Origin of the sequence: Erysipelatoclostridium sp. An173, assembly GCF_002160495.1 — a bacterium.
Lineage (GTDB): Bacteria > Bacillota_I > Bacilli_A > Erysipelotrichales > Coprobacillaceae > Thomasclavelia > Thomasclavelia merdavium.
Genome location: NZ_NFKR01000006.1, coordinates 57,672 through 107,875, shown reverse-complemented (window position 1 = coordinate 107,875; position 50,204 = coordinate 57,672). Strand labels below are relative to the sequence as shown.

Here is a 50,204-nt window from a genome sequence, read left to right as displayed (position 1 = left end):
TTGGTTTGAAAGCACCACCTCTTAAAATATTAGCCCCTGAAGCTTTGATTGATTTAGCTATTTCAATTACCTGTTCTTCACTTTCAACAGAACATGGTCCAGCAATCAAGGCCAGATTATCACCACCAACTTTGACTCCAGCTACATCGACAATTGTATCTTCAGGATGAAAAGCACGATTAGCTAATTTATATGGTTCAGAAACTCGCATTACATGATCTACTGCTTCATCAACTTCAATTGCTTTAGGATCGATTCTTGTAGTGTCCCCAATAATACCAATAATTGATTGTCCAGTCCCATGTACTACACTGACATTCAAACCTTTATCAGTTACCATTTTAGAAACTTTTTCTACATCATTTTCTGTTGCCGTCATTTTCATTACTATAATCATTTTAAATACCCCTTTTCCTTTTTTCAACTCTGTATATAAATAAAAGCTCTCTTCCTAAAAAGGACGAGAGCTTATGCTTCGTGATACCACCTTCATTTACTGATAGATCACTCCATCAGCCTCATCAAGTACGCCAAAACCTGGTTCATACTCTAACACTTTAACGGGTGTCTCCGGAGAAACCTACTACTAATTCAGTCCTCTACTCCAAGATGAATTCAATATTCACTAATAGACTCTTTTTCACCAGCCAAGAGCTCTCTACGCTACTTTGAATACCTACTATTTCTTTTCACAGTATTTATATCAGATGTTGTTGATAATATTCTATATAATTGCATCTTTAATGTCAATATTTTTTGTAAAAAAATTATCACGGTGAGATATTCAGTCCAAAAAGGTCTTTAATATTTTGGCGGTTTTTAAAGAAATTTTAAGATATAATTTTTTTAAGGAGGGAATTATGGAAACAATTGATATGACATTGATTGGAAAATATTTAAGAAGTATTCGATTAAAGAAAGGCTTATCACAAGCTAAGTTAGAGAAAATTTCAGGAGTATCTGCTTCAACTATTAGTAATATCGAAACTGGTAATCAAGGAGCTGCTTATAATATTTCATTACAAAATATTATAAAAATTGCTCATGCTTTAGATACTAGTTTTATTCAATTGCTTAGTAAATCAGGGTTTTTACTTGCAATTGGCGAAGAATCATTTAAAAGTGATAAATCAGAAATTTATATTACCAATCATGAATTAATTAACATTTTTAATCGTCTTGGTCCAAGTCAACAACAGCATATTGTTGAACTGATTAATGAACAAATAAAATTATCTGACCAGGAAAATCAAAAAAAATTATTACAAAAGTAATAGCATTCTAATAAAAGTATCCTAATACTTTTATTAGAAAAATAAAAAAAACCAATACATATAGTATTGGCATTTTATCACCATGGTGCCCAAGGCCGGACTCGAACCGGCACGGCTGTTACACCGGCAGATTTTGAGTCTGCTACGTCTACCAGTTTCATCACTTGGGCAATGTATTTGTTGTCAATCGACAGAAACTATTATATAGAATATTTTTAATAAAAGCAATAGAATTTTAAAAATTAATATTATTTATAATTTTTTATAAATAGCTATAAAATTTTTATTTCATACTCTTAAGATAATGATTTATAGGATGAAAATATGATTTTTTTAATCATTATTTTTGATTATCCTAAATAACAAATAATTTAATAAACATTTTTCTAATTGCTATTGACGAATGATAAAAAATAACGTATCTTAGTATAAAATTAACATGTGGTAAATAATTGGCAAAAGGAAGAAATAATTATGGACTATGAAAAAATTATTGGCGAACTTAATGAAATCACAAATTCATTAGACGCAACAACAGAGACTTTAGTTGGTCTTCAAGAAAACGCAAAACACGAAGATTTTTATAAAAAAATTAATGTTGATCTATATCTTGAAGCACCTATTCAAGAGCTAAGTCGCCTTGCAAATCGATTAGCAGATATTGCATACAAACTAAATAAATAACTTGCAAATAAGACATTGGTTATTAAAAAAACCAATTGTCTTTTTTGCTATAAACGAGGTAAACTATGATTGAATTATTTGAACAACGAATGAAAGAATTATTAAAAGATGATTATAATGCTTTTAAAGACGCTTTAGAAAAAAAGCCAGTAAAAAGCTTTTATCTAAATCCAAAGAAAAAAAATGTAATTGAACACTTAAATCAAAAATACATAACCAGCCACCCTTATATTAAAGATGCCTATTATTATGATTATGAAAATTATCCTTTAGGTAAACATCCATATTTTAACTGTGGTTTATATTACATCCAAGAACCTAGTGCAATGGCAGTTGCAAACTGTCTTGAATTTAATCATGATGATTATGTCTTAGATATGTGTGGTGCTCCAGGGGGTAAAACTTGTTTTGTCGCTAGTAAATTAAGCCAGCAGGGCTTAATGATTGCTAATGATATCAACCCTCTAAGAGCAAGTATCTTATCAGAAAATATTGAACGCTTCGGACTTAGTAATACTATCGTTACTAATTGTGATCCTGTTAAATTAGAAACAAAATTTACGGGTTTTTTTGATAAAATAATTTTAGATGCCCCTTGTTCTGGTGAAGGAATGTTTCGTAAACTAGATCAGGCCATTACAACCTGGTCACCTAAAAAAGTAGTTGAATGTGCCCATATTCAAAGAAATTTAATCAACAGTGCTTATCAGATGCTAAAGGAAAATGGTATTTTAATATATTCAACTTGTACCTATTCTCTTGAAGAAAATGAACAGCAAGTAGATTATATGGTAAATGAGCTCAATATGAAATTATTAGACATAAAAAAACAACCAGGAATGGCTCCAGGATATCAAAATGATCAGGTTGTAAGAATGTATCCCCATTTAAATCAAGGCGAAGGACAATTTATTGCTTTATTGCAAAAGCAAAGTGCTACAAAACAAGCTAAAATCAAAGCTTTAAAACCAAATATCACTAATCAAATGAAACAATTGATCAATAAATTCTATTTAGAAAATTTAAACTGTTTGATGCCTGAATATTTGTATAATTCTAATAATCATATCTATGCAATTTTACCACAATTTCCTGATTTAAAAGGCATCAAAATACTTAGAAACGGCCTTTATTTAGGAGAATGCAAGAAAAATCGTTTTGAACCAAGTCATTCATTAGCTTTATCTTTAAATAAAGATGATGTTAAACGTTATTACAATTATAGTAGTGATAGTATTGAAGTTAATAAATATCTTCATGGTGAAACTTTGGAAGGTTCTAATCAAAAAGGTTATGGTTTAATTTTAGTTGATGGTTATCCACTTAGTTTTTATAAAGAAAGCAACAATCAAATTAAGAATCTATATCCAAAGGGGCTACGAAGATGAATCGCTATGAAATAATAAAAGATGAAGTTTATCAAATTTTAACTACTGATTGTTCTAAAAATAAAAGAAAAGATGGTTTAGATCATTTATTTAGTGTAACTACAATGTGTCAATATTTAGCTAGAATTAATAATCTAGACATTGAAATAGCTGCAATTATTGGAATTCTTCATGATATTGCTACATATAAATTTAATTCCAGCTTTGATCACGCTAATAGAAGCGCTATGATTGCAAATGATATTTTAAAAAAGGAAGGCTTGTTTACTAACGAAGAAATTTCAACTATCGTAACTGCAATTAGAAATCATTCACATAAAGAAAGAATCGATGATCCATACAGTGAGTTAATCAAAGATGCTGATACATTAGTTTTATATCTTAGTGATAGCCAGGCCATTTTAAGCAATGAAAAACAAGCTCGAATCAATCGACTTTTAGGGGACAAATAATTGTCCCCTATTTTATATATTCAAGTATTATTTTAGCTATCTTAGTACTATTTATTATATAACTACCATGAGTTTCACCAGTTAAAATTTTTAATTCACTATTAGCAATCTCCCTTACTAGATTTAAAGTATGCTTCTTTTTGATCACATCTTTGCTGCCAGCTAACACCAATACAGGAATAGTTATCTTATTTAACTGTTCATTAGTTATTGCTGGTTGATTCAACATCAATTCTATTTTAGGGTCATGTTTTAAAATATAACTTAATTTCATCTCTAAATATGTCTTTATTTTTAACCCATGAGGATTACAATTAGCACCACTTATAATTAATCTGCTTAATAAATTTGTTTGACTAGCAATTAATAACCCAATAATTCCACCATCACTAAAACCATAAAGAGTAACCTTATGTAAATTTAATTGCGTTATAAAAGCAATTAAATCATTAGCCATATCTTGATAATCATATTTTTCTATTGGCATACTTTGACCATGTCCACGACTATCAATACAATAACAAGTAAAATAGTCTTTTAAAATGATAACTGCACTATCAAAAATATGATGATCTTCACCGTTACCATGAAGAAGAATTAATGGATCACCTTTACCAATAATTTCATAATATAATTTAGTATTATTTACATCTATATACATCTTTAACCACCATAATAAAAAGAGCTAGTTATACTAGCCTCTTAATTTTCAATATTAATAGATTCACCATCTTGTAATTTATAAACATTTAATGCTTGTCCTAAAGTTAAATCAATATATGGTTTATAATCAGTTGTTTTAGTATTTTCATCAATAATTTCATAACTATCAAAAACTAAAGTTATTCCTAATGTATCAGGATATAAACGAACCATTTGATCCTTACCATATTTTTCAATATCTTTTTCCATATCTTCGATTAAGTCCTGACATCCAAATACTAATCCATCTTCAATGTCTTCACTTAACTCAAATGATAAATTTAAATTTGTATTAATATACTTATATGCATCTTTTAATGCCATTTTTATACCCTCCTAACACTTTAGTATAAATATATCATATTATCTAATAATTTAAAACAATAAAAATCCTTTATAATCCGCTACGATAAATTAAAAACGAATATATAAACGGAACAACTACTAAAACCAATACGACAACTAACAAGGCATAAAACGCAACGTTAAAGAAACTAGCAATAATTGTTATTAAACCACCTATTACCATGATATAACCAGCTAGTCGATTAGTTCGGTTCCAGTTTTCACGATTATTTAAAGTCCATGGCAAACGATAACCAATCATATAATTTTGGCGACATTTTGGTAAATAATTGCCTAATATAATAAATATTATTCCTATTAATAATGGTATAACAAAATTTATTGAAATATGATACCCAAAAGCCACAGCAAATGTAATTGCTTCTATTATAATGGTCAACCCCGGAATAATCCAGCTAACAACTTTAATCATTTTATTAGAGTGGCTACGACCTTTAGGATCGTTTAGTAACATAAACATCATAAAAGCTTGAATTAAACACATTAATACTGGCAATCCAAATACTACAATAGCTTTATTTCCATAACTGTCGATTTGCCCAGAAAAATTCCAATGAATTGGCAATTTTGCTGGTAATTGATTATAGATTAGTACACCAAATACTGATGGTATTAAGCATGCTCCACTAGTTATTAAAATTTGTTTATTTTTCATTATTGTCGCCTCCAAATTGACTTAACCACAATATCACTTCTTCTAATACTGATGTATTTAGCTCATAATAAATATAATTTTTATATTTATTTTCAAAAATCAAATCAGCTTGTTTTAATTTTGACAAATGATAAGAAACAGTCGCTTGAGTCATTTTAAAATGTTTAGCAATTTCACCAGCTGAAAGTGTTTGATCTTTTAACAATAATAAAATTTCTCGTCGAACCGGATCACTTAATGCTTTAAAAGTTTCTGCAAATCCCATTAATACCCTCCTTGATATTTAGATAGATGTCTAAATAGATTATAACAAAAATTAAAAAGTATAACTAGTTTTTTACCAGTTATACTTAATTTTTATCATATTCCTTTATACATTCTTCAACTCGATCATGAACCAGTTTAGCAATATCATTAGTATGCAAATCTTTATATTCATCATAATATATCGGTTTTAAATAATGAATCTGTGCCGTTGTTTTCTTGATTGTATTACGATCGAATACTTTATAACTATCAATTATTGCTACTGGTACGATTGGTGCTTTAGCTTTAGTGGCAATTTTAAAGGTACCACCTTTAAAATCTAATATCTGATTACCTTTTTTACTTCGAGTTCCTTCAGGGAAAACAAAGAAATTTTGTCCATTAGCAACCTCGTTTGCTACATATTTAATAATCTTAGCACTGCCACGAACGTTACTACGATCCATTGGAACAAATTCCAGCATTTTTAAAACGTCTTTTACCAAAATAACTGATGTTAATTCTTTTTTTACGATTGCCCGAATAGGACGTTCATGAGTACTAAAAATAGCTACTGGATCAAATAATCCCTGATGATTAGGTGCTACAAAATAACCAGATTTTTCCGGTAAATTTTCTAATCCATAGCATTTCAACTCAATACGACCTTTTTTTATAATTTTTGGAACAACGCTATAAACAAAAGCATATCTTTCTTCTAATGAGTATTTTTTAGTATTTTTAAACTTATTTACTTTATAACCCCACCAGTATGGCAAATACCAAATTACTCTGATAACAATCAATGCAATTCTTTTCATTTCTATCCCCTTCTATATATTTCTAAAGTAAAAGTTTCAAATGGCTTAGTTTCCACTAATTGATAACCATATTCTTTAAAATCAGGAAAATAAGTTTCCCCTTCATGTTTCCCTGGGATCCTAGAAATCATTAACTGATCAGCGATTGGCAAACATTGACGATAAATAGAAGCACCACCAGAAATATATAAATCTTCACCGCTTGTTTGATACTCCTTGATAACTTCTTCTAACGAATCTCTAACTTCAACTCGATCATCTTCAAACGGCTCTAAACTTACAACGATAGTTTTACGATTAGGTAATGGTCTACCAATAGCTTGATATGTTGTTAATCCCATTAAAATAGTCTTATTTATTGTAGTTGCCTTAAAATGTTTCAAATCCTCAGGTACATTCCATGGCATCCCATTTTTAGAATCCTTTTTACCAATTAAAAGATCTTCATCTGTTGCAACAATAATATTAATCATTATACACTTACCTTTCCTACTAATCTTCCATAACTTTGATATCCTTCAATTTTGATATCTTCAATTTTATAATCAAAAATTGATTTTACTTCAGGGTTTAAAACAAGTTTACACATAGGTAACGGTTTACGTGAAATCTGTTCTTTGACAACATCAAAATGATTTCTATAAATATGAGCATCACCAATTGTATGAATAAATTCTTTAGCCTCATAACCGCAAGTTCGTGCCAGCATTTCTGTCATCAATGCATATGATGCAATATTAAAAGGTACTCCTAAAAAAATATCAGCACTTCTTTGATATAATTGACAAGATAAATATTTTTTATCAGCACTAACATAAAATTGTAAAAAAGCATGACATGGTGGTAAAGCCATGTTATCTACCTGAGCAGGATTCCAAGCACAAATAATATGACGTCTTGAAAAAGGATTGTTTTTTAAACTATCAACCAGCTTAGCTAATTGATCAACACCCTCATAATTAAAATCACGCCATTGAGCTCCATAAACCGGCCCTAAATCAGCATGTTTTAAAGCAAATTCATCATCTGTTTTAATTTTTTCAACAAACTCTTCGATTGTTTCACCATGGTAATCAGATGATTTTTTAAAAGCTTCATATGGCCACTCATTCCATATTTTTACATTACGATCAACTAAATATTTAATATTTGTATCACCTTTAATAAACCATAATAGTTCTTCAGCAATTGGCCGTAAAAACATTTTCTTAGTTGTCATTAAAGGAAAACCTTCTCTTAAATCATATCTAGTTTGATAACCAAAAACACTCCGTGTTCCAGTTCCAGTACGATCTTGACGATCTTCACCATGTTCTAATACATATTTACACATTTCTAAATATTGTTTCATTTCTTACACCTCATCGACTATTTTACAATAAATTAATTGTTTCAACAATATAAATAATAATGGTAGATTTAAAATCTACCATTATTTATGACAGCGTTGACGGTATTCTTCCATCATCTCTTTAAAAATATCCCCGTTTGAAGGTGGTGTATATGTAACAGCATTAGCACCAGCTTCAATTACCTCTTTAATTGTTTCAACAGTAGGTCCACCAGTAGCAATAATTGGAAAATCCGGTGATATTTTTCGTAATTCTTTAACTATAGCAGCTGTATTCTTCCCGCCTGATACATTAACAATTTTAGCACCGGTATACAACATCCGTTCTTCTAGATTTTCATCCAAAGAAACAATTGATAATACGACCGGAATATCTACATAGTCAGATAATTGCTGAATAAATTCTGTTTTAGTTGGTGCATTTAATACAACTGCAGTTGCCCCATGTAATTCAGCATCTAAAGCAATCTCTCTTACACGTGGTCCTGCTGTAGTTCCACCACCAACACCTGCAAATACTGGTCTTTGAGCAACGTCAATAATTGAATTTGTAATTTGCATAGTTGGTGTAAAAGGATATACTGCTATTACAGCATCAGCATTACAGTTAGAAATCACTGCAACATCGGTTGAAAATAATAATGACTTAATTCTTTTTCCATTAATAACAATTCCTGTTGCTTCCCGAATACATTCAGGTACTAATATAGTATGGCTACGTAGTTGCGTATTTATTTTAGGTGCTACTTTTTTCATCTCAAATCTCCCCTACTTATTTTTTATAATTATACTATATCTTTATGAATTTTTAATGTCTAACTGTTAATAAAATTATAAACTGCACCAATTAAATTGGCTTGATTAGCGAATTTACACTTAACTACTTGAGGGCGAATTTTAGCATGAGGGATTTTAGTATAAATTTTATCTAAATGTTTTTCTAATTGTTCAAGTAAATCATCACGAGCACTAATAGCACCACCAATAACAATTTTTTCTGGATCATAAACATATTGAAGATTATAAATTCCCATAGCTAATACACTAAAGTACTGATTCACATATTTTTGGTAAACTGGATTTTCACTAGCATGATCAAAAATTTCTTTACCATCTAAAGTCTCAGGTTCAACCCCTAATTCTTTAGCTACTGCTTTTACAACAGCTACAGTTGATCCAGCTTCTGACCAAGAAATATACTCATCATTTTCAATATCGTTTAAAGCTACCATGTAACCAAATTCTCCACCATGAAGATGTTTACCACGATGAATTAAACGATTCTTAACGACAGCACCACCGATTCCAGTTCCACTTACGATAAACATACAATCATCAACATCGCTAGCTGCACCTTTCCAAACTTCAGCTAAAGCTGCACAGTTAGCATCGTTTTCAAGCGTTACTTTTAAATTTAAACGTGCTTGTAAATCCTCTTTAATATTTGGACCATGAATATAATCTAAAGCACTAGAACCTTTAATAACACCTACTTCACTATCAACAGCACCTGGCATACTTAAAGCTAATCCTTCTACTTCTTGATTTAAGTCATGATAAATTTTTTCCATTTCCACGTACATTTTATCTAAACTATCAGGAGTAACAATTTTCCCTTGATTACTTACGTTACCTTCATCATCAATTACCCCGTATTTTATTGATGTTCCACCAACATCCATTGCTAAATATAACGACATTTTTTACACTCCTTTTTTTATTTATTATATCATCATATTGAATAATAAAACATCTGTAAGTCAGATGTTTTATTGGCGATTTTCGATTTTTTCTTTCATCATTTTAGTGAATTCATCGAAAGGTACAGTTGTTTGTTTTTGTTGACCATGTTCACGGTATGTAACAGTTTTTTCATCACGTTCATTATTTCCTAAAACTAACAAGTAAGGTACTTTTTCCATTTGTCCTTCACGAATTCGATATCCTAATTTTTCTTCACGAGCATCTAATTCTACTCTAAATCCTTGTTGTTTTAATAATGATTCTACTTCTTTAGCATATTCTAAATGATATTCATTATTAACTGGTAATACTTTGACTTGCACTGGAGATAACCATAATGGGAATACCCCTTTTGTTTCTTCAATTAAAAATGCAGTAAAGCGATCGAATGTTCCAAAAATAGCACGGTGTAAAACAACTGGTGTTTGTTTAATACCGTTATTGTCAACATAAGTTAATTCAAATCTTCTTGGTAATAAGAAATCTAATTGACATGTAGATAATGTAACTTCTGGTCCTACTGCTGGTTTAACTTCAACATCTAATTTAGGACCATAGAAAGCAGCTTCACCTTTAGCTTCAAAATAATCTAAATTAAGTTCTGTTAATACTTCACGTAATTTAGCTTCTGCTTCATCCCACATTTGGTCATCATCAAAATATTTTTCTTTATCATCTTTATCACGTAAAGATAATCTGAATTTATAATCTTTAATACCAAAATCTTTATATACATCTAAGATCAAATTAACTACTCGTTTAAATTCTTCACCAATTTGTTCAGGTGTTACAAATAAATGAGCATCATTTTGACACATACAACGAACACGTTCAAGTCCTTTAACAGAACCACTAGCTTCATATCTAAAATCAGTAGCAAATTCACCAATACGAATTGGTAAATCACGATATGAATGTAATGAATTTTTGTAAATTAACATGTGATGTGGACAGTTCATCGGACGTAAAACAAACTCTTCTTCATCAACTTTCATTACTGGGAACATATCATCTTTATAATGATCCCAATGTCCTGAAGTTTTATATAAATCAACAGTTCCGACACATGGGCTATAAACATGATCATATCCTAATGCCCGTTCTTTTTCATAAATATAATTTTCTAATTGTCTTCTAATAAATGCCCCTTTAGGTAACCACATTGGCATCCCAGAACCAACTAAACGATGGTTCATAAATAAGCTCAAATCTTTTCCGATTTTACGATGATCGCGATTTTTAGCATCTTCTAATAAATCTAAATGTTCTTTTAATGCTTCTGGTGTAGGAAAACATACTCCATAAATTCTTTGTAGTACTTTATTGTTTTTATCACCTTTCCAGTAAGCACCAGAATGTTTGATCAATTTAAAATTTTTACATGCTTTAACAGTTTCAACATGAGGACCACGACATAAATCTACAAAGTCACCTTGACGATAACAGCTAATGTTTGTTCCTTCTTCAAAATTGTTAATTAGATCAATTTTGTATTCATCATCTTTAAACATTTCTAAAGCTTGTTCTTTACTCAATTCTTCACGAACAATTCTTTTTCCATCTTTACAGATTTTTTTCATTTCTTTTTCGATTTTAGGAATGTCTTCATCTTTTATAACATCTTCACCTAAATCGATATCATAATAAAATCCTTCGCTAACTACTGGCCCAACCCAGAATTTAGCTTGAGGATATAAATGCTTAACAGCCTGTGCCATAACATGAGCACAAGAATGATTTAACACGCTTAATTGTTCATCTTCTTTAAAATTAATCATTTTTTCTCTCCTATCCAGAAACGTAAAACAGTTTCTTTTGTTTTTTCATCATAATATTTATTTTCTAATTTACCGCCACATTTTTCAATTGTTTTTTTAGAAGCAATATTTTCCTGGTTGCATGTAAGTAAAATCGGATAAATTTCCCATCGTTTACAAATTTCAATTACTTCTTTTAACATCGCTGTTGCATAGCCTTTTTTACGCATACTAGGCAAAATACTATAACCAATATGACCGCCATGATTAATTAAACAATTATTTAGACAATGACGTAAATTAATGGTTCCGACAATTTGATCATTTTCAAGATAAAAATATGTTGTTGCTGGTACAAAACCAGGTTCAAGATTTATTCCTAAATGATTTTGCTTTTCTCTTTTAATCCATTTATGGTAATCTTGATAAAATTGACATCCACCATCACCATTAACATATTTTTCACCAAAGGCATATGTTTCTTGAAGATAATCTTTCATCATCGATTCATGTTGATAATCAGGATATACTAATTTAGCCATCTGAAATTCTCCTTTAATAAAAAATACCCTCATCCAAAGGACGAGAGTATCGTGGTACCACCTTTTTTCGTTATTAAAAATAACCTCTAAGCTATAACGCACTACCGACATTCTCTTTCGAGTGTTGCATATTAGGGAGTACCTAAATATTCTTATCAAGGCTTTCACCAGCCGCCTTTTCTCTAAATCAAAGAGTTACTTAGACATGTCCTAAATTATCGCATCTAATTTCAAATACAATTCTACATATTTATTATTTTAAAGTCAATAAATTATTTATCTTTATCTTCCGCTTGATGAAGATAATGTGCCATTTTAATATTATCTGTTTCTTTTTTTAACGCCTTATATACATATTTTGAAGGCATTTTAGTAAACATTGTAACCGTATCACATTTGATACAATATAGAGCCTGAATCCCCCGAATATTAATTCTTTTAATCCAGTCACCTTCTGCTTTGCAGATTCCACATTCAATTTTATTTTGCGGTTCAACTATTTGTATTCTCATTTTTCATCACCCAAAAAATAGTATGCACTAATCAATTTAAAATATTTGTCATATTTTAATTCTATTTTTTACCATTAACTAATTTTTTCAAATCTTTTACTTCTTGCGGTTTTAAAATTCGATATGTTCCTGGTGTCAATCCTTTTAAATTTACACATCCTACACTTAATCGATGCAATCTTTTTACAGGATGTCCAACACTTTCAAACATTTTTTTAACTTGTCGATTTTTCCCTTCATAAAGTTTAATTTGCAGTACTGTTGTTTTATGTTCAGTATCTTTGTTGATAACTTTAATTTTACAAGGTAATGTCTTTACACCTTCTAGATAAATTCCTTTTTCAAGTTTGTGTAAAGTAGCACCGTTTATCAATCCATTAATGGAAACTTCGTAAATCTTTTCTAAATGATAACGTGGATGCATGATCATATTTGCAAATTCACCGTCATTAGACATAATTAATAAACCTGTTGTATCATAATCTAAACGACCAACTGGATAAATTCTTTCTTTAACATCTGTAAAATAATCAGTTACTTTAGGACGGTCAAATTCATCATCTAAAGTACAAACGCATCCTTTAGGTTTATAAAATAAATAATAGACTTTATTTTCTGTAACAATTGGTTTTCCATCTACCGTAATAAAATCACCTTTTTTTACTTTAGTCCCTAATTCAGTAACAATTTCTCCATTTACGGCAACCTTACCTTGAATAATTAAATCTTCAGCTTTTCTTCTTGATGTATAGCCGCTTGCTGCAATTGCTTTTTGTAATCTTTCCATATTTATCTCACCTACTTTTTTATCATTATACTGAAAAGTTTGCCAAAAGCAACAAAATTTAATCGTAGTTTTATACTTCCATATATTTTTATTAAAATCAATAAATTCTAATATTACCATAATTATAATTAAACTATCTTTTTTAATTAAATATTAACTATTGCTATAAAACCTTTTAAAATATCTAGATTGATATTACTTTAATTAAGTCTAAAAAAACATTTGATGCATAGACTACTAGGGGTGAGTAATAGTGAATTTTGTGATATTCAATATAATTATTTCATTACTTTTACCAATGAATACAACTAAATTAAATGCTACCGAACCGGTATCATTTCAAGGTAAAAGTTATATCGTGATGGAAGCCGCCAATCAAATCGTCATTGAAGGTAGTAATGAAGACTATATCCAAAGTGTTGCTTCAATTTCTAAAATCATGACCTGTATCATTGCAATTGAAAATATGGATTTAGATACAATCATCACTGTTGATGAAACAATCAATCATGCCTGGGGCAGTGGTATTTATATACATATAGGTGATAAAATCAGTCTTCGTGATTTACTATATGGTCTAATGCTTCGTAGTGGTAATGATGCAGCAGTAATGATTGCTAAAGCAGTCGGAAAAGAAGTTAACAAGTTTGTTGATATGATGAATAACAAGGCAAAACAATTACAATTGCATAGTACAACCTTTTCTAATCCAACTGGACTTGATGAAGAAGATAACGGTAATCAGTCTACTGTTTATGACATGGCCCGTTTAATGGCTTATTGCCATCAAAATCCTATCTTTAATGAAATCGTATCAACTGTTAAATATACTAGAGAAGATGGTAATGGTACCTGGCAAAATAAAAATAAACTGCTTACTAATTATAAATATTGTATCGGTGGTAAAACTGGTTATACCAAAAAAGCTAAACGCACTTTAGTTACAATGGCTCGAAAAAATGATTTAGATTTAATAATTGTAACTTTTAATTGTGGCAATGACTTTGAGTTTCATGAAAAAAAATATGAGGAATGTTTTGATAAATTAGAAGAAACCAAGATTTTTTCTAAAGGTATCGTTGAATATAAACAACAGCAATATTATTTAGATTTTGATATTTTTGTAAATAAACAAGAAAATGATAAAGTTGATGTTTCATTTGAAAATGATGAAATCATTGTATCATTAAATGATCAGCCTGTAGCTAGGGAAAAAGTAGTTCCATACAATTTTTTTATAGGCTTTAAAATGGTCTTAAAGGATCTTTTCTATGGCTAAGGTTTTTAAATACGGTTTAATTATTTTTATTTCAATGTCATTTTTTACCCATAATCAATCACAGCTATTATCTGCTATTTTAAGTTCACCACAACAAGTTTTTGATTTAATTAAAATTTTAGTATTAAGTGCTTGTTTATGGAATGGCTTATTAAATATTATCAGAGCATCGGGATTGATTAATCATCTCTCATTAATTTTAAAACCAGTTTTAAAATTAATTTATGGCAAAGTAATCGAAGATAAAGAAGCTTATTTATATTTATCAACAAATTTTATCGCTAATATGTTAGGTGTTGGTTCTTTAGCGTCGATTAGTGGTTTAAAAGCAATGCAAGCATTAACAAAATATCAAACTAATAAAAAAATCCCTTGTAAAGAAATGATGCTTTTAGTAATTATGAATACAACTGGTTTTTCATTAATACCATCCACAATGATGACATTAAGGCAAAGCTATGGTAGTCAAAACGTACTTGGCTTTTTTATCTATAGTCTTGCAATCGGTTTTATTATAACTGTTATTGGTATTGTTGTAAGTAAAGTGATTGAACATTATGGATAGTTTGGTTTTAATTATTATTGCAGTTGCTTTAATTGAAGCTGCAATAAAAAAAGTAGATATTTTTAAAGAGTTTTTAGATGGTGTTAAAGAGGGCAGTAAATTATTAATAACATTATTTCCTACTATGATGGCATTTACTTTATGGGTCGTCTGTTTTCAAAATTGCGGTTTAACAACTATTTTAGAATCAATATTTCATAATATAATTAAGACTATTAATATTCCAGTTGATGTTTTTATGATGATGATCATTCGTCCTTTTTCAGCAAATGGATCACTGGCAATTTTAAACGATTTATTTGTAAACTATGGCGTCGATCATCCCTATAGTATTCTTGGTTCAATAATTCAAACTGGCAGCGACACTACTTTTTATGTAGTAACATTATATTTTGGTAGCATCAAAATAAAAAATAGTCGCTATGCTTTAAAATTAGGCCTCTGGTTAGATTTCATTGCCTGTTTACTAGCTGTTATTAGTTATTTAGTTTTTATAACTTAAAAATTCCTCATAAGAGGAATTTTTAAGCATAATTAGCTTTATTAACACTTACATATTTCCAGTAAGATCGATGTTTTCCTTTACAAGCGATTACTGGATAATTCGAATAACCAAATTCTCGAGCAATCGTTCCTTTAGGAACTTTATTAGCATGTGTTAGTTTTCCATTTAAAACTGCATATTTCATATTTAGTTCCTCCTTTATTTACAACTATATTATAAATAAAAGTTTGTTTTTTATTAAACAGAAAACATCTATTAAACACCGATAAAAAGGTTTTAAATTTTTTTTGTCCAAACAGATACTGAACCACCATTAACTAAAAATATACCAAAACCATCTTTATCAATAATTACTTCTTCCAATACATTGTTTAAACAATCAACAAATGTTTCATTTGCATGTTTTTTTCCAACATACATTTTCTTTTGACCACCTGGCCCATCATTTACAATAACTGCAAATCCACTATTTAAATGTTGACTATCACCTTCATAACTCCAGCCAACAATATTATTATCATCAAAATAGTTATGTTCTTTACCATACATAAGTTCTTTTCGGACTTTTATCATTTTATCTATTACATCTTTAAACGAATCAACGTTATATTCTGGTATTCCGTAATAATCACCATAAAATACACAAGGATAGCCATATTGTCGTAATAAAATCAAGGCATAAGCAATCGGTTTAAACCAGTTAGCAACTGAACTTTGTAATGACTGTCCTGGTTGACTATCGTGGTTTTCAACAAAAGTAACTGCATAATCAGGTGCTTTTTTAACTAAAGTATCTTCAAAAATAGATCCCATATCAAAAGTTCCATTACTACTGGAAATATAATGAAATTTAAAATGTAAAGTAACATCAAATAATGACATGCAATAATTAGATACTTCTAAATAATGTAATAATTTATTAACATCACCATGCCAATATTCACCAACGGCAAACAAATCACGATTACTATAATTACGAAGCTCTTTTAACCATCTTGTAAAAAAAGTAAAATCGATATGTTTGACAGCATCTAAACGAAAACCATCAACATTTGTAAAATCAAGATACCATTTACCAAATCGAATTAACTCATCAACAACAGTCTGATTATTAAAATCAACATCAGCTCCCATTAGATAATCATAATTACCATTTTCATTATCTACTAACTGATCCCAGCTATCACCATCGAATTCATAAATAGCATGGCGCTTTTTTCTTTCGTCATAATCGACACCATCAAAACAGCTTTCATTCCAAATGAAATTAGAATATTTACCATTTCTGCCTTTAAAATCAAATCGAGTCCAGGCTTCAATCTGTTCTTTATCAGAAATCACTTCATTACGATCAAACATATCATTTTCAACGGCTGTTACTAATTCTGTTCCATCAGCACCCATCCGATGATTTAAAACCATATCACCATAAACTTCAATTTGATAACGATGGAGTTGAGCTATAGCTTCTAAATATTCATCTTTAGTTCCATATTTAGTTCTAATAGTTCCCTTTTGATCAAATTCACCTAAATCATATAAATCATAAACACCATAGCCGACATCATTAATACCACCTTGTCCTTTATAAGCAGGTGGCAACCAAAGAGCATCAAATCCTGCAGCTTTTAAATTTTTCGCCTCAGCTTTAAGTCTTTGCCAGTGTTTACCATCATTAGGTAAATACCATTGGAAATATTGCATCATTACTTTTTGCATATTTTTAACCTCAAAAATTAATTACATCTATTTCTAAAACTACCTTTTTTAAAACTTTCAATATTTAAGCATACTTCTTCAATAACTCGATTACGTGTTTCCACAGGTGCCCAAGCAATATGAGGAGTCATTAACAGTCTAGTTGGATCTTGAATTTCTAAAAGTTTGCTATCAGCTTTAATTGGCTCGTTTTCAAATACATCTAAACCAGCTCCAGCAATTAAATGATTTTTCAAAGCATCAACTAATGCTGTTTCCTTAACAATCTTTCCTCTTCCAACGTTAATTAAATAAGCACTATTTTTCATTTTCGCAAATGCTTCTTCATCAAACAAATATTCAGTTTGTTTATTTAAAGGAGCATGAATTGTAATTATATCACTAGTTTTCAATAAAGTATCAAAATCAACTCGTTTAAACTGCGCCTGATTATTACGACCACTAGTAGAATAATATTGTACTTGACAACCAAAAGCTTCAGCAAGATTAGCTACTTTACGACCAATATCACCCATACCAACAATTCCCCATACTTTATTATCTAATTCATGAAAACTATGTCCTAAATGAGTAAACATTGAACTAGAAGCATAATTACCAGAAGCAATATAATTATGATAATAGTGATTTTTATTATACAAATCTAGCAATAAAGCAAAAGTATGCTGCGCAACTGCATTAGTTGAATATCCTTTTACATTACATACAGCGATATTAGCTAACTTACAATATTCTAAATCAATATTGTTTACACCTGTTGCCGTTACACAAATTAATTTTAATTTAGTAGCATTTTTTAATTGCTCAGGGCCTAATATATGTTTATTAGTAATTACAATACTAGCATCCTCAATTCGCTTGCTTACTTCATCTACTTCAGTTTGTTCATAAATAATCGCATTACCATATTGATTTAAACAACTACAATCAATATCACTTCCTAAAGTTTCACGATCTAAAAAAACAATTTTAAAATCACCTTTTAACATCATTATAATTTCCTCATACTCTTTACCTTGCAACATTTTTCCTAAAATATATGGCATTTTTAAATCATATTTTTCAATCACACGACAATTACCACTCATGATGCCATTTTCAATTTTAAATTCCAATTCATGATTTAGTAATAAAATCGCTAAAAAACGGCTTGTCATCTCCTCATATTCACTAATTTTTTCGGTCACCTTTTTTACAAAATCATTATCTTTTTGAATACAAGCATTAACACATTTTTGAAAATCTGTTTCTTTTTTTAATTCCTCTTGAAAAATCTCATTAGTAAGTAATGGTAAAACTATATTATAAACATTCATTGGTACCGAACCATAACCTTTTGTAAAACAATATAATAAAGCCCCACCAGTTTTTTCATCATTTATTTTATCAATCAAATCCATCTTTTACTCCTAAAATAAATTAATAATAATTCTTTGACGATCTTGTAACGTAATATCATCATAAATAATAAAACAATATTTAAAACGTTTATATCGATGATCATATTTTAAAATATTATAACTTAAATAACGACTCTTAAATTCCTTAGCTCCACTACCACAAGCCGAACCAGCAGCAATGACATACATTCCTTCTTGGAACGTAAAAAAAGGCAAATGCTTATGACCATGTAAAACATATTGAATATTATGTTTTCTTAACCATTTTACTAACTCTCTACTATCAACTAAAGCTTTAGTACTGTCAATTATTTTTCCAACAAAAAGCTTTTCACGCCATCTTTGCTTCAAAAAATCATCGCGTGTAATTGGAAATAAATGATGATGCAACATAGCAATAAGAGTATATTTATTAATATCTTCAATAGCTGCTAACTCTTCATCAATAGCATCAAGCTGTTTTTGACCAACTTTTCCTCTAGCTAAATTTCCTTCACCAGTAGAATCAATTTTAATTAAAATTATTTTTTCATCTTCAAATACTTTAATTTTTTCACTAAGTAAAAAAGCAATTACTTTACTTTTTTGACGTTTAAATATATTTAAACCATGAACAATAACATCATGATTACCTAAAATAAAAGATACATCAGATTTATATTTATTTTTTAACATTTTCATAAAATCATCTACTTCATACATATTTTTACGATTAGGCGAATTCATTAAATCACCTGTAATTAAAAACTTAAGCTGATAGTATGATTTTAACATTGGTATAGTTTCATCTAAACTTTTTTCCAAAGCAATACGTCCTAAGTTTTTCTTTTTACTTCCTAAATGCAAATCACTTAATTGGACAAAAAAACTATCATAAGGACTTAAATAGCGAATTGAAAAAATTGTATCATGCTCAATTTTAAACATGATTTCTTCAATATCTTTAGTAGTATACACCGGTGTAAAAACACATTGATCTCCCTTGAAAATTAAAAAACCAGGCCAGCGATCAATTTGATAAAGAGCAGTAACAAAATGTTTAAATGGTCCATAAAATGACAAATCATCTTTATTTAATAAACGATGACAATTAATTACACTTACTCTTTCACTGCTTAAATCATCAACAATTTGCAAAGAAGTTAAATAAGTATTAATTGGTTCACTATAATCAAAACTTGCTAAAACTACTATTTGATATTTATCTCGCTGTTGTAACACATAGTCTTTTATTTGTTGATATTGTTCAGGGGTAAAACGTTCTGTTATCTGGTCAATTGATCTTGCCTTAGTAAAATCAATAAACATGTCAAAATTAATTTCTTCAATGGCATCTAATATAATGTTTCTTTCTTGCATCCATTTTCTTAATTGACACAATCCACGATAACCATCTAATAAACGATTAAAATATGTAGGACTACTATCAAAAATCAAGTTTAAATAGGCGTTGATTAAATCATATTCATTCACTTTATCGCCTCCTTATCTTATATTATAGAAAAAAGCCTATAATTTTAATAGGCTTTTTTTCTAAAATTTCAAATTTCTTGGCGTTCTAGGGAATGGTTCGACATCACGAATGTTTTGCATTCCTGTTAAATACATTAAGAAGCGATCGAACCCAAGTCCAAATCCAGCATGTTTACATCCACCATAACGACGTAAATCCATATACCATTGTAAACCTTCTTTATTCATACCTTTTTCATCCATGATTTTTTCTAATACATCATAGCGTTCTTCACGTTGGCTACCACCTACTAATTCACCAATTCCAGGTACTAATAAATCACATGCAGCTACTGTTTTATTATCATCATTTAAACGCATATAGAAAGCTTTAATTTCTTTAGGATAATCTGTTAAAAATACTGGTCCTTTAACAACTTGTTCGCAAATATAGCGTTCATGTTCACTATTTAAATCCATACCCCAATAAACTTTATTTTTAAATTTAACATCAGCTTTTTCTAGAATTTCGATTGCTTGAGTATATGTCATTCGTTTGAAATCACTATTTCTTACTTTAGTAATACGATTAATACAATCTTTATCAATCATATTAGCAAAAAATTCCATTTCAGCTGGTGCATTATCTAATACATAATCGATACAGTATTTTACCATATCTTCGATTAAATCCATATTGTCTTCTAAATCCGCAAAAGCTATTTCTGGTTCAATCATCCAGAATTCACTTGCATGACGTGATGTATTAGAGTTTTCTGCTCTAAATGCTGGTCCAAATGTGTAAACATCTCTAAAAGCTAAAGCAAATGCTTCAACATGTAATTGACCAGTAACTGTTAAGAAAGCTTCTTTACCAAAGAAATCATCTTCAAAATTAGTATCATCAATAGTTGTTGCTCTAAACATTTCTCCAGCACCTTCACCATCATTACTTGTAATTATTGGTGTATGAACATAAACAAATCCTTGTGATTGGAAAAATTCATGAATAGCCATTGATAAAACACTACGTAATCTAAAGATAGCATAAAAACTATTAGCACGTGGTCTTAAATGTGGAATTTCTCTCATATATTCAAATGTATGACGTTTCTTTTGTAAAGGATAATCATTATCACATGTTCCTTCTACTTCCACTTGAGTAGCTTCTACTTCAAAAGGTTGTTTTCCTTCTGGTGTTAATTTTAATTTACCAACTACTCTAATTGCACTTCCTGTTGCAATTTTTTCAACTTCTTCATAATTATCAACACGATCTTGAGTATATACGATTTGTAAGTTTTTAAAATACGTACCATCGTTTAAAGCAATAAAACCAAGTTTACCATTGTTACGATTTGTACGAACCCATCCTTCAAGTTCAACATATTCATAGCCTTCTAAATCCATAACTTGATTGCTTAAAAACATTTCATACAATTCTCTTATTGTAATAAATTCAAACATATTAATCCTCCTATTTGTATCATTATAATTTAATTTATTGATTTATCAAGTACTACTTGCGATGAGAATCCATTTTAATTACTAATTCCTGGATTGCTACAACTACATCAACCTGCTGTACCTCAACTCCCTGATCAACTGTAAAATGCGTATGAGTGAAATCAACAATTCCTTTGATTCCTAATTTCATTAATCGATCAACAGTTGGTTGAACATTTTCCGAAATAGCTAAGATTGCAATTTTACAACCTTCTGGAAAAGTCTTTTCTAAATCATCGATATTATATATTTTAACGCCAAAGCGTTCTCCCTCTTTATTTTTATCTTGATCATAACCACAAACAATTTTTCCTACCGTATATTGCCAGCGATTATATTTTAAAATGGCACTTCCTAAATTACCAACGCCGATAATAATAATAGATTCATCTAAACCTAAACCTAACACTTCACTTAATCCATCAATAAGATGTTTAACATCATAACCTTTGCCCCGTTGACCAAAATTACAAGTTTTAGATAAATAAGTAAAATCTCTACGAATAGTAGTATCTTGAATTCCAGTCAAACTTGATAGCTCGCTAGATAAACAGTTTTCTTTGCCTTCGTGTTGCATCTTTCTTAGCGCTTTTAAATAAATTGGATATCGTGACATCGTTGCATTTGAAATCTTTTTATCCATTATGCTTTACCTCACTAACTGACTCTTGCTGCAAGTCAATATTAGGTTTAATTCCTAGTGATAAATCACTAAATATTTGTAAATCATACATTTCTTTAGCGGCTAATGCAATCATCATAGCATTGTCAGTACAACAGCTCATCGGTGGTAATAACAACTCAACATTATCCAATTTACTTACTGCTTCATTCATAGCATTACGAAGCCCGCGATTAGCACTAACACCACCAGCCATCATGACTTGTTTTACATTATAAGCTTTAGCTGCTTTTATTGTTTTATTAACTAGTGATGTAATTACTACATTTTGAAAAGATGCTGCTAAATCATTTTTATTTATTTCTTCATGGCGTAAATAAGCTTTATGATTCAAATTAATAACAGCTGATTTTAACCCACTAAAACTAAAATTATAACTATCATCATCTAATGGTACTGGTAAATCATACGTATTATTTCCTAAAGAAGCCATTTTATCCAAAACTGGTCCACCTGGATATGGTAAATTTAAAACGCGTCCTACTTTATCATAAGCTTCTCCAACGGCATCATCTAAAGTTTCCCCAATTACTTCAAATTCAAATGGTGCTTTTAATAATACTAGTTCACTATGACCACCACTAACTACTAAACATAAACTTGGATATTCGATATCCTGGTTATAATTATTAGCATAAATATGTCCGGCAATATGATGAACACCAATTAAAGGTTTATGATAAGCCATTGCAATAGTCTTAGCTGCTTGAAGACCAATATGCAATGAACCAACTAATCCTGGTCCTTTAGTTACTGCAATAGCATCAATTTCTTCAATAGAAACGTTAGCTTTTTTTAATGTCTCTTTTAAAACAAGTGATACACATTCAACATGTTTACGACTGGCAATTTCTGGAACAACCCCGCCATAAAGAGCATGAACATCAATTTGTGAAGCGATTACACTCGCTAAAAAATCACGTTTGTCTTTTAGTACGGCCATTGCCATTTCATCACAACTAGACTCTATTGCTAGAATTAATGACATGATTTCTCCTCCATTTCTTTAATCATTAAATAGGCATCTTCATGAGTATCTTGATAATAATCTTTTCTAACAGCTACGATTTTAAAACCACAACTCTGGTATAAATTAATTGCTCGCTGATTTGATACTCGTACCTCTAAATTAATATTATCATACCCTAAATAACTACTGATTTCGATACATTTATTCATTAACACCTTAGAATATCCATGTCCTTGATGTTTTTTAGCAACACCTAATGTAGTTATTTGAGTTTGATCTCCTAAATTCCACATTCCAATATAACCAACAATTTCTTTTTCTATTTCTAAAACTAAAATTGTTGAAAATGCATTTTTTGTAATTTCATAAACAAGATCCTCTTTACTCCAGGGTGAAGTAAATAGTTCATGTTCCATGGCAACTACTGCATCGATATCTTCTAATTCCATTTTTCGAATTAACATATTTTTTTAGCCTCAACATCCTTTAAATATTGGGGAACTAAATTATCAACATCCTGACAATAATCAACACTTAAACTAGCTTGATAAATGTTTTGACACAAATCCACCTCATGTTCAGGACATTCTACAAGCTGACAATCACCCACTACTTCATAATCAGGATACTGCTTCTTTAAAGCTGGAAAATCTTCAATTAACATTATTTGATCATCTATTACAGCATGATTATCATTATATACCCCGACAAAAATTTTTTTACTTCGAGCATCAATAACACTAATTGCCTTATGATTTCCGGCATAACTATGCAATGAAGAAACAGCTTTAATTTTAACTTTAGAAATAGCTGCTAATGTTTTAGCAATTGTTAAAGCAACCCTTTGACCTGTATATGATCCTGGTCCAATTGTAATAACTAATTCATCGACATCCAATAATTCCCATTGTTGTTTTTTTAATATTTCTTCCAAACGAACCAAAGCATCTTCAGACTGGCGTCTATTTCCTGCTTCTTGATATTTTTGCAATGCTTTACCATCTTGATAAAGTCCAATTACTAAATATGTATTTGATGTATCCATCACTACTGTTTTCATCCCAACGCCTCCAATAACTGTACATACTCTTTACCAATTGCTTTTAAAACGAATTTACGTGCGTTTTCATCAATTTTATTAATTTGAATTTCTAGCCGTTTTTCAGGTAATATATCACTAATAAATTCAGGCCATTCAACTACACAAACATCATCACTATCAAAAATTTCTTCAAAACCTAAATCATTATCCTGCCCTTCTAAACGATAAGCATCAAAATGTGATAACTGTAGTCTTCCTCGATATTGTTTTAAAATTGTAAAAGTTGGACTGTTAATAACTCTTTTTATTTGTAATCCCTGACCAATCCCTTTAGTAAAAGTAGTCTTACCAGCACCTAAATCACCATCTAAAGTAATTAACATTCCTGGCTGTAATAATTCGCCTAATTTTTTTCCTAATGATAATGTAGCTTCTAGATTTTCAACAAATATTGTTTTTTCCATTTTATTCTCCTATCCTTGCGTCAAATCTTCATAGACATGGTACCAATGCTTAGTGAAATCTTCACTAAATGGCCCTTCTTTTTTAATCGCTAAATCGATTAATATTTGCAATTGTTTTTTTAATATTTGATCTAATTCTTTAGAATAATTCATTGCTCTTGCATGTTGTTTATATTCTTCCTCATCTAAAATACGATAATTACCATCAGGAAAAACTTTTAAATCCAAATCATAATCAATATATTTCAAAGCCTCACCATCATATAGAGTTGGAGAAGCAATATTACAATAATAATAAACACCTGTTTTACGAATCATACAAATTACATTATACCATTTTTTCTTAGGAAAATAACAGATAGCCGGTTCTCTTGTATGCCACATCCGGCCATCTGCTTCAGTTACTAAAGTACGGTTGTTTATGGAAATAAAATGATCATCATTTTCATCCAAAATAAATCCTTTTGACCAACAGCGATGAATCGTTCCATTATGCTTATAACAATGAATTAATACTTTCTTTCCTATCAGAGAATCTGACATCATTTTCTACCTCGCTTTTATAACATTAACATTATACACAAAATATCTTACTTTTTAAAGTCAAAAGAAAAAGGTATCAGTTTTCTGATACCTAAATACGAATAACTCGCTTTAATCTTGGATATAAAATCATAAATAATATAAAGCAAGCAACCATTGTTGCAATATTATATGGTAAATTATAACTTAAATTAGCAGGTAATGGTGTTGCAAAAGCATACCAGCCAGCAATTAAATGACTGATTGTTTTTAAAACCATTACAATTACTATTCCAATTGGAATCTCTACCTTGTTTACTTTGACTAATGGAATAATTCCTACCACTCCCACAATTGCCATTGGTAATAAATAATCAAAGATCACTGATAAAGCTCCATAAAATGTTGCTAATCCCAAAACAAAATGTAATCCCACACAAACTAGTGATACCACTAATCCATAAATAGGTCCCATTAAATAACTACATAACATCAATGCAACAAGTGAAAATGCAACATTTCCTCCTCGAGGCATTTGTGGTGTAAATTGTGTTAGATACTCTAACACGATTTGTAGCGCCGCAAAAATTGCCATATACGCCATTGTTTTGGTGTTAATTTCAAATTTACTTTTTTTCATGTTTGTTCCCCTTTCTTTACAAAAGAGCCAACAAAATTAAAAAATGCTTTTTTACAAGCGTAAAAAAGCAAATAGTTAAAATTTTGCTCTCTCTACGCTGGCATTACCCAGTTCAGATGATAAGGGACAAGGTTTTCACCTTTCTCAGCATAACGCGCCCCTGGCTCGTATACTATTATAGTTTATTTAATCGAAATAGCAAGAAAAATAATAATTGAAGTATTATTTCCTTTTTACATTTTAATACTTTAATAAAAAGAAAATTAATAAACTCTTGCTTTTATCTAGAAATTTGAGAAAATGATGATATAATGACGATAGACTAAGGAGGCTTAAAAATGGCAAAAATTATATCTGTAAATGCAGGTAGTTCATCTTTAAAATTTCAATTATTTGAAATGGATGATGAATCTGTAATTACATCAGGAGTAATTGAAAGAATCGGATTAGAAGATTCAATATTTACTATCAAATATCAAGGAGAAAAAAGTGTTACTACACAAAATATCAAAGATCATAAAGTTGCAGTTCAACTATTATTAGATACTTTGGTTGAAAAAGGAATTGTAAAAGACTTAAATGAAATTAAAGGTGTTGGACACCGTGTTGTTCAAGGGGGAGCATATTTTGATTCTTCAGTAGTTATTGATGAAGATGTTGTAAATAAAATTGATGAATTAAAATCATTAGCGCCTTTACATAATCCAGCTCACTTAACAGGATACTATGCTTTTAAAGAAGCAATTCCTAATGCTGGAGCGGTAGCTGTATTTGATACTGCATTCCATCAAACACTAGAACCAAGATGTTATATTTATCCAATTCCATATAAATATTATACTGATTATAAAGTACGTAAATATGGTGCTCATGGAACTAGCCACTTCTACGTATCACAACGTGCTATTGACTTGTTAGGTAATCCTGAACATTCAAAGATCATCGTTGCTCATTTAGGAGCTGGTGGTTCTTTATCTGCTGTTAAAGATGGAAAATCTATCAATACATCAATGGGATTTACACCACTTGCAGGAATTATGATGGGAACTCGTAGCGGTGACGTTGATCCTTCTGTAATTGATTATTTAATTGAAGAAGTAGGAATGGATATGCATGAAGTTATTAACATGCTTAATAAAGAATCTGGTTTATTAGGTATTTCAGGTGTATCTAGTGATTTTAGAGATGTTCAAAATGCCGCAATGGAAGGTAACGAACGTGCTCAATTAGCAATCGATATCTTCTATCGTCGTGTTATCGCTTATATTGGTCGTTATTTCATCGCTTTAGGTGGTGTTGATGCAATCTGCTTCACTGCTGGAATTGGGGAAAATTCATACTTTGCTCGTAGCGGTATTTGCGATTTATTAAAAGAAGCTTTAGGAGTTGAAATTGACGAAGACGCTAACGTAAACGGTACTGGAGAACGTTTAATTAGTACTCCTAATTCAAAAGTTAAAGTTTTCGTTATCCCAACTAATGAAGAATTAGTTATCGCTCGTGATACAAAACGTCTATTAAACTTATAAACAAACATGTAGCCAAAAGCTACATGTTTATTTTTTATAAATAACTATAATACCTTCTAATATTTCTTGTTATAAATACTTTAAAGTGCCATGTTGTTTTTTTACTTATTTTAATTTATTACCCATTAACAGGCCTTTTTTATTTTAATAAATGCTCTTTAACATATTTAATAATTTTATCATGACTTGTCAAAACATCACAAAATGGTTTTCTTAAATCCAACCGCTGCATATCAACACATCTAATTTCACTTAATTGTAAACGACTTTGTGTTTTCTTGCCACCCATTACAACATCAATGTCCATCTCAAATTCAGGATTAACTTGACTTCCCTTAATTGATGTACATGGAATTATCAGCATTTTATAACCTAAATCCTTTAAAACATAACACCAATGGCCATCCATTAATTCTTTTGGAAAGCCCCTGCCAATATTAAAATATGCTAATTGATGTACCATTGGCCGACTTGCAAGATGATAATATGTATTATCAATATCCCGTCCCCCTTCTTTAACTAAATGACAATAAAAGTATTCTAGCTGATTAGTTAAATGTTTTAATGAACAACTATACTTTTCAACATCATAGATTCCAGTTTCTTCTAGATTTTCTAAAGATTTACTAATTTCTAATAGATTTTCTTGAACACTCATATTTCTTCCTCCTATTAAACATATACTTTACAAAAACTAAAATCACTTTTATTTTTTACGAATTTTTTTTATTTATTCAAATAACTAAAAATTATTTTTATAAATATAAAAAATTTGATATTATTCTTTAGTCACACTTTTATCTTATTTTCATATAATAAATATAGGTTGCTTTTTATTTTTTAATTTTATATAATAGCAACAAGTTATTAAGGAGATCAAATAACAAATAGCGCCAGGACTAAGTTATCTTAGTTGACGAGGACTAGACTTATCGGAAGATTCGGCGGATGGTCTAGAGGTATGATACTACCTAAACAATGAACAAAAATAATGAGCGATCGTTAAACAAATTCATTCGGTATCCTCCATTAATAACTAATAAAATTAAATATTTTGGAGGAAATTTTATGTGTGGAATTACAGCATTCTCAGGTAAAGAAGAAGCTTTACCATTTTTATTACAAGGACTCTCTAAGTTAGAATATCGTGGTTACGATTCAGCTGGAGTTACCCTTGTTGATAAAGACAAACTTTTCACTATTAAAACGAAAGGAAGACTACAAAATCTTGTCGATCGTCTTGACCAAGATACACCTGTAGGGCATGTTGGAATTGGTCATACACGTTGGGCAACTCATGGTATCCCATCTAACCTTAACTCACATCCCCATACTAACAACGATAATACTATTTCGTTAGTACACAATGGGATCATTGAAAATTATCGTGAGTTAAAAGAAGAATTATTAGCCAAAGGTTATCATTTTCATAGCGAAACTGATAGCGAAGTTGTTGTTCATCTTTTAGATTCATATTATCAAGGTGACTTACTTGAAGCATTAAAGAAAGTTATCAAACGAATCGAAGGAAGCTATGCTCTTTGTATTGTTTCAACATTGGAACCTGATGTTGTTTACGTTACCAAAAAAGATAGTCCAATTGTTTTAGGCGTCAATAGTGATGCCAGTTTTGCAGCTAGCGACATTCCTGCATTATTAGACTACACTAAAGATGTTTATTTCATTAAAGATTATGAAATCGCCAAACTTTGCAAAAGTAAAATTATTTTCTATGATGCAAATGGAAATGAAATTCAAAAAGAAACAACGCATATTCCTTATGATAACGAAGCAGCTCAAAAAGGCGGATATGACACTTTTATGTTAAAAGAAATTCATGAACAACCTCATGTAATTAAAGAAACATTACGTGGCAGAGTAGAAAATGAAGATCAAATCGTCTTACCAGAATTAGATGAAATTAAAGATCGTTTTTCAACTTTCAACAAAACTTACTTTGTTGCTTGTGGAACTGCTTATCATGCCTGTCTTTCAGGAGCTAATATTTTAGAACGTTTAACTGGTATACCAACTTTTTCACAGGCAGCTTCTGAATTTAGATATGGTGAACCAATTATAGATGAAAAAACTTTATGTATTTTTGTTTCTCAGTCCGGTGAAACTGCCGATACTCTAGCAGCATTAAGACTAGCTAAAGAAAAAGGCTGTACAACTATTGCTATTGCAAACGTATTAGGTTCAACAATTTCTCGTGAAGCCGATGCAACTATTTATACTTGTGCCGGTCCAGAAATCGCTGTTGCTAGTACTAAAGCATATACTACTCAAGTGATTGTTTTAATATTATTAGCAATGTATATTGCTCAGACTTTGGGAAAAGAAAATGAAATTTATAAAGATATTATCAAAGGTATCGCTAGATTACCGGAACAATTAGAAGAAATCTTAAAAGATGAACCGTTATTTGAAAAATATGCCGGTTATTTAAAAGAACTTCACGATGCTTATTTCATTGGACGAAATTTAGATTATGCAACAGTTCTTGAAGGAGCATTAAAATTAAAAGAGGTTTCTTATATTCACGCTGATGCTTATATTGCTGGTGAATTAAAACATGGCCCAATTGCTTTAATTGAAAATGGTAGTGTTGTAATTGCTGTTGCAACGCAACCACAAATTGCAGCAAAAACAATAAGTAATATTCAAGAAACAATTGCCAGAGGAGCAAAAGTAATCTTATTTACTATTAAAGGTCAAGAAGTAGGAAACGTTGATGAAACTTATTATATGCCAGATGTAAATCCAATTTTACAAGCTGTTTTAGTAGCAATTCCGTTACAATTAATTGCTTATTATGCCGCTAAATTAAAAGGCTGTGACGTTGATAAACCTCGAAATTTAGCCAAATCAGTAACAGTAGAATAATAAAAGTCCCTGCTTAATATTAAGCAGGGCTATTTTTTAAAATAATTTTTGTGGATAAACTCCATCTCTAATTAATTCTTGAATACTATTAACAACACTTTCTTTATCTTCTTTATAAGTAACCCCAAACCAATTGTCATGTGATTGAAGAACTTTAACTTCTACTACACCATCATCAAGTAATGAACCAATTATTGTTGGTAATAAATATTCTTGTTTTAAATCATCTTTATCTAAATTAGCTAAAAACGTATTAAATTCTCTTTCTAATATTTCGAAAATTTCTGGTGTTAAAGCCCACATATTCATTGATACTGGAACTTCTAAATCAATTTCTGTTACTGAATCATTATCTTTTACAACAGCACATCCATTACCTTTTTCGATATTATGAGTTTCTTTGATATCTTCTAAATAACCATTAGCATCTATTTTACAAATACCTCGAGTTACACCACCATTGTCACTTAAAGTATTTTTTAAAACAAAGCTAACCATTGCTAACTGCAATTTTTCTTGATCAACACTTTGATTTGTTAAATATTGATAAGCTACTTGATAAGCTTCCTTACCATAATAATCATCAGCATTGATTACTAAAAAAGGTTCTTTAACAACATCTTTACAACATAAAATTGCCTGACCAGTTCCCCATGGTTTAGTTCTTTGCTTAAATGTTTCTTGATATTGACTAGGAATTTGATCTAATTCTTGAAAAACATATTCAACATCGATTACTTGTTTAATTCTTGAACCGATAACTTTATCAAACTCTGCTTCTAAATCCTTTCTAATTACAAAAACAACTTTGTTGAAACCAGCTTCTTTAGCATCATAAATTGAATAATCCATGATAATTTCTCCATTTGGTCCAACAGGAGCTAATTGTTTAATTCCGCCCCCAAAACGGCTTCCAATACCTGCCGCCATAATAACTAATGTAACGTCTTTCATAATCCTTCCACCTTTAATATTCTGCTAAATAATATGATAACTTAAAGTTGATTTAATTTCCAGTATATTAAAAAAATTTTAAGCAATAATAATTTTAATGCATAAATACGATTAAAAGATAGTATTTATAAGGTGATTTTGCTAGAATATGGCTTAGGAGGCTTACATGAAAGACTTATTATTATCACAAAAAAATTACAAAATCGCATTCGTTGTTTTTATCTTTACAAATACTTTAGCACTAGGATATTTTAATATTACAATCAATCCATTAAGCTATTTATTTTTATTTTGGGGTATTGCAATTATTTGTTACAATTTTATAAAAAAAGAAATTGATTTTCATGATCATAAATTTGTACTAATTCTAATCTATGGATTTTTACTACTATTTGCCACAATAATAAATCAATATAGTAATCAAAAATCATTTATATTAGCTTTAATGCAATTAATTATTTTTACTTTAATTTATAACAACCCCAGAAACTTTACCATTAACGACATAAAAAACGAATTAAAAATAATTGTTCCTTTAGTTAATATTTTAACAGCACTAGCAAGCGGTATTTCAATATTAATGTATTTATGCGATTTTTCTAGCAGTCGCTATGGTTGGCCAATTGGAATGGTCAATGATCGTCTTTTTGGTATTTATTTTAATTGTAATCCAGCTGCTTTTTTAGCTGCAATTACTATTTTATTAGCTTTGATAGCTATTAAAAATAAAAGTAAATATTCTCATTTATATATGATCAATATTATCATTGAAGTAATTTATATTATTTTAACTAAATGTCGCAGTGCAATGATTATTATTGCTATTATCATTACGGCTTTATGCTACGCTTATTTTATAAAAAATAAAAACTTTTCTAAAATAAAACGATATGGCTTATCAATTATAATTTGCATTGGAATTTTTTTAGGAACTATCGTAACAACTAATATAACTTCATCTATTGTTAATAAACAGCAAGAAAATAGTAGATTTCAAATTGAAGAAGTGTTTACATCAATAGATTTATTGTTAAAAGGTGACGTACAGCCAGCTTTAAAACTTATCGATCAAGTAAGTAGTGGTAGAATCGAATTATTAAAAACTTCTTATCAAGTATGGCAAACTAGTCCGATTATTGGTATTGGAGCCGGAAATTTTCAAACAATTGGTACTCATGAAACAAGTGATACAGTAGTTAAACAAATTCAAGTAGTTCATAGTCATAATATATTTGTAGAGACATTAGTTACTACTGGTATTATCGGAGCAACCATATTTTTAATTTTTTTATTTAAAACTATTAAATCGCTTTTGAAATTATTTTCTAATAAAAGTTTTAATACTTATTTGATGATCTTATTATTTACTTTAATTGTTGTAAGTGAATTTATCGGTAGTTTGTTTGATTATGGTGTTTTTTATACTTACAGTTTATCTGCTACTTTATTCTGGTTATTTTTAGGATATTTGAATCAAATAGAAAAAGATGATGGCTAGCCATCATCTTTATTATTAATATAAACTTATAGCTTATTTTCTTAATCCTAAGCTATCGCATAAAGCTGAATATCTTTCGATATCTTTATTTTTTAAATATTTTAATAAATCTCTTCTACGACCAACTTTTTTCAATAATCCACGATTTGAATGTTTATCTTTTGGATGTTGTTTAAAGTGACCATTTAATTTGTTAATGTCTGCAGTTAATACAGCGATTTGTACTTCTGGAGAACCTGTATCTCCTTCTTTACGAGCGTATTTTTGCATAACGGCTGTTTTTTCTTCTTTTGTTAACATTTTTTATCCTCCTATTTTTTAACTTAGCTAACTCCAAGCTATACGTCGAGTCCTCGTATATCCTAGGGATAGCCGCAATTAGTATTTTATCAAATATCTTATCATTGTCAAGATAAAATCAAAATTTTTCACTCTTTCTAACAAACACAAATGCCTCGCTAGAAGATAAATCTTCTTGATATTGATAATTTAAATCATTAAATAATTTTACACCCTCATACGTTGTGATTCGATTTTTAACTATGTATCTAGTCATCGCACCACGAGCCATTTTTACATATACCCCGATTTCTTTTAACTGACCATCTATTTCTTCTTTGAAATAACATTTAACGTATTTTACTGGTTTAGATAAATATTTTTTGATAACTCGGGCATACTGATTAGCTCCTAAATCAAGAATTTCATGATCATCTTTTATTAATTCTTGGTAAATTTTATCACCCCACACCTGGTATAAACTTGAATAACCAGCCATTTTAAATGGATTATTCATTTCCAGGCGATAACTAACAACACCATCTAGTGGTCTTAAAATACCATAAAAACCGGATAAAATAACTAAATGCTGTTGTAAAAAAGCAAAGTCATCATAACTCATAACATGACTAGCCATATAATCATATTGGATTCCTTGATAAGCTAAAATAGCACAAGTAAGGTTATTTCGAAGATCCATTGACTGATAATTATCATATGCTTCTTTAGCAATTCTATCACTACAGCCAAGCATTTTTTTAACCTCCGAAATTGTTAAAGTTTTTAAATGATTTAATATTTTCTCTGTTGTTTCAAGATAAACCGGTAAGCTTTCAACTTCTAAAAAAGAAGCATCATTTGTCATTTTTTTAGCTGGTGTAATTACTATTTTCATATAAATCTTTAAACCATTGTATAGATTGCTTGTGCTACGCCATTATTTTCACAGCTCTTTACTACCTGATAAGCCATTTCTTTAATTGTAGAATCTGCATTTTCAGGTGCAAATGAATATTTAAAACGTTCAAACATTGTAATATCATTTAGTCCATCACCTAAAACCATAACTTCATCTTTAGAAATATTCATCTTAGCAACAACCTGTTCTAAAATAAGCCCTTTTTGCGCTTTTTTATCAGTCACTTCGACATTGTCATCAAAAGAAGATAAATAAGCGATCCCTGAAAGAGCAGCCAATTTTTCTTTAGCTTTAGAAATTAAGGCTGTATTAGTATTAAATGCTTCTACTTTAATAATATCAATGTCTTGTTTTAAAAACTCATCAACATCCTTGATTTCTTTTAAATGCATACAAGGCATATCTTGTTGTACCCCATTAAAATATTCTTCTTTTTTCCGATTAAAACGCTGAATACAACGATCAATAAAAGCATCACGAACTATTTCTGGTTTTTTAGTTGTATAAAAACCAGCCGTTGTAAAAATCATATAATAAGTATTTAAATCATCAAAAATCTTTAAAACCTCTTTAAATCTTTCTTTAGGAAAATAACAGCTAGACAAGATTTTTCCTGTTTCATCACAAAACTGAGCTCCATTTCCTAAAATACATGAACAATGTAAACCATAACGATCCATGATTCCTTTTATACCAAAATAATCTCGTCCAGTGGCAATTGTAAAATTTACCCCTTTACTTTGAGCATATTTAATAGCTTCTAAATTTTCTTTACTAATTGAAGCATCTGTTAATAAAAGTGTTCCATCCATATCCGATACAATCATTTTTATCATAATCAAAACCTCGCTTATTTTAATTTACTATCATTGTATCGTAATTTCTAAATAACGACTAATTTTTTCCCATTTAGAAATAACAGCCTATTTCCATAAAAAATCAAAATATACTGGATTTTCTTTCTCCCATGAAGCTTCATTATGACGTCCGTTTTTTACTACATTAATATAACTATAACCATGCAATTTTACTATTTCATCGTTAAACCAGCTAATATTTTTTAACATCCAGTTAAATCCTGATTTTCCCCGAACTTCCCGGGTTCCAAAGCTAAAATATACTCGAGTATCACTACTAATATCAGCTTGTCTAAATTCACTTTGTAATTGTTCTTGACAAATTGAAATAGCTGGTGATATACATGCTGCTTTAGAAAAATATTGATTATATTTGATAACTGTATATAAAGCCATCAAACCGCCCATAGAACTACCAGCTACACCAGTACACTCTCTAAAAGGAATTGTTCGATATTTATTATCTATCATTGGTTTGAATTCATTCACTACCCAATCCATCAATTGTTTTCCTTGACCTCTAACCGGCCCAAAAAAACTATTTTCTAAATCATAAGGACAATATTCACTTAAACGCTGATTCCCTTCATGATTACATTCAATACCAACAATAATCATTTTTTTATCGTAACTATCCATAAAATCCTTTAATCCCCATGATTTACCATAAGTAGCATCTTGATCATTAAACAAATTATGACCATCAAACATATACATAACCGGATAACTTTCTTGATGATTATAATAATCATCTGGTAAATAAACATGAATCATTCGTTTTAAAGAAAATGGTGTAATTAATACTTCAAATTTTTCTATCATTTTACCCTCCTAATAGCCAAATATTTTTACTGCTTCTTGCATCTTTTTTATTATTTCTACTTCAAATGGACAATTCTTTTCACAAAGACCACAAGCAATACATTCACTAGCATGATGTTTTAAAGCCTTATAGTGTTCCCTAACAGTCTCTGGTACTTCATTTTGTGCTTTACATAAATCAGTATATTTATTTACCTCAGCTACATTAATTCCTTTTACACATGGTGCACAATGACCGCAATAAACACAGTTTCCTTTAAAGGAATGTTTAGGGACGTTAGCTAAAACCTCTGCAAAGTCTTTATCTTTTGTATCAGCACTTTCATAGGCAAGATTAGTCATCAATTCTTCACAATTATGACAGCCAGCCATAACTGAAACTACACCAGGACGAGTTAAACAATAATGAATACATTGTAATGGTGTCAAAGCTACTTTAAACGGTGATAGTTTTTCATCTAATAAATCTCCGCCACCAAAAGCTTTCATTACGGTAATTGCCACTCCTTCTTTTTGGCATAATTCGTATAAATTCTGACGTACTGGATCAATATTGAATAATGGCTGTTTATATTTTTCATCATCCCATAAATCATTAACATTTTCAGATGGTGGCAACAAATCATAACAAGGATTAATAGAAAATAAAATAACATCTACCAATCCTGTTTTTACTGCTTCAATAGCTATTAATGGGTTATGAGAACTAATTCCAATATGTCTAATAACTCCCTTTTCTTTTAATTCTAAAGCGTATTTAATAATAGGACCATTAAATACTGTTTCAAAATCTTTTTGCTGATCAATATAGTGTATCATACCAATATCGATATAATCAGTTTGAAAACGTTGTAACATATCTTCAAAACCAGCTTTTACTTCATCAATTTTACGTGTTCTTAAATATTGATCATTTTTCCAATAAGAACATAAATGTCCTTCAATGATCCATTTATCACGATTATTAGCAATCGCTTTTCCAAACTTAGTTCGCATATCCGGATTAGGAGAATAAAAATCAATAAAATTTATTCCTTGCTCCATTGCCTGATCAACAAATTCTTTAACTTCCTGATCACTTTTTTTAGCTAATCCTTCACACCCTAAAGCAATCTCACTAACCATGATATTAGTTTTTCCTAATTTTCGATATAGCATATCATTCACCTCATTTTTATTGTAATAGATAAAGTACAGTTTAAGTCAATAATAATTTAAAAAGGGCATCAGCCCTCTATTTTGCTTTAAATATTTTATAAAAATATAAAATCATTGTAATAACAATAACCCCTAGAATTAACAAATTAATCCTAAAATCACCTATCTGTAAAGATGAAAAAACACTCATAATCATAAATAATGAAACAACCTGTAATTTTATAGTTATTAACATATTATATAATAATTGATATATTCTTTGCTTATTTTTTTCAGTTATTGTTACTCCAGTATTCCAATATTGCGGTTTACGTTCAATTACAGATAAACCAAAATATAAAATTATACCAGCTATATAAGCAATCCATATCTCCCATTTATTACCATAACGATCAACTTCGCCATTAAAATTATAGTGCATTGGAATTTTATCAGGTAACAAAAGATATTGTATCATTAAAAAACAAATGTTACAGTTAAAATTATGATACATAGATAATTGACTATTTTACAATATTTAGTTTTTTTGATTTTATAATTTTCATCCATAAAGATACCTTTTATAGTAAATTAAAATGCTTTAATGCCTTAACAACTCCATCTAAATCAACTTCATCAGTAACATAATCAGCTGCTTTTTTAACTTCTTCATTACCATTACCCATTGCCACAGCTAAATTTACATGATTCAACATTGGAATATCATTACCACCATCACCAAAAGCCATTGTTTCACTCAACTGTAAATGATAGTATTCTAAAAACTTATCAATACCATTTTGTTTTGTACCGCCTTTAGGTGAAATATCACAAAACATTGGATGCCAGCGTGCAGAGATACAATTTGGCATTAATTTCAATAACTCTTTTTCTTCTGCTTCATCAACAAAACATTGACATTGATATATCTTTCTAGTACAAACCTGGCTACAATCTTTAGCTGGCTGGCCGTCATTTTGCGTAATCCGATGAATTTCATCAACCCGCCAATCACGATAATTATAATACTTGTCGTGTTCTTCAGTAAATCCACAAGGAACCTGATGATTGTCTAAATAATTAACTAGGTTTTGTAAATCATGAGGATCAATGGTATTTTGATAAATAATTCGGTCTTTATCATAACAATACTGACCATTTAAGGTAATATAACCATCAAATTCAATCTCATCTAATACTTTCAAGCCATCTTTTCCACGACCGGTTGCAATAAAAATTTTAATTCCTTTTTTCTTTAATTGTTTTAATGCTTCGATTGTTGAATCAGGAACTTGATGAGTTTTAAAACTCACTAAAGTTCCATCAATATCAAAAAATATTGCTTTAATCATTTTATTTACTCCTACTGTTTTATTTTCCATAATCTAAATACCTGCTCAACGGTATCCGTTAAATTATTTTTAGCATTCTCTTTAGCCATTGCCTCTTGTAAAGTTGTAATATTACGAATAATAGGAAAATACGCATCTATTCCTTCTTGATTACAAAGCTTAGCTTCTTTAGTTACACTACCAGCAAAAGCGATTACTGGCTTATTATATAATTTAGCCATTTTAGCTACTCCAACAGGTGCTTTTCCCATTGCGCTTTGTCGATCCAAACACCCCTCTCCTGTAACAACAACATCAGCGTCTTTAAGATCAGATTTTAAATCAATTGTTTCTAAAATAATATCAATACCTGACTCTAGGGTGGCCTTAACAAAGGTTAAAAAAGCAAATCCTAACCCACCGGCTGCTCCAGTACCAGGAACTAAAGCATCACTATGAGGATATTTTTTCTTAGCAAGGTTCGCAAAGTTATATAACCATTGATCCATATCTTTTATCATTTGGCTAGTAGCGCCTTTTTGAGGGCCAAAAACCACACTGCAGCCGTTTTCACCACATAATACATTGGTTACATCACAAGCGATTTTAAATTGACACTTCTTTAATTCAGGTAAAACATTTTTATCATCTATCTTTACTAAATCCTTTAATCCGCGAGCTCCTAAAGGAACTTGATTACCATCTTTATCAAGCAAATCAAACCCTAAAGCCTGTAACATCCCAATACCGCCATCGTTTGTAGCACTGCCACCTATTCCAATAATAAAATTATTACAGCCTTTAGATATTGCATCCTTGATCATTTCTCCTAAACCATATGTCGTTGTATAAAGAGGATTACGCTGCTTTAAAGATAATAGAGTAATCCCAGCAATACTAGCCATTTCCATAATTGCTAATCTTTTTTCTGGAATAATTCCATAACTACTTTCTATTTTATCACCTAATGGCCCAGTTGCAACAACAGTTTCTATTTTACCGTTCATTCCTGATACTAATGCTTCAACAGTTCCCTCACCCCCATCAGCTAGAGGTTTAACAATTATTTTAGCATCCTGATATACTCGTTTAATACCTTGTTTAATAGCATTTCCAGCTTCTAGTGAACTTAAACTTCCTTTTAACGAATCAATAGCCACTACTACTTTCATTTAAATCACCTCCACTATTACTTTTTAAAATAATTATCATTGAGCAATAATCAGGTCGTAAACGACCTGATTAAATACTACCTTTATACTTTTTCAACTGTAAATAATACAATTACTGCTCCTATCAATGATAGAATAACTCCTATCAATAATACTTCACTAACACCTACAGCATCTAATAAGATACCACCAATGATATTAGCAAAAACCCCAGACATTGTCATTGACGTAGTGACAAAAGATTGCCCTTTAACAATATCTTTATTATCAACTTTACAATTTACATAATATACTGATGCTGGAATAAATAAAGCATAAGCACCCATTTGTAAAACTTGAGCAATATAAATCATAACCATATTAGTAGCTAGGTATGTAATAGCATGTTTAGCTAAAAATAGCACTATTGATGCTTTAATTAATGTCCCACAATTCACTTTTTGACTAAGCTTAGTAAAATATGCCATAGTTGGTAATTCAAGCATCGCTGCTAAAAATACCGCATTTCCCATGTCACTACTATTACCACCAACATTAGTTACAATTTGAATAAAGAAATTATTAATAATTGTATGAGCAAAATAAACTAATACAAAACCTAATAAGAAAACAATAAATTTTTTATACTTACCAGCAAATTTTAATAAACTAACATTTTCTTGTACTTCAGCTTCTGTTTCACTTTCTTCATCAGCATTAACAATCTGTGCATTTTTTGGTAAAACAAATAAATGAACAACTATAAATAATAGTGCATTAAATACGACATAACAAATCGGTAAAAGATCAGGACTAAACCATTCAACAATATACCCTAATGCCATTGATGTTAAAGCATAAGCTACAGACCCTAATCCTCTTGCAATACCAAAATTAATTTGAATACCATATTTTTCAAAAATAAATGCTAAAGTATTGATTAATGGCATTATCGTTGTTTCTAAAGAAAAAATTGCCACAATTAAAATAAAAATTAAAGTTTGATTTGTGGTAATTACTAATAGGGCAACTGATAAAATAATCGCAATTGCAACTATCGTATTAATAATTTTACGGATTTCAATATTTTTATGATTATCGGCAAATGAAGCTAATGCCGGTTGCATGAAAACTGCTAAAATACTACATAATGATAAAATAATACCAATTGTAGAATTGGAAAATCCCTTATGTAACAAATAAACTGATGCATAGCCCATCATGGCTGCAAAAGCACCAAAATAAAAAATTTGGCTAGCCATGTACTTAATGTTTAAACTTTTTCTACTATCCATAATACCCACCTCTTATAATCGCTTACATAATATTAATATAACATAATTAATGTTAATTAAAAAGTTTTTTCAAAATTTGATTCATATTTTATAAGCAATAGTTTGATCATATCATTTGACAAAAATAACTATCAACGATAATATAATAATATAGTTAGATTAGACTAACTATGTAAAACATCAATAATTATATAACAATATATATCAATACAATTATCAAGAAAGGTAGGAATAATTATGATTACAACATTAATTTTATTAACAATGATTTTAGTAGCGATTTTCACTATTAAATCGCATCTTAAAAGAAGACTAATCAACCAAAGTCATCAGTAAAATAGTTTAAATATTATATCTATTCCCTTTAATAAAAATTATATATTGTTGTACTTAAAATAATAAATATCAAAATCTATATGATAAAAGCATCACTTCAATGAAATGATGCTTTTATGCTTTATTTTGTATAATATAAATATAAAAAGGAAAACTTTTACTAGAGGTGATTATATGCAATACGAAAATCTTCATCAGCTTATAAACCATAGTAATCGTTCTCGTCAATATTTCTTATCGCTTCCAGTATCTATGCAGCTAAAACTCCATCAATACAATGAAAACATTCATAATTTATCTCAGCTTCATTTTTTTGTAGAAAACATTGACAAGTTATAAAAATTTATTATTTAGGATTAGGACCTAAGTAGATTAATTTTAACTTTATTCCTGTATCCAATCTAATTCTTGAATTTTGATCTAATTGAAGATTGCGATAACAATCACTTAAATCATCACTAGCATCAAAATATATTTTTTGACTTTTATTATTACTAAAACATTCTAAACAACCACTGCCATCAACTACATAAAGATCATACCAGCCCATTAAATAATTAAGTCCTTCAAAATACATTCCAGCTTTTAAAATTATTTCTCTTGGTGATTTTACTATATTTCTTTTTACTTCTGCCGGTCTTGTTTCTTTAAATTTATTTAATTCTATTTGTGGTTCTTTAGTATTTTGTAACAATGATTCCATTAGTTTATTTAAATATAATTCATCTTCTCTACGAGAATCATTTTCTTTTTCATCTTCTACTTTTTCTATATCACTAAATTGTTTGCAATACTGTAAAATACTATTAGAACATTCTTTTACTTTATTTTGGCAATTAACTAATTCATCATCATCATTTGAAAAAATACCTGCTAAATATCTTTTTTCATTTAAAAACCGATCTCTAATTAACAAATAGACTGCATCTAATTCAATTTTTATTTCTTCATTATTTTGCAAAATTGACATCAAATAACTCATTTCATCTTTGTTAGCTAGACTAAAAGCTTCATCATTTAAAAAATTATAATTTCCGCCAACTTCATAAACACCAGAATCATAATATTCTACTGTACAAATAACATCTTTAATATCCTGATAATTATATATATCTTCATTTATAATAATTTTATCATTATTATAAACAACGTTTAATTCTTTATAACCAATCTGTTTTAGTAAATTGTTTATATGATTATTTTTCGTCTCCATAACTTCGCTCCTTTTCAATATATTATAATTCTACTCTTGTAATTTTAACATTATGTTAACTAAAATTATTTAATTAAAAATTCCGCATATAATAAACTATGGTCAGAAAAAGATGAAGTTTTTACATTACGTTCGACTAATTCAAAATTATCAGAATAATAGATATTATCTGGTGAGCCGTAGCTACCATATGTCATTAACGTTTCATCACTATTTACATTATCTAATATATCAGTATCCCATCGTTCATTATAACCATAAAAATAATTAAAATCACCAGCTAAAATCACATGACCATCTAATTCAATATTATTTTCAATAAAATCCAACTGTGTATCATGGTAACTATCATACGCTACATGGGTATTGTAAATATTTAACGGTGTTTGACCATACTCGATTACTGTTTTAGTTAAGACCCGTGGTTCTCTAAATAAACTATTAGCCATTAATTGTGATGATACCTTAGTAATTTGATATTTACTTAATATCCCAATTCCATAATAACCGTTAAGAATCCACATTGTTGAATAAAAATGATAATATGGATAACCGGCTTCCTTTGCCATCGATGCAACCATATCAAAGTTACCAGAACGAATTGCATTTTGATCAACTTCTTGTAAGCAAATGATATCTAACTGTAAGTCTTTGATATCATTTACGAAACTTTCTAAATCTTCTTTTCCATAGTTTAATGAGTGAACATTATAAGTCCCTATTCTTAAACGATTAGTTGCATTAACATCCACACTATCTTTAGTGACACTACAATTATATTCACTAGCATAAACACTATAATAAAAACGACCAGAAACGACAACAATCAATATTACAACTACTAAAAACATTGAAATCACCATCTTTAAAAATCTTTTCATAGCCCATACCTCCAATTATTTTTTTTAGTATAAAACTTAAAGTTTACTTAAGGTAAAGCTATTTTAAAATTTTACAAAAAATTACCATTTTTTTACATAATATAAAAGATCCTAGTTTTCACCAGAATCTTGATTTCTTAAATAATCTTTGTCTTTATCTTTTTTTCTAGGAATAAACCGTTTTAAAAAATTAAATGTATTAGGATACTTAGCATAGAAAAAGCCAAATACTGAAAATACTGCCGCTCCGATGAAATTGACTAATAAATCACCAATCGTATCAATTAAACCAATATCAACATATCCAGCTAGTTGTTGTCCATTTACAATTACTTCTTTAATATTATGAATGGTAACTCTTGAGCCATCGACTAAATCAGCACCATTTAAAAGAGTAATCATAGTATTTTTTTGAGTATTCATACCAAAAAATTGATCCATACTAAATTCAAAAAATTCCCAGATAACACCAATCGTCATAGAAAAACAAAAAGCAACTAACACCACATATAATGGTGATAATTCAAATTTAACCCGTTCACTTTTATTTAATAAATCAACAAGTGAAAAACCAATTGCCGCAGCTAGAAAACCATTTAAAGTGTGCAACATCGTATCCCATTGTGGAAAAACAAAATAATAATCGTTTACCTCACCTAAAATCTCAGCAGCAAAAATAAACAATAAAATTATTATTTCTAACGTTGATGGCAGTTCAACTTTAAAAGTGACTTGAAAAAAACTAGGTACGATCAATAACAACAATGTTAATACACACATAAAAACATTTTCATAATTTTGATTAAAAAACTGTAAAATCATAGTCAAAATGACTAATAATCTTAACACCATATAAACCATAAATGAAGCTTTATGTTCTCTAGTCTCCAATAATATTGCATTACTGATTCTTTTCAATCTTTTCATAAATCTCGACTCCATTTTCATAATTTATATGTATTATAGCAAAAATATACTGTAATAGAAGACTAAACCTTATATTTTCTATTCCTGTAAATGATAATTTTATTTGAAAACGATTTCTTTATTATCAACTTTTCTTAAAAAATAAATAAACAAAAAAGGCGGTCTTTAACCACCAGTTTTAGAAAAATAAATGTTCTATTAAAATTTTTGTTCCCATCAAGATTAAAATTAAACCGCCAGCAAATTCCGCTTTGTTTTTATATTTTTCACCAAAGACATTTCCTACTTTAACACCAATAATACAAATTACAAAAGTAATAATTCCAATGATACTTATTGATGTTAACAATGATACATCAAAAAAGGCAAATGTAATCCCTACTGCAAGAGCATCAATACTAGTTGCAATAGCTAACATTATTAAATTACCAAATTTTAAACCTTCATCTTCAATATCAGCTTCATCTTTTTCAAAAGACTCTTTAATCATGTTTAATCCAATTGCACCTAATAATATAAATGCAATCCAATGGTCAATAACAGCAATTTTATTTGCAAATGTAGTTCCTAGTAAATATCCTAGAGCTGGCATCAAAGCCTGAAAAACACCAAAAAAACCTGCGATTATTATAGCTTGACGATAATTCATCTTCCGCATTGCTAATCCTTTACATATAGAAACAGCAAAAGCGTCCATTGCTAGTCCAACACCAATTAGTACAATTTCAATTATCGACATCTTGCTACTCCTTTATTTGCTTGGCTAGTTAATTGTTTTGATTTTGTAATCAATCTTCCCATTTCAATCCTCCAAGTTTTTTTCATTGAAAAAGACCCGTATACAACAATATAATTGTTATATTCGAGCCCTTCAAATCCACAAATATAAAAACTCAATATAGGCAAATATATTGTTCTATATGAGTCTCGTTATTTAAGACAAGCCAGATTAAAAATAATCAGTATGTTGACTTGACCCACTTTTAAAAGTGCCAACTACTCCCTCAACGGTTATTTTCAATGTATCCTAATTTTATCTAATATATCATTTACAGTCAAGAATATCTTTATAAGTTATAGTTTAAAAATACTATATTTTATTAAAAAAACATTTATTATCATATTTTCATAAAAAATATATAGAAAATCAGCAAAATCATAGATATCTTAGATTTTTTAATAATAAGAATTCGTTTTTATGATCATTTTTAAGAAATTATGAAATTGAAAAATATCTTTTTTAACATAATTACAATTAATATAAATACTAAACCATTAAAAAACTAAGCTGTAATTTATACAGCTTAGTAATTAATTTATTTATTTAAATCCAATTTTGCTAATTTGTTAGCTAAACCAATATATGATGCTGGTGTCATTTCTACTAAAGTTTGACGATCTTCATCTGATAGAATTTCCAAACTTTCAGCAAATTTAAGAATATCTTCCTTAGAAATACTCTTTCCACGAGTTAATGCTTTTAAAGTATCATATGCATCAGGAACACCATATTTTCTAAGCATTGTTTGAATTGGTTCTGCAAGAACTTCCCATTTTTCATTTAAATCGCTTGCTAATTTTTCTTTATTAACAACACATTTAGCTAAACCATTAATTGTTTCATTCATTGCTTGTAGTGAATATCCAAATGCTAAACCTAAATTTCTTTGACTAGATGAATCAGATAAATCACGTTGCATTCTTGATTTAGGTAATTTATTTGATAAAGCAACACAGATATTATTTGACATATCAATATTAGCTTCACTGTTTTCAAATCTAATTGGATTAACTTTATGTGGCATTGTTGAACTTCCAACTTCACCTTTTACTGGAATTTGTTTAAAATATTCCATTGAAATATATAACCACATATCAACATCAAAATCTACTAATACGTTATTGAAATGACGTACACCATCTAAAATATGGCAAGTATAATCATGACTTTCAATTTGAGTTGTCAATGGATTAAATGTTAATCCTAAATATTCTTCAACGAATTTTTTAGCTAATACTGGCCAATCAAGATTAGGAAAAGCAGTTAAAATTGCACTATAATTTCCTGTTGCTCCATTAAATTTAGCTTTGATCTTAATAGATTCAACATTTTCAATACTTGATAAGAAACGATATGCATATACTTTAAATTCTTTACCAATTGTTGTTGGTGTTGCTGGTTGACCATGAGTATGTGCAAGCATTGCATCATCACTATGTTCATCAGCCCATTTATCAACTATACTAGCTAATTCTTTAGCTTTTTTCAACCAAACATCTTTTAATCCATATTTTATCATACAAGCATATGAAGTATTATTAATATCTTCTGAAGTACACCCAATATGAACAAAACTTTGTAAATATTCGAATCCTAAAGCTTTTACTTGTTCATCAATAAAATATTCTACGGCTTTAACATCATGACGAGTTGTACTTTCAATTTCTTTAATTCTAGCAAATGAATCATAATTGAATTCATTTGTAATAGCCATTAATTTATCCATATCATCATGATTAAATTTCGCAAGAATATCATTTTCAACATTTTCGATTAAAAATCTTAACCATTGAATTTCAACGAAAACACGATATTTTACCAATGCATATTCCGAAAAATATTCTCCTAAAGCATCCTTAACACCCGAATAACGACCATCTAATGGACAAAGTGTTAAACATTCAAACTCTTGTTTTTCCATTCTATTTTCCACCTCTAAAATAATCTACTCCAGCTTCAAACAATTTTTGGTCCATTTCACCATAAACGTTTTTAAAGCGATTTTCACCTTGGCGTTCACTATGACCCATTTTTCCAATAACACGACCATCTAAAGAAATAATTCCTTCGATTGCATACATTGATCCATTAGGATTATATGGCGTTTGCATTGTTACTTTACGATTTGGATCAACATATTGTGAGAACACTTGCCCGTTTTCAAATAATTTTTCAATAGTTTCTTTTGGAGCAACGAAACGTCCTTCACCATGACTTACTGGAATTGTATAAACATCATCAACATTTACATATTTTAACCATGGTGATTTTACACTACCAATACGTGTATCGACCATTTGTGAAACATGGCGACCAATAGTATTAAATGTTAATGTTGGATCATCTTTAGACATATCTTTAATTTCACCGTAAGGTAATAATCCTAATTTAACTAATGCTTGGAATCCATTACAAATACCAATCATTAAACCATCACGATTTTCTAATAAATCAGTAATTGCAGCTTTTAAACGTGGGTTTCTTAATACCGTAGCAATAAATTTACCAGAACCTTCTGGTTCATCACCAGCACTGAAACCACCAGGTAACATTACAATGTTGGCACGTTTAATTGCAGCTTCTAATTCATCAATTGAATCATTAAGCATTTCTTGAGTTTTATTTCTAACTAATACCATTTCAACTTGGGCACCAGCTTTTTTAAATGCTCTAGCTGAATCATATTCACAGTTAGTTCCTGGGAAAACAGGAATAACCACTAATGGTTTTTCAACAATTACTTTTGGTTGTAAATCTGATCTTGTCTTACATGCAGCTACTTTTATTTCACTTGTAGGAGCTTTTTCTCTAGTAGGATAAACTTTTTCTAATGGTTCTTTATTAATTGCATATGCTTCATCTAAAGAAATCATTTCTCCACCATAAGATAAAGCTTCACTATCATTAGTAGTAGCTACAATACGATATTTATCAAAAACACTTAAATCTTTTTCAGATTTTACTTCAATAATAATATTACCGTAATTGCGTACTAAATAGCTTCCTAGACTATATCCAGTATTAAATGCAGCACCTATTCCATTACCAAAAGCCATTTTACTAACAGCTTCAATAACACCGCCATCTTTTACTGTGTAAGCACTATAAATTTTCTTTTCTTTCATTAATGACATGATTGCATCATATTGTTTTTGTAAATGATCAAAATCAAAAACTTTAAACTTATCTTTTTTGATCATAACTTCAGCTAAAACATGTCCTGTTTCTTTTGCTTCTGGTGTCATTACATCATCTACTTCACCGCTAGTAATAGCAAAAGATACTAAAGTTGGTGGTACATGAAGATCTTCAAATGATCCTGACATACTATCTTTTCCACCAATTGATGGTAATTTTAAAGCACTTTGTACTCGATAAGCACCTAATAAAGCTGCCATTGGTTTACCCCAGCTAACTGGATTATCTAATAATTTTTCAAAGTACTCTTGGAAAGAGAATCTAATTTTATGATAATCTCCACCCATAGCTACAATTTTGGCTACTGATTCAACAATTGCATACATTGCTCCATGATAAGGAGACCATTTTGATATAACTGGATTATATCCATATGCCATAATTGAACATGTTGTAGTTTCTTTATCTAAAACTGGTATTAATGCAGCCATACCTTCAGTTTCACTATGATATTTGATACCACCAAATGGAGATAGTACTGTTCCATTTCCAATTGATGAGTCAAACATTTCAATTAATCCTTTTTGTGAAGCAACACTTAGTTTAGATAAAGTTTCTTTTACAGTCTTTACAAAACTTGTTTGTGGTACTTCATCGAAAGGTGTTTTTTCAAAATCAGGTAAAGTGATTTTAACATCTTGATAACGATCTGCCCCAGCAGCATCTAAAAATTCTCTTGAAATATTGACAATATCTTGTCCCATATGTTTCATAACTAGGCGATTTTTATCTGTAACTACAGCTACTTGAACAACTTCAAGATTTTCTTTAGCACATTGTTCTTTAATAAAGTCAGCATCTTTAGGATCAATAACAATTGCCATACGTTCTTGAGATTCAGAAATAGCAAGTTCTGTACCAGTTAATCCTTCATATTTTTTCAATACCGCATCTAAATTAATTTCTAGCCCTGGTGCTAATTCACCAACAGCTACACAGACACCACCAGCTCCAAAGTCGTTACAACGAACGATTTTTTCACTTACTTCTTTATTTCTAAATAAACGTTGAATTTTTCGTTCTTCTACTGGATTACCTTTTTGTACTTCAGCACCAGCTGTTTCAATAGATTTTACATCATGTGATTTAGAAGAACCAGTTGCTCCACCAATACCATCACGACCAGTACGACCACCAATTAATAAAACAATATGTCCATTTAATGGTTCTAATCGTTTTACTTGTTCTTTAGGAGCAGCAGCCACAACAGCACCTAATTCCATTCTTTTAGCTGTGTAACCATCATCATAAATTTCATGTACATAACCTGTTGTTAAACCAATTTGGTTTCCATAAGATGAAAATCCATGAGCTGATTCTTTACATAGTTTTCTTTGTGGCAATTTACCTTTCATTGTTTCTTCTAATGATTTACGAGGATCACTAGCACCAGTGATTCTCATTGATTGATAAACATAGGCACGTCCAGATAATGGATCACGAATTGCACCACCTAAACATGTTGCCGCACCACCAAATGGTTCGATTTCAGTTGGATGGTTATGAGTTTCATTTTTAAACATCAATAACCATTGTTCATCACCTTCACTAGTATGAACTGTAATTTCTACTGAACAAGCATTGATTTCTTCAGAAACTTCTAAATCATCTAAATAACCTGTCTTACGTAATTCTTTCATTGAAATTGTTGCTAAATCCATTAATGTAAGTGGACGTTTAGTATCAATACCATAAACTAAATGACGACTTGTCTTATAGTCTTCAACATCTTTTTCTAAAATTTCTTTAAAAGCACCACTTTCAATATCTAAATCAGTAATTACAGTTGCAAATGTAGTATGACGACAATGATCTGACCAGTATGTATCTAATACTTTTAATTCTGTTTCTGTCGGATCACGTTTTTCTTCATTTTTAAAATAATCTTGAGTCACTTTTAAATCATCATAACTCATTGCCATTCCATTTTCACTTAAGAAATTTTCTAATCCGGCTTTATCTAATTCATTAAATCCTTCAATAGTTGGAACTGGCTTAATATCAGGAGCAGCATCATTTAAATCTTCTGGCTTTTCAAGGCTAGCAAGTCTTTGATCAACTGGATTAATTAAGAAGTTTTGGATTTTCTTTAAAACTTCATCTCTATCACCTTCAAAATCAATTGCATATACACGAGCACATTTAACTTTAGCATCTGTATTACCAGTTAAAATTGCAAAACAT

General features: G+C 29.6%; 52 protein-coding genes, 1 tRNA gene, 1 pseudogene, 1 riboswitch and 1 other annotated feature (1 of these 56 only partly in view). Of the genes and pseudogenes, 10 read left to right on the top strand and 44 right to left on the bottom strand.

What is annotated here, in order from left to right:
• Positions 1-397: pseudogene (locus B5F09_RS04505) on the bottom strand (3-deoxy-7-phosphoheptulonate synthase); the annotation flags it as partial.
• A 56-nt stretch (positions 398-453) separates the two neighbouring features.
• Positions 454-702, bottom strand: a binding site (T-box leader).
• Positions 703-860: 158 nt separating this feature from the next.
• Between B5F09_RS04505 and B5F09_RS04500 the strand changes: the two are divergent.
• Positions 861-1,274 (top strand): helix-turn-helix domain-containing protein, encoded by a 414-nt coding sequence (locus B5F09_RS04500; protein WP_087372049.1) that lies wholly within the window; start codon positions 861-863, stop codon positions 1,272-1,274.
• 83 nt (positions 1,275-1,357) lie between these two features.
• Here B5F09_RS04500 and B5F09_RS04495 read toward each other — a convergent pair.
• A tRNA-Leu gene (locus B5F09_RS04495) sits at positions 1,358-1,444 on the bottom strand.
• A 304-nt stretch (positions 1,445-1,748) separates the two neighbouring features.
• On the opposite strand from B5F09_RS04495, the gene B5F09_RS04490 reads away from it, so the two are divergent.
• The 3 genes from B5F09_RS04490 (at position 1,749) to B5F09_RS04480 (ending at position 3,798) form a co-directional block, all read left to right on the top strand.
• The gene (locus B5F09_RS04490; protein ID WP_087303076.1) at positions 1,749-1,958 is read left to right on the top strand and encodes a hypothetical protein; all 210 of its coding nucleotides are present in this window, start codon (positions 1,749-1,751) and stop codon (positions 1,956-1,958) included.
• 65 nt (positions 1,959-2,023) lie between these two features.
• Entirely contained in the window at positions 2,024-3,346 is a 1,323-nt protein-coding gene (locus B5F09_RS04485) for an RsmF rRNA methyltransferase first C-terminal domain-containing protein (protein WP_087303074.1), read from the top strand.
• Positions 3,343-3,798, top strand: a complete 456-nt coding sequence (locus B5F09_RS04480) for an HD domain-containing protein (protein ID WP_087372044.1) — start codon at positions 3,343-3,345, stop codon at positions 3,796-3,798. Before B5F09_RS04485 ends, B5F09_RS04480 begins: the two co-directional genes overlap by 4 nt.
• Before the next feature lie 7 nt (positions 3,799-3,805).
• On the opposite strand, the gene B5F09_RS04475 is transcribed toward B5F09_RS04480, so the two are convergent.
• The 13 genes from B5F09_RS04475 to B5F09_RS04415 form a co-directional block, all read right to left on the bottom strand.
• Positions 3,806-4,459, bottom strand: a complete 654-nt coding sequence (locus B5F09_RS04475) for an alpha/beta fold hydrolase (RefSeq protein ID WP_087372042.1) — start codon at positions 4,457-4,459, stop codon at positions 3,806-3,808.
• A gap of 41 nt (positions 4,460-4,500) precedes the next feature.
• Complete coding sequence (locus tag B5F09_RS04470) at positions 4,501-4,824, bottom strand: hypothetical protein (protein WP_087303068.1); 324 nt, start codon at positions 4,822-4,824, stop codon at positions 4,501-4,503.
• Positions 4,825-4,894: 70 nt separating this feature from the next.
• Positions 4,895-5,521 carry an SdpI family protein gene (locus B5F09_RS04465; RefSeq protein WP_087372039.1) on the bottom strand — a complete coding sequence of 209 codons (627 nt, stop codon included), beginning with the start codon at positions 5,519-5,521 and terminating at the stop codon, positions 4,895-4,897.
• The gene (locus B5F09_RS04460) at positions 5,511-5,786 is read right to left on the bottom strand and encodes an autorepressor SdpR family transcription factor (RefSeq protein WP_087303064.1); all 276 of its coding nucleotides are present in this window, start codon (positions 5,784-5,786) and stop codon (positions 5,511-5,513) included. The genes B5F09_RS04465 and B5F09_RS04460 overlap by 11 nt, the downstream gene beginning before the upstream one ends.
• An 85-nt stretch (positions 5,787-5,871) precedes the next feature.
• A complete protein-coding gene (locus B5F09_RS04455; RefSeq protein WP_087303062.1) occupies positions 5,872-6,588 on the bottom strand; it encodes a 1-acyl-sn-glycerol-3-phosphate acyltransferase in 717 nt (238 codons plus the stop codon).
• A 2-nt stretch (positions 6,589-6,590) separates the two neighbouring features.
• On the bottom strand, positions 6,591-7,061 hold the full coding sequence (locus tag B5F09_RS04450) for a dihydrofolate reductase (protein ID WP_087303060.1): 471 nt from the start codon (positions 7,059-7,061) through the stop codon (positions 6,591-6,593).
• A complete protein-coding gene (locus B5F09_RS04445; protein WP_087372036.1) occupies positions 7,061-7,939 on the bottom strand; it encodes a thymidylate synthase in 879 nt (292 codons plus the stop codon). The genes B5F09_RS04450 and B5F09_RS04445 overlap by 1 nt, the downstream gene beginning before the upstream one ends.
• A gap of 81 nt (positions 7,940-8,020) precedes the next feature.
• Entirely contained in the window at positions 8,021-8,695 is a 675-nt protein-coding gene (locus B5F09_RS04440) for a hydrolase (protein ID WP_087303056.1), read from the bottom strand.
• A gap of 59 nt (positions 8,696-8,754) precedes the next feature.
• Positions 8,755-9,639 carry an ROK family protein gene (locus B5F09_RS04435; RefSeq protein ID WP_087303054.1) on the bottom strand — a complete coding sequence of 295 codons (885 nt, stop codon included), beginning with the start codon at positions 9,637-9,639 and terminating at the stop codon, positions 8,755-8,757.
• A gap of 69 nt (positions 9,640-9,708) precedes the next feature.
• Complete coding sequence (gene thrS / locus B5F09_RS04430; RefSeq protein WP_087372033.1) at positions 9,709-11,460, bottom strand: threonine--tRNA ligase; 1,752 nt, start codon at positions 11,458-11,460, stop codon at positions 9,709-9,711.
• Positions 11,457-11,981, bottom strand: a complete 525-nt coding sequence (locus B5F09_RS04425; protein WP_158095803.1) for a GNAT family N-acetyltransferase — start codon at positions 11,979-11,981, stop codon at positions 11,457-11,459. The genes thrS and B5F09_RS04425 overlap by 4 nt, the downstream gene beginning before the upstream one ends.
• A 272-nt stretch (positions 11,982-12,253) precedes the next feature.
• Positions 12,254-12,493, bottom strand: coding sequence for a hypothetical protein (locus B5F09_RS04420; protein WP_087372025.1), 240 nt, complete (start codon positions 12,491-12,493; stop codon positions 12,254-12,256).
• A gap of 61 nt (positions 12,494-12,554) precedes the next feature.
• A complete protein-coding gene (locus B5F09_RS04415) occupies positions 12,555-13,280 on the bottom strand; it encodes a pseudouridine synthase (RefSeq protein WP_087372022.1) in 726 nt (241 codons plus the stop codon).
• A gap of 253 nt (positions 13,281-13,533) precedes the next feature.
• On the opposite strand from B5F09_RS04415, the gene B5F09_RS04410 reads away from it, so the two are divergent.
• Genes B5F09_RS04410 through B5F09_RS04400 form a run of 3 tightly spaced genes read left to right on the top strand, consistent with a single transcriptional unit; the run spans position 13,534 to position 15,626 of the window.
• On the top strand, positions 13,534-14,559 hold the full coding sequence (locus tag B5F09_RS04410) for a D-alanyl-D-alanine carboxypeptidase family protein (protein ID WP_239404246.1): 1,026 nt from the start codon (positions 13,534-13,536) through the stop codon (positions 14,557-14,559).
• Positions 14,552-15,124, top strand: coding sequence for a hypothetical protein (locus B5F09_RS04405; protein ID WP_087372019.1), 573 nt, complete (start codon positions 14,552-14,554; stop codon positions 15,122-15,124). Before B5F09_RS04410 ends, B5F09_RS04405 begins: the two co-directional genes overlap by 8 nt.
• Positions 15,117-15,626 (top strand): spore maturation protein B, encoded by a 510-nt coding sequence (locus B5F09_RS04400; protein ID WP_087372016.1) that lies wholly within the window; start codon positions 15,117-15,119, stop codon positions 15,624-15,626. The genes B5F09_RS04405 and B5F09_RS04400 overlap by 8 nt, the downstream gene beginning before the upstream one ends.
• 22 nt (positions 15,627-15,648) lie before the next feature.
• Here B5F09_RS04400 and B5F09_RS14985 read toward each other — a convergent pair whose 3' ends face one another.
• The 12 genes from B5F09_RS14985 to B5F09_RS04345 form a co-directional block, all read right to left on the bottom strand.
• Complete coding sequence (locus B5F09_RS14985; protein ID WP_204215218.1) at positions 15,649-15,813, bottom strand: hypothetical protein; 165 nt, start codon at positions 15,811-15,813, stop codon at positions 15,649-15,651.
• Positions 15,814-15,905: 92 nt separating this feature from the next.
• Positions 15,906-17,348, bottom strand: coding sequence for an alpha-amylase (locus tag B5F09_RS04395; protein WP_087303117.1), 1,443 nt, complete (start codon positions 17,346-17,348; stop codon positions 15,906-15,908).
• Between the two features lie 17 nt (positions 17,349-17,365).
• On the bottom strand, positions 17,366-18,748 hold the full coding sequence (locus B5F09_RS04390; RefSeq protein ID WP_087372013.1) for a D-2-hydroxyacid dehydrogenase: 1,383 nt from the start codon (positions 18,746-18,748) through the stop codon (positions 17,366-17,368).
• Between the two features lie 9 nt (positions 18,749-18,757).
• Complete coding sequence (locus B5F09_RS04385; RefSeq protein ID WP_087372008.1) at positions 18,758-20,221, bottom strand: metallophosphoesterase; 1,464 nt, start codon at positions 20,219-20,221, stop codon at positions 18,758-18,760.
• 60 nt (positions 20,222-20,281) lie between these two features.
• Positions 20,282-21,667, bottom strand: a complete 1,386-nt coding sequence (gene asnS, locus B5F09_RS04380) for an asparagine--tRNA ligase (RefSeq protein ID WP_087303112.1) — start codon at positions 21,665-21,667, stop codon at positions 20,282-20,284.
• A gap of 52 nt (positions 21,668-21,719) precedes the next feature.
• Positions 21,720-22,349, bottom strand: a complete 630-nt coding sequence (locus tag B5F09_RS04375) for a redox-sensing transcriptional repressor Rex (protein ID WP_087372005.1) — start codon at positions 22,347-22,349, stop codon at positions 21,720-21,722.
• Positions 22,342-23,376 carry a tRNA (adenosine(37)-N6)-threonylcarbamoyltransferase complex transferase subunit TsaD gene (tsaD, locus tag B5F09_RS04370; RefSeq protein ID WP_087303108.1) on the bottom strand — a complete coding sequence of 345 codons (1,035 nt, stop codon included), beginning with the start codon at positions 23,374-23,376 and terminating at the stop codon, positions 22,342-22,344. Before tsaD ends, B5F09_RS04375 begins: the two co-directional genes overlap by 8 nt.
• Complete coding sequence (gene rimI / locus B5F09_RS04365) at positions 23,367-23,822, bottom strand: ribosomal protein S18-alanine N-acetyltransferase (protein WP_087372002.1); 456 nt, start codon at positions 23,820-23,822, stop codon at positions 23,367-23,369. Before rimI ends, tsaD begins: the two co-directional genes overlap by 10 nt.
• The gene (gene tsaB, locus B5F09_RS04360; RefSeq protein ID WP_087371999.1) at positions 23,816-24,418 is read right to left on the bottom strand and encodes a tRNA (adenosine(37)-N6)-threonylcarbamoyltransferase complex dimerization subunit type 1 TsaB; all 603 of its coding nucleotides are present in this window, start codon (positions 24,416-24,418) and stop codon (positions 23,816-23,818) included. The genes rimI and tsaB overlap by 7 nt, the downstream gene beginning before the upstream one ends.
• Positions 24,415-24,864, bottom strand: a complete 450-nt coding sequence (gene tsaE, locus B5F09_RS04355; protein WP_087303102.1) for a tRNA (adenosine(37)-N6)-threonylcarbamoyltransferase complex ATPase subunit type 1 TsaE — start codon at positions 24,862-24,864, stop codon at positions 24,415-24,417. Before tsaE ends, tsaB begins: the two co-directional genes overlap by 4 nt.
• Before the next feature lie 9 nt (positions 24,865-24,873).
• Positions 24,874-25,407: a DUF402 domain-containing protein gene (locus tag B5F09_RS04350; protein ID WP_087303101.1), complete on the bottom strand. Its 534-nt coding sequence runs from the start codon at positions 25,405-25,407 to the stop codon at positions 24,874-24,876.
• 91 nt (positions 25,408-25,498) lie between these two features.
• A complete protein-coding gene (locus tag B5F09_RS04345) occupies positions 25,499-26,026 on the bottom strand; it encodes an ECF transporter S component (RefSeq protein WP_087371997.1) in 528 nt (175 codons plus the stop codon).
• 71 nt (positions 26,027-26,097) lie between these two features.
• Positions 26,098-26,198, bottom strand: a riboswitch (TPP riboswitch).
• Between the two features lie 166 nt (positions 26,199-26,364).
• Here B5F09_RS04345 and B5F09_RS04340 point away from each other — a divergent pair.
• Positions 26,365-27,555, top strand: coding sequence for an acetate/propionate family kinase (locus B5F09_RS04340; RefSeq protein WP_087371994.1), 1,191 nt, complete (start codon positions 26,365-26,367; stop codon positions 27,553-27,555).
• A gap of 139 nt (positions 27,556-27,694) precedes the next feature.
• Here B5F09_RS04340 and B5F09_RS04335 read toward each other — a convergent pair whose 3' ends face one another.
• Positions 27,695-28,213: a hypothetical protein gene (locus B5F09_RS04335; protein WP_087302839.1), complete on the bottom strand. Its 519-nt coding sequence runs from the start codon at positions 28,211-28,213 to the stop codon at positions 27,695-27,697.
• A 410-nt stretch (positions 28,214-28,623) separates the two neighbouring features.
• On the opposite strand from B5F09_RS04335, the gene glmS reads away from it, so the two are divergent.
• The gene (glmS, locus tag B5F09_RS04330; RefSeq protein ID WP_087302837.1) at positions 28,624-30,441 is read left to right on the top strand and encodes a glutamine--fructose-6-phosphate transaminase (isomerizing); all 1,818 of its coding nucleotides are present in this window, start codon (positions 28,624-28,626) and stop codon (positions 30,439-30,441) included.
• Between the two features lie 36 nt (positions 30,442-30,477).
• Here glmS and B5F09_RS04325 read toward each other — a convergent pair whose 3' ends face one another.
• Complete coding sequence (locus B5F09_RS04325; protein ID WP_087302835.1) at positions 30,478-31,395, bottom strand: sugar phosphate nucleotidyltransferase; 918 nt, start codon at positions 31,393-31,395, stop codon at positions 30,478-30,480.
• Between the two features lie 166 nt (positions 31,396-31,561).
• Here B5F09_RS04325 and B5F09_RS04320 point away from each other — a divergent pair, with 166 nt between their 5' ends.
• The gene (locus B5F09_RS04320) at positions 31,562-32,893 is read left to right on the top strand and encodes an O-antigen ligase (protein ID WP_087371991.1); all 1,332 of its coding nucleotides are present in this window, start codon (positions 31,562-31,564) and stop codon (positions 32,891-32,893) included.
• Positions 32,894-32,926: 33 nt separating this feature from the next.
• On the opposite strand, the gene rpsO is transcribed toward B5F09_RS04320, so the two are convergent.
• From rpsO to B5F09_RS04245, 15 genes are all read right to left on the bottom strand, one after another.
• A complete protein-coding gene (gene rpsO / locus B5F09_RS04315; protein WP_087302832.1) occupies positions 32,927-33,193 on the bottom strand; it encodes a 30S ribosomal protein S15 in 267 nt (88 codons plus the stop codon).
• A gap of 118 nt (positions 33,194-33,311) precedes the next feature.
• Entirely contained in the window at positions 33,312-34,067 is a 756-nt protein-coding gene (gene yaaA, locus B5F09_RS04310; protein ID WP_087371988.1) for a peroxide stress protein YaaA, read from the bottom strand.
• A gap of 8 nt (positions 34,068-34,075) precedes the next feature.
• Positions 34,076-34,927 carry a Cof-type HAD-IIB family hydrolase gene (locus B5F09_RS04305; protein WP_087302828.1) on the bottom strand — a complete coding sequence of 284 codons (852 nt, stop codon included), beginning with the start codon at positions 34,925-34,927 and terminating at the stop codon, positions 34,076-34,078.
• A gap of 87 nt (positions 34,928-35,014) precedes the next feature.
• Positions 35,015-35,770, bottom strand: a complete 756-nt coding sequence (locus tag B5F09_RS04300) for an alpha/beta hydrolase (protein WP_087371984.1) — start codon at positions 35,768-35,770, stop codon at positions 35,015-35,017.
• A 9-nt stretch (positions 35,771-35,779) separates the two neighbouring features.
• On the bottom strand, positions 35,780-36,928 hold the full coding sequence (locus B5F09_RS04295) for an aldo/keto reductase (protein WP_087302824.1): 1,149 nt from the start codon (positions 36,926-36,928) through the stop codon (positions 35,780-35,782).
• 76 nt (positions 36,929-37,004) lie between these two features.
• Positions 37,005-37,385, bottom strand: coding sequence for a DUF1648 domain-containing protein (locus B5F09_RS04290; RefSeq protein ID WP_158095802.1), 381 nt, complete (start codon positions 37,383-37,385; stop codon positions 37,005-37,007).
• A gap of 103 nt (positions 37,386-37,488) precedes the next feature.
• On the bottom strand, positions 37,489-38,289 hold the full coding sequence (locus B5F09_RS04285) for a Cof-type HAD-IIB family hydrolase (RefSeq protein ID WP_239404245.1): 801 nt from the start codon (positions 38,287-38,289) through the stop codon (positions 37,489-37,491).
• Positions 38,271-39,410, bottom strand: coding sequence for a glycerate kinase (locus B5F09_RS04280; RefSeq protein ID WP_087371978.1), 1,140 nt, complete (start codon positions 39,408-39,410; stop codon positions 38,271-38,273). The genes B5F09_RS04285 and B5F09_RS04280 overlap by 19 nt, the downstream gene beginning before the upstream one ends.
• Before the next feature lie 83 nt (positions 39,411-39,493).
• A complete protein-coding gene (locus B5F09_RS04275) occupies positions 39,494-40,684 on the bottom strand; it encodes an MFS transporter (RefSeq protein ID WP_087371976.1) in 1,191 nt (396 codons plus the stop codon).
• Positions 40,685-41,366: 682 nt separating this feature from the next.
• Complete coding sequence (locus tag B5F09_RS04270; protein WP_087371973.1) at positions 41,367-42,233, bottom strand: hypothetical protein; 867 nt, start codon at positions 42,231-42,233, stop codon at positions 41,367-41,369.
• Between the two features lie 65 nt (positions 42,234-42,298).
• Positions 42,299-43,114 (bottom strand): endonuclease/exonuclease/phosphatase family protein, encoded by an 816-nt coding sequence (locus B5F09_RS04265; protein ID WP_239404244.1) that lies wholly within the window; start codon positions 43,112-43,114, stop codon positions 42,299-42,301.
• A 111-nt stretch (positions 43,115-43,225) separates the two neighbouring features.
• Entirely contained in the window at positions 43,226-44,041 is an 816-nt protein-coding gene (locus tag B5F09_RS04260) for a hypothetical protein (RefSeq protein WP_204215216.1), read from the bottom strand.
• 178 nt (positions 44,042-44,219) lie between these two features.
• Complete coding sequence (locus B5F09_RS04255; protein WP_087299649.1) at positions 44,220-44,780, bottom strand: manganese efflux pump MntP family protein; 561 nt, start codon at positions 44,778-44,780, stop codon at positions 44,220-44,222.
• A 577-nt stretch (positions 44,781-45,357) separates the two neighbouring features.
• Positions 45,358-46,743: an adenylosuccinate lyase gene (gene purB / locus B5F09_RS04250; protein ID WP_087371968.1), complete on the bottom strand. Its 1,386-nt coding sequence runs from the start codon at positions 46,741-46,743 to the stop codon at positions 45,358-45,360.
• A 1-nt stretch (position 46,744) separates the two neighbouring features.
• Positions 46,745-50,204, bottom strand: partial view of a phosphoribosylformylglycinamidine synthase gene (locus B5F09_RS04245; protein WP_087371965.1) — the 3' portion only. It continues 302 nt past the right edge of the window; only the last 3,460 of its 3,762 coding nucleotides appear in the window; its start codon lies beyond the right edge, outside the window; it ends in the stop codon at positions 46,745-46,747.

What these genes read in the sequence shown, in the direction of transcription:
- B5F09_RS04500 (WP_087372049.1), top strand. Translation starts at nt 861, where the DNA reads ATGGAAACAATTGATATGACATTGATTGGAAAATATTTAAGAAGTATT.
- B5F09_RS04490 (WP_087303076.1), top strand. Translation starts at nt 1,749, where the DNA reads ATGGACTATGAAAAAATTATTGGCGAACTTAATGAAATCACAAATTCA.
- B5F09_RS04485 (WP_087303074.1), top strand. Translation starts at nt 2,024, where the DNA reads ATGATTGAATTATTTGAACAACGAATGAAAGAATTATTAAAAGATGAT.
- B5F09_RS04480 (WP_087372044.1), top strand. Translation starts at nt 3,343, where the DNA reads ATGAATCGCTATGAAATAATAAAAGATGAAGTTTATCAAATTTTAACT.
- B5F09_RS04475 (WP_087372042.1), bottom strand. Translation starts at nt 4,459, where the DNA reads ATGTATATAGATGTAAATAATACTAAATTATATTATGAAATTATTGGT.
- B5F09_RS04470 (WP_087303068.1), bottom strand. Translation starts at nt 4,824, where the DNA reads ATGGCATTAAAAGATGCATATAAGTATATTAATACAAATTTAAATTTA.
- B5F09_RS04465 (WP_087372039.1), bottom strand. Translation starts at nt 5,521, where the DNA reads ATGAAAAATAAACAAATTTTAATAACTAGTGGAGCATGCTTAATACCA.
- B5F09_RS04460 (WP_087303064.1), bottom strand. Translation starts at nt 5,786, where the DNA reads ATGGGATTTGCAGAAACTTTTAAAGCATTAAGTGATCCGGTTCGACGA.
- B5F09_RS04455 (WP_087303062.1), bottom strand. Translation starts at nt 6,588, where the DNA reads ATGAAAAGAATTGCATTGATTGTTATCAGAGTAATTTGGTATTTGCCA.
- B5F09_RS04450 (WP_087303060.1), bottom strand. Translation starts at nt 7,061, where the DNA reads ATGATTAATATTATTGTTGCAACAGATGAAGATCTTTTAATTGGTAAA.
- B5F09_RS04445 (WP_087372036.1), bottom strand. Translation starts at nt 7,939, where the DNA reads ATGAAACAATATTTAGAAATGTGTAAATATGTATTAGAACATGGTGAA.
- B5F09_RS04440 (WP_087303056.1), bottom strand. Translation starts at nt 8,695, where the DNA reads ATGAAAAAAGTAGCACCTAAAATAAATACGCAACTACGTAGCCATACT.
- B5F09_RS04435 (WP_087303054.1), bottom strand. Translation starts at nt 9,639, where the DNA reads ATGTCGTTATATTTAGCAATGGATGTTGGTGGAACATCAATAAAATAC.
- thrS (WP_087372033.1), bottom strand. Translation starts at nt 11,460, where the DNA reads ATGATTAATTTTAAAGAAGATGAACAATTAAGCGTGTTAAATCATTCT.
- B5F09_RS04425 (WP_158095803.1), bottom strand. Translation starts at nt 11,981, where the DNA reads ATGGCTAAATTAGTATATCCTGATTATCAACATGAATCGATGATGAAA.
- B5F09_RS04420 (WP_087372025.1), bottom strand. Translation starts at nt 12,493, where the DNA reads ATGAGAATACAAATAGTTGAACCGCAAAATAAAATTGAATGTGGAATC.
- B5F09_RS04415 (WP_087372022.1), bottom strand. Translation starts at nt 13,280, where the DNA reads ATGGAAAGATTACAAAAAGCAATTGCAGCAAGCGGCTATACATCAAGA.
- B5F09_RS04405 (WP_087372019.1), top strand. Translation starts at nt 14,552, where the DNA reads ATGGCTAAGGTTTTTAAATACGGTTTAATTATTTTTATTTCAATGTCA.
- B5F09_RS04400 (WP_087372016.1), top strand. Translation starts at nt 15,117, where the DNA reads ATGGATAGTTTGGTTTTAATTATTATTGCAGTTGCTTTAATTGAAGCT.
- B5F09_RS14985 (WP_204215218.1), bottom strand. Translation starts at nt 15,813, where the DNA reads ATGAAATATGCAGTTTTAAATGGAAAACTAACACATGCTAATAAAGTT.
- B5F09_RS04395 (WP_087303117.1), bottom strand. Translation starts at nt 17,348, where the DNA reads ATGCAAAAAGTAATGATGCAATATTTCCAATGGTATTTACCTAATGAT.
- B5F09_RS04390 (WP_087372013.1), bottom strand. Translation starts at nt 18,748, where the DNA reads ATGGATTTGATTGATAAAATAAATGATGAAAAAACTGGTGGGGCTTTA.
- asnS (WP_087303112.1), bottom strand. Translation starts at nt 21,667, where the DNA reads ATGTTTGAATTTATTACAATAAGAGAATTGTATGAAATGTTTTTAAGC.
- B5F09_RS04375 (WP_087372005.1), bottom strand. Translation starts at nt 22,349, where the DNA reads ATGGATAAAAAGATTTCAAATGCAACGATGTCACGATATCCAATTTAT.
- tsaD (WP_087303108.1), bottom strand. Translation starts at nt 23,376, where the DNA reads ATGTCATTAATTCTAGCAATAGAGTCTAGTTGTGATGAAATGGCAATG.
- rimI (WP_087372002.1), bottom strand. Translation starts at nt 23,822, where the DNA reads ATGTTAATTCGAAAAATGGAATTAGAAGATATCGATGCAGTAGTTGCC.
- tsaB (WP_087371999.1), bottom strand. Translation starts at nt 24,418, where the DNA reads ATGAAAACAGTAGTGATGGATACATCAAATACATATTTAGTAATTGGA.
- tsaE (WP_087303102.1), bottom strand. Translation starts at nt 24,864, where the DNA reads ATGGAAAAAACAATATTTGTTGAAAATCTAGAAGCTACATTATCATTA.
- B5F09_RS04350 (WP_087303101.1), bottom strand. Translation starts at nt 25,407, where the DNA reads ATGTCAGATTCTCTGATAGGAAAGAAAGTATTAATTCATTGTTATAAG.
- B5F09_RS04345 (WP_087371997.1), bottom strand. Translation starts at nt 26,026, where the DNA reads ATGAAAAAAAGTAAATTTGAAATTAACACCAAAACAATGGCGTATATG.
- B5F09_RS04340 (WP_087371994.1), top strand. Translation starts at nt 26,365, where the DNA reads ATGGCAAAAATTATATCTGTAAATGCAGGTAGTTCATCTTTAAAATTT.
- B5F09_RS04335 (WP_087302839.1), bottom strand. Translation starts at nt 28,213, where the DNA reads ATGAGTGTTCAAGAAAATCTATTAGAAATTAGTAAATCTTTAGAAAAT.
- glmS (WP_087302837.1), top strand. Translation starts at nt 28,624, where the DNA reads ATGTGTGGAATTACAGCATTCTCAGGTAAAGAAGAAGCTTTACCATTT.
- B5F09_RS04325 (WP_087302835.1), bottom strand. Translation starts at nt 31,395, where the DNA reads ATGAAAGACGTTACATTAGTTATTATGGCGGCAGGTATTGGAAGCCGT.
- B5F09_RS04320 (WP_087371991.1), top strand. Translation starts at nt 31,562, where the DNA reads ATGAAAGACTTATTATTATCACAAAAAAATTACAAAATCGCATTCGTT.
- rpsO (WP_087302832.1), bottom strand. Translation starts at nt 33,193, where the DNA reads ATGTTAACAAAAGAAGAAAAAACAGCCGTTATGCAAAAATACGCTCGT.
- yaaA (WP_087371988.1), bottom strand. Translation starts at nt 34,067, where the DNA reads ATGAAAATAGTAATTACACCAGCTAAAAAAATGACAAATGATGCTTCT.
- B5F09_RS04305 (WP_087302828.1), bottom strand. Translation starts at nt 34,927, where the DNA reads ATGATAAAAATGATTGTATCGGATATGGATGGAACACTTTTATTAACA.
- B5F09_RS04300 (WP_087371984.1), bottom strand. Translation starts at nt 35,770, where the DNA reads ATGATAGAAAAATTTGAAGTATTAATTACACCATTTTCTTTAAAACGA.
- B5F09_RS04295 (WP_087302824.1), bottom strand. Translation starts at nt 36,928, where the DNA reads ATGCTATATCGAAAATTAGGAAAAACTAATATCATGGTTAGTGAGATT.
- B5F09_RS04290 (WP_158095802.1), bottom strand. Translation starts at nt 37,385, where the DNA reads ATGATACAATATCTTTTGTTACCTGATAAAATTCCAATGCACTATAAT.
- B5F09_RS04285 (WP_239404245.1), bottom strand. Translation starts at nt 38,289, where the DNA reads ATGGAAAATAAAACAGTAGGAGTAAATAAAATGATTAAAGCAATATTT.
- B5F09_RS04280 (WP_087371978.1), bottom strand. Translation starts at nt 39,410, where the DNA reads ATGAAAGTAGTAGTGGCTATTGATTCGTTAAAAGGAAGTTTAAGTTCA.
- B5F09_RS04275 (WP_087371976.1), bottom strand. Translation starts at nt 40,684, where the DNA reads ATGGATAGTAGAAAAAGTTTAAACATTAAGTACATGGCTAGCCAAATT.
- B5F09_RS04270 (WP_087371973.1), bottom strand. Translation starts at nt 42,233, where the DNA reads ATGGAGACGAAAAATAATCATATAAACAATTTACTAAAACAGATTGGT.
- B5F09_RS04265 (WP_239404244.1), bottom strand. Translation starts at nt 43,114, where the DNA reads ATGAAAAGATTTTTAAAGATGGTGATTTCAATGTTTTTAGTAGTTGTA.
- B5F09_RS04260 (WP_204215216.1), bottom strand. Translation starts at nt 44,041, where the DNA reads ATGAAAAGATTGAAAAGAATCAGTAATGCAATATTATTGGAGACTAGA.
- B5F09_RS04255 (WP_087299649.1), bottom strand. Translation starts at nt 44,780, where the DNA reads ATGTCGATAATTGAAATTGTACTAATTGGTGTTGGACTAGCAATGGAC.
- purB (WP_087371968.1), bottom strand. Translation starts at nt 46,743, where the DNA reads ATGGAAAAACAAGAGTTTGAATGTTTAACACTTTGTCCATTAGATGGT.